We start from the raw sequence: 57,671 nt of genomic DNA on the forward strand, positions 1-57,671 counted from the left end.
CCTGAACGTGAAGATCTCGCGTGCCAAGCTCGAAGCGCTGGTTGAAGACCTGGTTCAGCGCACTATCGAACCTTGCCGCATTGCCATGAAAGACGCAGGTCTCGATGTTAGCGCGATCAACGACGTGATCCTGGTCGGCGGCCAGACCCGTATGCCGCTGGTACAGAAGCTGGTTACCGATTTCTTCGGTAAAGAAGCACGTAAAGACGTGAACCCGGACGAAGCCGTTGCCATGGGTGCTGCCATCCAGGGCGCCGTTCTGGCCGGTGACGTGAAAGACGTTCTGCTGCTCGACGTCAGCCCGCTGACCCTGGGTATCGAAACCATGGGTGGCGTGATGACCGCGCTGATCGAGAAAAACACCACGATTCCTACCAAGAAATCGCAGACTTTCTCGACTGCCGACGACAACCAGGGCGCCGTGACCATTCACGTCCTGCAAGGCGAGCGCAAGCAAGCCGCACAGAACAAGTCCCTGGGCAAGTTCGACCTGGCCGACATTCCACCAGCTCCACGTGGCGTGCCGCAGATCGAAGTGACCTTCGACATCGACGCCAACGGCATCCTGCACGTAGGTGCGAAGGACAAGGCTACCGGCAAGACCCAGTCGATCGTGATCAAGGCCAACTCCGGTCTGTCCGACGAAGAAATCGAGCGCATGGTGCGTGACGCCGAGGCCAACGCCGAGGAAGACCGCAAGTTCGAAGAGCTGGCCGCTGCCCGTAACCAGGGTGATGCACTGGTTCACTCGACTCGCAAGATGATCGCTGACGCTGGCGACAAAGTGACTGCAGAAGAGAAGACTGCAATCGAAGCGGCCGTGGTTGCCCTGGAAGCCGCCGTCAAAGGCGACGACAAGGCTGCCATCGACGCCAAGGTTGAAGAGCTGTCGAAGGTCTCTGCGCCGGTTGCCCAGAAGATGTACGCCGAACAGGCTCAGCCTGCTGAAGGCGCGGCACCGCACGACGAGAAAGCTGAAAAGGCTGACGATGTTGTCGATGCCGAGTTCGAAGAAGTCAAAGACCACAAGTAAGTTGTTGGTCGGCCGGTTGACTGCCTTTGGGCACTGACTGGTAGGATGTCGCCGCGCGGGAGCTTGCTCCCGCGTTGGCGTATCTGGAATACGCGATTTTTTACAGCATGCGACAAGGCTCGAATGCTGGCGGTATGGCCGGGAATGCTCCTGCTTTTCGCGCCGCAAATACCGCATGAACCAAAGACCAGGATCGTTGAATTGACGTGAGTTGGGTCCGGGCCTGTATTGGGGCTCAACGAGTTTGGCGAAGCTCAGGAGGGGTTTGCCGAACGTCCTCAAGAGTATGAAGAACTTATGGCTAAGCGTGACTATTACGAAGTATTGGGTGTTGAGCGCGGCTCAAGCGAAGCAGACCTGAAAAAGGCCTACCGCCGCCTGGCGATGAAGCACCACCCGGACCGTAATCCCGATGACAAAGCATCGGAAGAGCTGTTCAAAGAGGCCAATGAAGCCTACGAAGTGCTGTCCGATTCCAGCAAGCGTGCAGCGTACGATCAGTACGGTCATGCTGGCGTCGACCCGAGCATGGGTGGCGGCGGTGCAGGCTTCGGCGGTCAGAACTTCTCCGACATCTTCGGCGATGTCTTCAGTGACTTCTTCGGTGGCGGTCGCGGCGGTTCCCGTGGCGGCGCCCAGCGTGGCAGCGACTTGCGCTACACCCTGGAGCTGAACCTGGAAGAGGCGGTGCGCGGCACGACCGTGAATATCCGCGTTCCGACACTGGTCAACTGCAAGCCATGCGATGGTTCGGGCGCCAAGAAAGGCTCGTCGCCTTCGACCTGCCCGACTTGCGGCGGCATCGGTCAGGTGCGCATGCAGCAAGGCTTCTTCTCGGTGCAGCAGACCTGCCCGCGCTGCCATGGTCAGGGCAAGATCATTTCCGATCCGTGCGATTCCTGCCACGGTGACGGTCGCGTTGAAGAGTACAAAACCCTCTCCGTGAAAGTGCCAGCCGGTGTCGACACCGGTGATCGTATTCGTCTGTCCGGCGAAGGCGAGGCGGGTACTCAGGGTGGCCCGACCGGCGACCTGTACGTGGTGATCAACGTCCGTGAGCACGACATTTTCCAGCGTGACGGCAAGCACCTGTTCTGCGAAGTGCCGATCAGCTTCGTCGACGCAGCCCTGGGGGGCGAACTGGAGATTCCGACCCTCGACGGTCGCGTCAAACTGAAGATTCCGGAAGGTACTCAGACCGGCAAGCAGTTCCGCGTACGCGGTAAAGGCGTTGCGCCGGTGCGTGGCGGTGGTGCGGGCGACCTGATGTGTCGTGTGGCTGTCGAGACGCCGGTCAATCTGAACCGTCGTCAGCGTGAATTGCTGGAAGAGTTCCGCAGCTCCCTGGCGGACGACAACAGTCATTCGCCGAAAACCACCGGTTGGTTCGACGGTGTGAAACGCTTCTTCGGCGATCTGTAAGGAGTCGGCATGCGACGTATAGCTGTGATGGGCGCTGCCGGGCGCATGGGCAAGATTCTGGTCGAGGCGGTGCAGCAGCGCGCGCCGCTGACCGGTCTGACGGCCGCGATTGTCCGCCCTGGCAGTACGCTGATCGGTGTGGATGCCGGTGAGCTGGCTTCGCTGGGTCGAATCGGCGTGCCGCTGTCCGGGAATCTGGAATCGGTGGCGGAAGAGTTCGATGTGTTGATCGACTTCACCCTGCCGGAAGTCATGCTGAAAAACCTGGCCTTCTGCCGCAAGGCCGGCAAGGCGATGGTGATCGGCACGACCGGGCTGGACGCTGCGCAGAAGCAGCTGCTGGCCGAGGCGGGCAAGGATATTCCGATCGTCTTCGCGGCCAACTTCAGTGTCGGCGTCAACCTGTCGCTGAAGCTGCTCGACATGGCGGCGCGGGTGTTGGCGGATGATGCGGACATCGAAATCATCGAAGCCCATCACCGCCACAAGATCGATGCGCCGTCGGGTACGGCCCTGCGCATGGGTGAAGTGATTGCCAATGCCCTGGGTCGTGATCTGCAGAAAGTCGCGGTCTACGGTCGTGAAGGACACACCGGTGCCCGTGAGCGTGAAACCATCGGTTTTGCCACTGTTCGTGGTGGTGATGTGGTGGGCGATCACACGGTGCTGTTTGCCTGCGAAGGCGAACGCCTGGAGATCACGCACAAGGCTTCGAGTCGCATGACGTTCGCCAAGGGCGCGGTGCGTGCGGCGTTGTGGCTGGACGGTCGCGAGCCTGGTTTGTACGACATGCAGGACGTGCTCGACCTGCATTGAGATGTTCTGAAGCCGGCGCAAACGCCCTGTTTGTGCCGGTTTTGCTCCGCCGAGCGACGCCCTGTCGCATTCTCCGGCTTTTCGGCCTCATTGGCGGTAGACCAAAAATCCCTTTTTCTGTAAGCTACAGCTTTAGTGTGTCCACTAAAAGCGCGCAGAATAATTCAGTGAAGAAGCGGGGTGACGTGTCCATACGTCACTCCGCTTTTTTACAACCTGCGATTGCCCTTTCATGCGTTATTTACGGGAGGTCTTCTTGACTAAGCCAGCCATACTCGCCCTTGCTGATGGCAGCATTTTTCGCGGCGAAGCCATTGGAGCCGACGGTCAGACCGTTGGTGAGGTGGTGTTCAACACCGCAATGACCGGCTATCAGGAAATCCTTACCGATCCTTCCTACGCCCAACAGATCGTTACCCTGACTTACCCGCACATCGGCAACACCGGTACCACGCCGGAAGATGCCGAGTCCGACCGCGTCTGGTCCGCTGGCCTGGTCATCCGTGACCTGCCGCTGGTAGCGAGCAACTGGCGTAACACGATGTCCCTGTCCGATTACCTGAAAGCCAACAATGTTGTGGCAATCGCCGGTATCGACACCCGCCGCCTGACCCGCATCCTGCGTGAAAAAGGCGCACAGAACGGCTGCATCATGGCCGGCGACAACATTTCCGAAGAAGCGGCCATCGCCGCGGCGCAAGGCTTCCCGGGCCTGAAGGGCATGGACCTGGCGAAAGTCGTCAGCACCAAGACTCAATACGAGTGGCGCTCCACTGTCTGGGATCTGAAAACCGACAGTCACGCGACCATCGAAGCCTCCGAGCTGCCATATCACGTGGTTGCCTACGACTACGGCGTCAAGGTCAACATCCTGCGCATGCTGGTCGAGCGCGGTTGCCGCGTCACCGTGGTGCCGGCGCAAACCCCGGCTGCCGACGTGCTGGCCCTGAAGCCGGACGGCGTGTTCCTGTCCAACGGCCCTGGTGATCCGGAGCCTTGCGACTACGCGATCAAGGCGATCAAGGAAGTACTGGAAACCGAAATCCCGGTGTTCGGCATCTGCCTCGGCCACCAGCTGCTGGCCCTGGCCTCCGGCGCCAAGACCCTGAAAATGGGCCACGGCCACCACGGTGCCAACCACCCGGTTCAGGATCTGGACACTGGCGTCGTGATGATCACCAGCCAGAACCACGGTTTCGCGGTTGACGAAGAAACCCTGCCAGCCAACGTCCGTGCGATCCACAAATCGCTGTTCGACGGCACCCTGCAAGGTATCGAGCGCACCGACAAGAGCGCGTTCAGCTTCCAGGGTCACCCTGAGGCGAGCCCGGGCCCGAACGATGTGGCCCCTCTGTTTGACCGCTTCATCAACGAGATGGCCAAGCGACGCTAAGCGCTCGCCTTGAGACTGTAGCGAGAAGCCCCTCGAGGGCGGCCCCGGAACCGGCGGCCCCCTCGGGACTTCAGAAATCGATCAAGACGGCTTGCCGACTGACCTGCGGATTTGAGTGACAAACCCATGCCAAAACGTACAGACATTAAAAGCATCCTGATTCTCGGCGCTGGCCCGATCGTTATCGGCCAGGCCTGCGAATTCGACTACTCCGGCGCCCAGGCTTGCAAAGCCCTGCGCGAAGAGGGTTACCGCGTCATCCTGGTGAACTCCAACCCGGCCACCATCATGACCGACCCGGACATGGCCGACGCGACCTACATCGAACCGATCAAATGGCAGACCGTTGCCAAGATCATCGAAAAAGAGCGTCCGGATGCCGTGCTGCCAACCATGGGCGGCCAGACTGCTCTGAACTGCGCCCTGGACCTGGAGCGCGAAGGCGTTCTGGAGAAGTTCGGCGTAGAGATGATCGGTGCCAACGCCGACACCATCGACAAGGCTGAAGACCGCTCGCGTTTCGACAAGGCGATGAAAGCCATCGGCCTGGAATGCCCGCGTTCCGGTATCGCCCACAGCATGGAAGAAGCCAACGCGGTGCTCGAGCGCCTGGGCTTCCCGTGCATCATCCGTCCGTCCTTCACCATGGGCGGCACCGGTGGCGGTATCGCTTACAACCGTGAAGAGTTCGAAGAAATCTGCGCCCGTGGTCTGGACCTTTCGCCAACCAAGGAACTGCTGATCGACGAATCCCTGATCGGCTGGAAAGAATATGAAATGGAAGTTGTCCGCGACAAAAAGGACAACTGCATCATCGTCTGCTCGATCGAGAACTTCGACCCGATGGGCGTGCACACCGGTGACTCGATCACCGTTGCCCCGGCTCAGACCCTGACCGACAAGGAATACCAGATCCTGCGTAACGCCTCGCTGGCGGTACTGCGCGAGATCGGTGTCGAGACCGGCGGTTCCAACGTTCAGTTCGGTATCTGCCCGGACACCGGCCGCATGGTCGTGATCGAAATGAACCCGCGTGTATCGCGTTCGTCGGCTCTGGCCTCGAAAGCCACCGGTTTCCCGATCGCCAAGGTCGCGGCCAAACTGGCAGTCGGCTACACCCTCGACGAGCTGTCGAACGACATCACCGGCGGCAAGACTCCGGCGTCCTTCGAGCCGTCCATCGACTACGTCGTGACCAAGCTGCCGCGCTTTGCTTTCGAGAAGTTCGCCAACGCTGACGCACGCCTGACCACTCAAATGAAGTCGGTAGGCGAAGTCATGGCCATCGGCCGTACCTTCCAGGAATCCCTGCAGAAAGCCCTGCGCGGTCTGGAAGTGGGCGTTTGCGGTCTGGACGAAAAAGTCGACCTGACCAACCCGGAAAGCATGAGCGTGCTCAAGCGCGAGCTGACCGTGCCGGGCGCCGAGCGTATCTGGTACGTGGCGGACGCCTTCCGCGCCGGCATGACCGTCGAAGACATCTTCGGCATGAACATGATCGACCCATGGTTCCTGGTGCAGATCGAAGATCTGATCAAGGACGAAGAGAAGGTCAAGACCCTCGGTCTGTCCGCTATCGACCGCGACCTGATGTTCAAGCTCAAGCGCAAAGGCTTCTCCGATCAGCGTCTGGCCAAGCTGCTGGGCGTGACCGAGAAGAACCTGCGTACGCACCGCCAAAAGCTGGAAGTGTTCCCGGTCTACAAGCGCGTTGATACCTGCGCTGCCGAGTTCGCCACCGACACCGCTTACCTCTACTCGACCTACGAGGAGGAGTGCGAAGCCGCACCGTCGGGTCGCGACAAGATCATGATTCTGGGTGGTGGTCCGAACCGTATCGGCCAAGGCATCGAGTTCGACTACTGCTGCGTACACGCCGCCCTCGCCCTGCGCGAAGACGGCTACGAAACCATCATGGTCAACTGCAACCCGGAAACCGTTTCCACTGACTACGACACTTCCGACCGTCTGTACTTCGAGCCGGTAACCCTGGAAGACGTGCTGGAAATCTGCCGCGTCGAGAAGCCGAAAGGCGTGATCGTCCAGTACGGCGGCCAGACCCCGCTGAAACTGGCTCGCGCCCTGGAAGCAGCCGGCGTGCCGATCATCGGCACCAGCCCTGACGCCATCGACCGTGCCGAAGACCGTGAGCGCTTCCAGCAAATGGTTGAGCGTCTGAACCTGCGTCAGCCGCCAAACGCCACCGTGCGCAGCGAAGACGAAGCTGTTCGCGCAGCCGCGAAGATCGGTTACCCGCTGGTGGTGCGTCCGTCCTACGTACTGGGCGGTCGGGCGATGGAAATCGTTTACAAGGAAGAAGAGCTCAAGCGTTACCTGCGTGACGCGGTGCAAGTGTCGAACGACAGCCCGGTGCTGCTCGACCACTTCCTCAACTGCGCCATCGAGATGGACGTGGATGCGGTCTGCGACGGCAAGGACGTGGTGATCGGCGCGATCATGCAGCACATCGAACAGGCGGGCGTTCACTCCGGTGACTCCGCATGCTCGCTGCCGCCGTACTCACTGCCGGCGCACATCCAGGACGAGATGCGCGAACAGGTCAAGAAAATGGCCCTGGAACTGGGCGTGGTCGGCCTGATGAACGTTCAGTTGGCGCTGCAAGGCGAAGACATCTACGTCATCGAAGTCAACCCGCGTGCTTCCCGTACCGTACCGTTCGTGTCGAAGTGCATCGGTGTTTCCCTGGCGATGATCGCAGCTCGCGTGATGGCCGGTAAAACCCTGAAGGAAATCGGCTTCACCAAAGAAATCATTCCGAACTTCTACAGCGTGAAAGAGGCGGTGTTCCCGTTCGCCAAATTCCCTGGCGTTGACCCGATCCTCGGCCCAGAGATGAAGTCCACCGGTGAAGTAATGGGCGTCGGCGACACCTTCGGCGAAGCCTTTGCCAAAGCCCAGATGGGCGCGAGTGAAGTGCTGCCGACCGGCGGTACCGCATTCATCAGCGTACGCGACGATGACAAGCCACTGGTTGCAGGCGTGGCCCGTGATCTGATCAACTTGGGCTTCGAGGTCGTCGCCACTGCCGGCACTGCCAAGCTGATCGAAGCCGCAGGCCTGAAAGTGCGTCGCGTGAACAAGGTGACAGAGGGTCGTCCGCACGTGGTCGACATGATCAAGAATGACGAAGTCACCCTGATCATCAACACCACCGAAGGTCGTCAGTCGATCGCCGATTCCTATTCCATTCGCCGTAACGCCTTGCAGCACAAGATTTACTGCACCACCACCATTGCTGCTGGCGAAGCTATCTGTGAAGCGCTGAAGTTCGGTCCCGAGAAGACCGTACGCCGCTTGCAGGATCTACACGCAGGATTGAAGGCATGAGCATAACCAAGTACCCAATGACTGTTCAGGGCGCTCGCGCCCTGGAAGAAGAACACGCTCACCTGACCAAGGTCGTTCGTCCGAAGCTCAGCCAGGACATCGGTACGGCCCGCGAGTTGGGTGACTTGAAGGAAAACGCCGAATACCATGCCGCCCGCGAACAGCAAGGCATGGTCGAGGCGCGGATCCGAGACATCGAAGGCCGGATCCAGAATCAGGTCGTGATTGATGTCACGACCATTCCTCACACAGGCAAAGTGATTTTCGGCACCACCGTTGAAATCGCCAACGTCGAGACTGATGAAAGCGTCACCTACCACATCGTGGGCGAGGATGAAGCTGACTTCAAACTCGGCAAGATTTCGGTCGGTTCGCCTCTCGCCCGTGCTTTGATCGGCAAGGAAGAAGGTGATGTGGTCGCGGTGAAAACGCCTGGTGGCGTTATCGAGTACGAGATTGTCGAAGTCCGTCACATCTGAGAGTGGGCGCCCGCTGCATGCGGGCGCGATGCTCTGGCAACTGACCCAGATGTTGTGGGTCGGAGGCCTGTGGCTGGTGCATCTCGGTCTGCGGCCGGTGCTGGGTCAAATCGGCCTGGCACCGCTGCTGATCGATGAAGTTGCAGGTACGTTTGAAGTGGCGATGGTGGGGTTTGCCGTCGCATGCGTGATATTTCAGGCTTTGGTGCTGGTACAGGCCGAGGGCCTTGCCAGTCTATGGCGGGATTTTCGCGGGCAAGTGTTGCTGATGGCGTTGTATGCGTGTGCGATGTCTGTCGCAGTGCGTGTCGGCTGGCCGGGTGCGCAGCGCTGGCAGGTGTTCAGCTTTCTTGTGTTGGGTTTTTCCGGGTTGGTGCTGGTGTTGCAGCCGGTGCCGGGATGGAGTGGCAGGGTGCGCGAAGCACACCCTTGACCCTTGCCATCACTTGAAGCGATGGACGTTCGACAGCTGCTTGTTGACGCTGAAGTTCTTGCGGTAAATCAGTGCCATTTTGCCGATGACTTGAACCAGATCGGCCTTGCCGACCTTGCACAGCTCTGCAACGGACGCCAGACGCGCCTCGCGATCAAGGATGTTGAGCTTGATCTTGATCAGCTCGTGATCTGCCAATGCGCGTTCGAGTTCGGCTAAAACACCCTCAGTCAAACCGTTGTCAGCCACAGTCAGAACTGGTTTCAGGTGGTGGCCAATGGATTTGTACTGTTTCTTCTGCTCTGGAGTGAGCGGCATAATCTGACCCTTTCGTCTGGATTCTGTAAAATGGCGGCCATTTTACCCGAGGGCTCGTGGATCCGCCCAATTAATCACGACCCTAATCAACGAGGTGCCCAATGGCGCGTTCCAAGACAAGCCTTGGTTGGCTGAAAAGACATGTCAATGACCCCTATGTGAAGCAGGCGCAGAAGGACGGTTACCGTTCGCGTGCGAGTTACAAGCTTCTGGAAGTCCAGGAAAAATACAAACTGATCCGCCCGGGCATGAGCGTCGTCGACCTCGGCGCGGCGCCCGGCGGCTGGTCGCAGGTCACCAGTCGGTTGATCGGTGGTCAGGGGCGTCTGATCGCTTCGGACATCCTGGAAATGGACAGCATTCCGGACGTGACTTTCATTCAGGGTGACTTCACTCAGGACGAAGTGCTTGCCCGGATCCTCGAAGCCGTAGGTAATTCGCAGGTGGACCTTGTGATTTCCGATATGGCCCCCAATATGAGTGGTACGCCCGAAGTGGACATGCCCAAAGCCATGTTCCTTTGCGAGTTGGCGCTTGATCTGGCAGAGCGGATACTCAAGCCGGGTGGTAATTTCCTGATCAAGATTTTTCAGGGCGAGGGGTTCGATACTTACTTGAAGGACGCTCGCAAGAAGTTCGACAAGATCCAGATGATGAAGCCGGACTCCTCTCGTGGCAGCTCTCGCGAGCAATACATGCTGGCTTGGGGCTATCGCGGTCGTAGCGAGTAAAACGAGGTTTTTTGGCGGGGTGATAGGTTTTTCGTATTTCGCCCCGCGTGCATAAGCGAATATTGTGTAGAAAGTGTTTCACAAAGGGTTACAGACGGCGCCTGCCAGAGCTGTAGGTAATGTAGTAAGTTAGGCCGGTGAATATCATGCGAAGCGCGCGCCAGTAGCGGAGCTTGCTTCAGAGGGTAGTTAATTGAACGATATGGCAAAGAATCTGATCCTGTGGTTGATCATCGCGGCTGTCCTGGTGACGGTGATGAACAACTTCTCCAGCCCTAACGAGCCGCAGACCCTCAACTATTCCGACTTCATCCAGCAGGTCAAGGATGGCAAGGTCGAGCGCGTGGCCGTCGACGGCTACGTGATTACCGGCAAACGCAACGATGGCGACAGCTTCAAGACCATTCGTCCGGCAATCCAGGACAATGGCCTGATCGGCGATCTGGTCGACAACCACGTTGTGGTCGAGGGCAAGCAGCCTGAGCAGCAAAGCATCTGGACCCAGCTTCTGGTAGCCAGCTTCCCGATCCTGGTGATCATCGCGGTGTTCATGTTCTTCATGCGCCAGATGCAGGGCGGTGCGGGCGGCAAGGGCGGGCCGATGAGCTTTGGCAAGAGCAAGGCGCGTCTGCTGTCCGAAGATCAGGTGAAAACCACCCTGGCTGACGTTGCCGGTTGCGACGAAGCCAAGGAAGAAGTGGGCGAACTGGTCGAATTCCTCCGTGATCCGGGCAAATTCCAGCGCCTGGGTGGCCGCATTCCTCGCGGCGTGCTGATGGTTGGTCCTCCGGGTACCGGTAAAACCTTGCTGGCCAAGGCAATTGCCGGCGAAGCCAAGGTGCCGTTCTTCACCATTTCCGGTTCCGACTTCGTTGAAATGTTTGTCGGTGTCGGTGCCAGCCGTGTTCGTGACATGTTCGAGCAGGCCAAGAAACACGCTCCGTGCATTATCTTCATCGACGAGATCGACGCCGTTGGTCGCCATCGTGGTGCCGGCATGGGCGGCGGTCACGACGAGCGCGAACAGACTCTCAACCAGTTGCTGGTCGAGATGGATGGTTTCGAAATGAATGACGGCATCATCGTCATCGCCGCGACCAACCGTCCTGACGTGCTGGACCCTGCGTTGCTGCGTCCTGGCCGTTTCGACCGTCAGGTGGTGGTGGGTCTGCCGGACATCCGTGGTCGCGAGCAGATCCTCAAGGTTCACATGCGTAAAGTGCCAATGGGTGACGACGTTGCTCCGGCCGTTATCGCACGTGGTACTCCGGGCTTCTCCGGTGCCGATCTGGCGAACCTGGTCAACGAGGCTTCGCTGTTCGCTGCCCGTGCCGGCAAGCGCATCGTCGAAATGAAAGAATTCGAACTGGCCAAAGACAAGATCATGATGGGCGCCGAGCGCAAATCCATGGTCATGTCCGAGAAGGAAAAGCAGAACACCGCTTATCACGAAGCAGGCCACGCTATCGTTGGTCGCGTCGTGCCCGAGCATGATCCGGTCTACAAGGTGTCGATCATCCCGCGCGGTCGTGCGCTGGGTGTGACCATGTTCCTGCCGGAAGAAGATCGTTACAGCCTGTCCAAGCGTGCGCTGATCAGTCAGATCTGCTCGCTGTACGGCGGTCGTATTGCTGAAGAAATGACGTTGGGCTTTGACGGTGTGACCACTGGTGCCTCCAACGACATCATGCGTGCGAGTCAGATTGCGCGAAACATGGTGACCAAGTGGGGCCTGTCGGAAAAACTCGGTCCGTTGATGTACGCCGAAGAAGAGGGTGAAGTATTCCTCGGTCGCGGCGGTGGCGGTCAGAATGCAAGCTTCTCCGGTGAGACAGCCAAGCTGATCGACTCCGAAGTGCGCAGCATCATTGATCAGTGCTACGGCACGGCCAAGCAGATCCTTACGGACAATCGCGACAAGCTCGATGCCATGGCGGATGCCTTGATGAAGTACGAGACGATTGACGCCGAACAGATTGACGACATTATGGCCGGTCGTACACCTCGCGAGCCTCGCGACTGGTCGGGTGGCACCGGTACTGGTACGCCTCCTGTCATTCAGGGCGAGCGTCCGGAAACACCGATTGGCGGTCCGGCTGCCGACGTTTAAGGTTTGAAATGACTTCTGTACAGTCCCTGACCCGGTTGCCTTGCGGCAACCGGGTTCTTGATTTGGCCCGGACGCATGTCATGGGCATTCTCAATGTCACTCCCGATTCCTTTTCCGACGGTGGCCGATACAGCCAGCGCGATGCGGCCTTGCGTCATGCCGAAGCCATGGTTGCGGCGGGTGCGACACTGATCGATGTGGGTGGGGAGTCGACCCGGCCAGGCGCGCGGGCGGTTTCTCCTTTGGAGGAGCTGGAGCGTGTCGCTCCCATCGTCGAGCTGATCAACCGCGAACTGGATGTAGTCATATCGGTCGATACCTCCACCCCGGCGGTCATGCGCGAAACGGCGCGGCTGGGTGCTGGCTTGATCAATGATGTTCGTTCGCTGCGGCGGGATGGCGCGCTGGATGCTGCTGCTGCCACCGGTTTGCCTGTGTGTCTCATGCATATGCTCGGCGAGCCTGGAGATATGCAGGATGACCCGCGTTATCAGGATGTCACCCGGGAAGTGGGTGAGTTTCTTGCCGAACGCATGGCTCAATGTGAGGTGGCAGGCATTCCAGCCGAGCGGGTCATTCTCGATCCGGGCTTCGGCTTCGCCAAAACCCTGCAGCACAATCTAAGCTTGTTCAAGCATATGGAAGCCCTGCATGCGCTGGGGCGGCCACTGTTGGTGGGTGTTTCGCGCAAAAGCATGATCGGCCATGCTTTGAATCGCCCGGTGGGCGAGCGTCTATACGGTGGTTTGGCACTGGCTGCACTGGCGTCGGTGAAAGGTGCGCGTATATTGCGCGTCCATGATGTGGCGGAAACGGTGGACGTGGTGCGAATGCTCGCGGCCGTGGAATCAGCCGAATAAGAATGATGGAGCACTTATGAGCAAGAAATACTTTGGTACTGACGGCATTCGTGGTCGTGTCGGGGAATACCCGATTACTCCTGACTTCATGCTCAAGCTCGGCTGGGCTGCCGGTATGGCCTTTCGCAAGATGGGCGCCTGCAAGGTGCTGGTCGGCAAGGACACGCGGATTTCCGGCTACATGTTCGAATCGGCACTTGAGGCCGGCCTGACATCCGCGGGTGCTGATGTGATGCTGCTCGGCCCGATGCCGACTCCGGCCATCGCCTATCTGTCGCGTACGTTCCAGGCTGAGGCCGGGATCGTGATCAGCGCATCGCACAATCCGCATGACGATAACGGCATCAAGTTTTTCTCCGGTAAGGGCACCAAGCTGCCTGATGAGCTGGAGCTGATGATCGAAGAATTGCTCGATACGCCAATGACCGTTGTCGAGTCGAGCAAGATCGGCAAGGTGTCGCGAATCAATGACGCGTCCGGTCGCTATATCGAGTTCTGCAAGAGCTCTGTGCCGACCGGCACCAGTTTCTCGGGCTTGAAGATTGTCATCGACTGCGCACACGGTGCCACCTATAAGGTTGCTCCGAGTGTTTTCCGTGAGCTGGGCGCCGAGGTCGTTGTTTTGTCGGCTCAGCCTAACGGCCTGAACATCAATGACAACTGTGGCTCCACGCACATGGGGCAATTGCAGGCGGCGGTGTTGTCCGAGCATGCGGATCTGGGTATCGCTTTCGATGGCGATGGTGATCGGGTGCTGATGGTCGATCACACTGGTGCGATTGTCGATGGTGACGAGCTGCTGTACATCATTGCGCGCGATCTGCATGGGCGCGGCAAGTTGCAGGGCGGTGTGGTCGGTACCTTGATGAGTAACCTCGGGCTTGAGCTCGCGCTCGCAGATCTGGGTATTCCTTTCGTGCGTGCCAATGTCGGTGACCGCTATGTGATCGCCGAACTGCTGGAGCGTAACTGGCTGGTGGGGGGGGAAAATTCGGGGCATGTCGTGTGCTTCAATCACACCACCACGGGTGATGCGATCATCGCGGCTTTGCAGGTGCTGATGGCGCTGAAGACGCGTAACGAGGGGCTTGCTCAAACTCGCCAGGCGTTGCGCAAGTGTCCGCAGGTGCTGATCAACGTGCGTTTCGGTGGGGGCGAAAGCCCGCTGGAACACCCGGCTGTCAAGGAAGCGAGTGCGCGCGTAACCCAGGCGATGGCGGGTCGTGGTCGTGTGCTTTTGCGCAAGTCCGGGACAGAGCCTCTGGTGCGTGTGATGGTCGAAGGCGAGGACGAAACCCAGGTTCGTGGCTATGCCGAAGAACTGGCAAAACTGGTAACTGAAGTTTCTGCCTGATTCGGCTTGCCAGCCATGATTGTGTTGGGTAACATCTGCGCCCACTTTGACCGACGAGGTACAGCATGCGTCGCCCTATGGTAGCTGGTAACTGGAAGATGCACGGTACCCGCGCCAGCGTCGCTGAGCTGATCAACGGCCTTCGTCATCTGGCCTTGCCAAGCGGTGTTGATGTCGCGGTATTCCCGCCTTGCTTGTATATCAATCAAGTGATTGATGGCTTGAAAGGTAAGTCGATTTCGGTCGGTGCGCAGAACTCTGCGGTGGAATCCATGCAGGGTGCGTTGACGGGCGAGATTGCGCCGAGTCAGTTGGTGGATGCAGGTTGTTCCCTGGTGCTTGTCGGGCACTCCGAACGCCGCCAGATCATGGGTGAGCGAGACGGAATGCTGAATCGCAAGTTCGCAGCGGCACAGGCATGTGGCTTGATTCCGGTGTTGTGCGTAGGGGAAACCCTGGAGCAGCGTGAAGCCGGAAAGACTCTTGAGGTTGTCGGGCGTCAGCTGGGCAGCATCATCGAGGAGCTGGGTGTCGGTGCTTTTGCCAACGCAGTGATCGCTTACGAGCCGGTCTGGGCGATTGGCACCGGGCTGACTGCAACGCCGCAGCAGGCTCAGGATGTGCATAAGGCCATTCGCGAGCAGTTGGCGGCAGAGAATTCTGAAGTGGCACGAGGTGTGCGGCTTCTATACGGCGGCAGCGTGAAGGCGGCCAATGCGGTCGAACTGTTCGGCATGCCGGATATCGATGGGGGGCTCATTGGTGGAGCTTCCCTGAATGCAGATGAGTTCGGTGCGATTTGTCGCGCCGCGGGAAACTGAAAAAATGCTGGAAACAGTCGTAGTCGTTTTTCATCTGCTGGGTGCATTGGGCGTAGTTGCTCTGGTTTTGCTGCAGCAGGGTAAAGGTGCGGACGCTGGCGCGTCTTTCGGAGCAGGTGCTTCAAATACTGTGTTCGGAAGCCAAGGTTCCTCTACCTTTCTTAGTAAGTTTACTGCTATACTTGCCGCCGGTTTCTTCATAACCAGCTTGGGGTTAGGATACTTTGCTAAAGAGAAGGCTCATCAGCTGACTCAAGCAGGTTTGCCAAATCCGGCAGTGTTGGAAGTTCCAAAGCAACAACCGGCTTCTGATGATGTCCCGGTGCTTCAAGAGCAAAAGTCGGCTACTCCAGCGACTGACGTACCTCCAGCTCAAGAGCAGAAGTAAGAAGGGTTTCAAACGTAGTATTGCCGAGGTGGTGGAATTGGTAGACACGCAACCTTGAGGTGGTTGTGCCCATAGGGTGTAGGGGTTCGAGTCCCCTTCTCGGTACCAATTAGTCAGGAGAGCCCGCTGTTGCGGGCTTTCTTGCAGGTGGAAGGTTACATTGACCCTATAAGGGATCGGTCGTATACTTCCGCCCCAGCTTTGTCGCGGGGTGGAGCAGTCTGGTAGCTCGTCGGGCTCATAACCCGAAGGTCGTCGGTTCAAATCCGGCCCCCGCAACCAGTTTAAGGAGCCCCTTTTAAGGGGCTTTTTGTTAGCTGGACACTTTCAACGCCGCTGTTCGACGGCGTTTCAAGGATGGGCGTTTCGCCCATTTTTTTATTTTGCATAGCATGCACATACATGCACGAGGGGGTTCAGGTGTCGAGCAAGCTAGAAGAGTTGCAGGCCTTGCTGGCCCCGGTGGTCGTGGCCCTAGGCTATGAATGCTGGGGTATTGAGTTTTCGGCTCAAGGTCGCCACTCAATGTTGCGCGTTTATATCGATAAGGAAGGCGGCGTACTGGTGGACGATTGTGCCATCGTCAGCCGTCAGATCAGCGGTGTGCTGGATGTTGAAGATCCGATCTCCGTTGAATACACCCTTGAAGTTTCCTCGCCAGGCATGGAACGCCCACTGTTCACTCTTGAGCAGTTTGCCAAATATGTCGGTGAACAAGTGAAGATCAAGCTGCGCTCGCCTTTTGAAGGTCGACGCAACTTTCAGGGCCTTCTGCGCGGTGTAGAAGAGCAGGACGTCGTGGTGCAGGTAGATGACCATGAGTTCCTGTTGCCGATCGATATGATCGACAAGGCCAACATTATTCCCAGTTTTGACTGAGACGCGGATCCCGCGGATCCAATGGCTTGCGAAAGGCGAGGCGTACGATGAGCAAAGAAGTACTGCTGGTTGTTGAGTCGGTATCCAATGAAAAGGGTGTACCGGCAAGCGTAATTTTTGAAGCGCTGGAGCTGGCTCTGGCCACTGCTACCAAAAAGCGTTTTGAAGACGAAGTTGATCTGCGTGTGGAAATCAACCGCCACACCGGTTCTTACGAAACTTTCCGTCGCTGGACGGTCGTCGAAGAGAATGATCTCGATGATCCGGCCATCGAAACCTGGCCGAGCAAGGTTGCTGAAACGCACCCTGGCGCCAAGGTTGGCGACGTCGTTGAAGAAAAGATCGAGTCCATCGAGTTCGGCCGCATCGCTGCGCAGACTGCCAAGCAGGTCATCGTGCAGAAAGTGCGCGAAGCCGAGCGCGCTCAAGTGGTTGACGCTTATCGCGAGCGCCTGGGAGAAATCATCTCCGGCACCGTGAAGAAAGTGACCCGTGACAACGTGATCGTCGACCTGGGTAATAACGCTGAAGCGTTGCTGGCCCGTGAAGACATCATCTCTCGCGAAACCTTCCGTGTTGGCGTGCGTCTGCGTGCGCTGCTCAAGGAAATCCGCACCGAGAATCGCGGCCCTCAGCTGATCCTGTCGCGTACCGCGCCGGAAATGCTGATCGAGCTGTTCCGTATCGAAGTGCCGGAAATCGCTGAAGGCCTGATCGAAGTCATGGCCGCATCCCGTGATCCGGGTTCGCGTGCCAAGATCGCTGTCCGCTCCAAGGACAAACGCATCGACCCGCAAGGCGCGTGCATCGGTATGCGCGGTTCGCGCGTCCAGGCCGTGTCGGGCGAGTTGGGTGGCGAGCGTGTCGACATCGTCCTGTGGGACGACAATCCGGCTCAGTTCGTGATCAATGCCATGTCGCCGGCAGAAGTGGCGGCCATCATCGTTGACGAAGATGCCCATGCCATGGACATCGCCGTTGGCGCAGACAATCTGGCTCAGGCCATCGGTCGTGGTGGTCAGAACGTGCGTCTGGCGAGCCAGCTGACTGGCTGGACCCTGAACGTGATGACCGAATCGGACATCCAGGCTAAGCAACAAGCGGAAACCGGCGACATCCTGCGCAACTTCATCGACGAGCTGGAAGTCGACGAAGAGCTGGCTCAGGTTCTGGTAGACGAAGGCTTCACCAGCCTGGAAGAGATTGCCTACGTACCGTTGGAAGAAATGCTCAACATCGACGGCTTTGACGAAGACATCGTCAACGAGCTTCGCGCTCGTGCCAAGGATCGTTTGTTGACCAAAGCCATCGCTACTGAGGAAAAGCTGGCAGACGCCCATCCGGCCGAAGACCTGCTCTCGCTTGAGGGTATGGACAAGGATTTGGCGATGGAACTGGCGGTGCGCGGCGTAATTACCCGCGAAGACCTGGCCGAGCAGTCTATTGACGACCTGCTCGACATCGACGGCATTGACGATGATCGTGCCGGCAAGTTGATCATGGCCGCCCGAGCCCACTGGTTCGAGTAATTAGGCGCGGCCTGAGGAGAGAAGTGCATGACGCAAGTCACGGTGAAACAACTGGCCGATGAGGTCAAAACACCGGTAGAGCGCCTGTTGCAGCAGATGCGTGAGGCAGGTCTGCCGCACACCGCCGCCGAAGAAAATGTGACTGACAGTGAGAAGCAATCCCTGCTGACCCACTTGAAAAGCAGCCACAAGGCGAAAGTGGAAGAACCACGCAAGATCACGCTGCAGCGTAAAACCACCAGCACCCTGCGTGTGGCTGGCAGCAAAAGCATCAGCGTTGAAGTCCGCAAGAAGAAAGTTTTCGTACAGCGTAGCCCGGAAGAAATCGAAGCCGAGCGCAAGCGTGAACTGGATGAACGTCGCGCAGTAGAAAATGCTGCCCGTCAGAAGGCTGAAGAAGAAGCCCGCGTTCGCGCCGAAGAAGAAGCGCGTCGCCAGCCTGCTGCGCCGTCCGCTCCTGCCGAAGCCGTCGCTGCTCCTGCGCCAGTGGCCGAACCTGTGCGCGAAGCCGCGCCGGTTGTTGCTGCTGCGCCAGCTGCCGACACTCGCAAGCGTGACGAACAGCGCCGTCCGGACAAACCACGTGCCGACGACAACAACCGTCGTGGCGGTGGTGATGGCGAGCGCAAAAACGCTCCGCATCGCGCATCGGTCAAGGAAAAGGCACCGGCTCCACGTGTGGCGCCACGCACTACCGACGAAGAAAGCGATGGCTTCCGTCGCGGCGGTCGCGGCAAGGCCAAGCTGAAGAAGCGCAACGCCCACGGTTTCCAGAGCCCGACCGGCCCTGTGGTGCGTGAAGTGAAGATCGGCGAAACCATCACTGTTGGCGATCTCGCCCAGCAGATGTCGGTGAAGGCTGCCGAAATCATCAAGTTCATGTTCAAGCTGGGCACCCCGGCCACCATCAACCAGGTACTGGATCAGGAAACTGCCCAACTGGTCGCCGAAGAACTGGGCCACAAAGTGACCCTGGTCAGCGACACCGCCCTGGAAGACTCCCTGGCCGAGTCCCTGAAGTTTGAAGGTGAAGCGGTTCCTCGTGCGCCGGTTGTGACCGTAATGGGTCACGTCGACCACGGTAAGACCTCGCTGCTCGACTACATCCGTCGTGCCAAGGTAGCTGCTGGCGAAGCCGGCGGTATCACCCAGCACATCGGTGCATACCACGTTGAAACCGAACGCGGCATGGTCACCTTCCTCGACACCCCGGGTCACGCCGCGTTTACCGCCATGCGTGCCCGTGGTGCCAAGGCGACCGACATCGTGATCCTGGTGGTTGCGGCGGACGACGGCGTGATGCCACAAACCATCGAAGCCGTTCAGCACGCTGTCGCTGCTGGCGTTCCGCTGGTGGTTGCGGTGAACAAGATCGACAAGCCGGGTGCAGATCTCGATCGCATCCGTAGCGAACTGTCGGCCCACGGCGTGACTTCTGAAGACTGGGGTGGCGACACTCCATTCGTTCCGGTTTCCGCGAAGATGGGTACCGGCGTTGACGAACTGCTTGAAGCTGTATTGCTGCAGGCTGAAGTTCTCGAACTGACCGCCACTCCATCGGCGCCTGGCCGTGGTGTCGTGGTTGAATCGCGTCTCGACAAGGGCCGTGGCCCGGTGGCGACTGTTCTGGTTCAGGACGGTACGCTGCGTCAAGGTGACATGGTGCTGGTCGGCTCGAACTATGGCCGCGTGCGCGCCATGCTCGACGAGAACGGCAAGCCGATCAAGGAAGCGGGCCCGGCCATTCCGGTCGAGATCCTCGGCCTGGACGGTACGCCTGACGCTGGCGACGAGATGAGCGTGGTTGCCGACGAGAAGAAAGCCCGTGAAGTGGCTCTGTTCCGTCAAGGCAAGTTCCGCGAAGTCAAACTGGCTCGCGCTCACGCCGGCAAGCTGGAAAACATCTTCGAAAGCATGGGTCAGGAAGAGAAGAAGACGCTCAACATCGTCCTCAAATCCGACGTCCGTGGTTCGCTGGAAGCCTTGCAGGGCGCTCTGAATGGCCTGGGCAACGACGAAGTGCAAGTGCGCGTGGTCGGTGGCGGCGTCGGTGGTATTACCGAATCCGATGCCAACCTGGCACTGGCTTCCAACGCTGTACTGTTCGGCTTCAACGTGCGTGCCGATGCCGGCGCACGGAAGATCGTCGAGCAGGAAGGTCTGGACATGCGTTACTACAACGTGATCTACGACATCATCGAAGACGTCAAGAAAGCCCTGACCGGTATGCTTGGCAGCGACGTTCGCGAGAACATCCTCGGTGTGGCCGAAGTCCGTGACGTGTTCCGTTCGCCTAAGTTCGGCGCCATCGCTGGCTGCATGGTGATCGAGGGTACTGTTCACCGTAACCGTCCGATCCGTGTACTGCGTGAAGACATCGTGATCTTCGAAGGCGAGCTGGAATCCCTGCGCCGCTTCAAGGATGACGCTTCCGAAGTACGTGCCGGCATGGAATGCGGTATCGGCGTGAAGAGCTACAACGACGTCAAAGTCGGCGACAAGATCGAAGTCTTCGAGAAGGTTCAGGTTGCTCGCAGCCTCTGACTCGCGCACTTCAAGGGCCACGTCGGGCCGTCGCATGCAAGTGCGCGGCACGGCGTCAGGACTCTAAACGCAACGCCCGGTCTGGCTTTTGTCAGGCCGGGCGTTTGCCGCTTTCAGACCTTGCGGGTTTCACCGCGGGGCAGTAACAGGTAACAAATCATGGCAAAAGAATACAGCCGTACCCAACGTATCGGCGATCAGATGCAGCGTGAGCTGGCCCAACTGATCCGTCGTGAAGTCAAAGACCCGCGCGTCGGCCTGGTCACCATTACCGCTGTTGAAGTCAGCCGTGACGTCGGTCACGCGAAGATCTTCATCACCGTGATGGGGCAGGACAACGCCGAAGACATCGCGCAAAGCATCAAGGTGCTCAACGCTGCCGCCGGTTTCCTGCGCATGCAGCTGGCCCGTGAAATGAAGCTGCGCAGCGTGCCGCAATTGCACTTCCACTACGACGAAAGCGTCGTGCGTGGTGCGCACTTGTCGGCCCTGATCGAGCGTGCCGTGGCTGAGGACAATCAGCACGTGGCTGCGGCAGAACCCGAAGACACCAAGGAGTAACTCGGTGGCTCAGGTCAAACGTATCCGTCGTAACGTCAGCGGCATCATCCTGCTCGACAAGCCGCTGGGGTTCACCTCCAACGCCGCGTTGCAGAAGGTTCGCTGGTTGCTCAACGCCGAGAAGGCCGGTCACACCGGCAGTCTCGACCCACTGGCCACCGGCGTTCTGCCGCTGTGCTTTGGCGAGGCGACCAAGTTCTCGCAGTACCTGCTCGATTCCGACAAGGGTTATGAAACCTTGGCGCAACTGGGCAAGACCACCACCACGGCGGACGCCGAAGGTGAGGTTTTGCAGGAGCGTCCGGTGACCGTTGGTCAGGCCGACATTGAAGCGATTCTGCCGAAATTTCGCGGGCAAATCAGTCAGATACCGCCGATGTACTCCGCTCTCAAGCGTGATGGCCAGCCGCTGTACAAGTTGGCCCGTGCAGGCGAAGTAGTGGAGCGTGAACCGCGTTCTGTTACTATTGCGCGCTTGGAATTGCTGGCCTTCGAAGGCGATACTGCGCGTCTTGCGGTGGACTGCAGCAAGGGCACCTATATTCGCACCCTGGTGGAGGATATCGGTGAGCAACTCGGTTGTGGTGCGTACGTCGCTGAATTGCGTCGTACCCAGGCCGGGCCTTTCACCCTGGCGCAGACCGTGACCCTCGAAGAGCTGGAAGCGGTACATGCCGAAGGCGGCAACGAAGCGGTCGACCGCTTCCTGATGCCATCGGACAGCGGCCTGCAGGATTGGCCGTTGCTGCAGTTCTCGGAAGCGAGCGCGTTCTACTGGCTCAACGGCCAGCCGGTACGTGCCCCGGATGCTCCGAAGTTCGGCATGGTGCGGGTACAGGATCACAACGGTCGCTTCATCGGTATCGGTGAAGTGAGCGAAGACGGGCGTATCGCGCCGCGTCGACTGATTCGGTCAGAATGACCGGAAACCGGTCTGTGTAACAGCAGGCCGGCGAGTGTGGCTGTCAACAGGCACGGTCACTACTCCTTTATAGATACAGGGATTTGTCCCTGGCCTGTTGAAACTGTTTTTGAAACAGTTTCCTGATAAAAGGATTGCCTCATGGCTCTCGACGTTCAAGAAAAAGCTCAAATCGTTGCCGACTACCAGCAAGCTGTTGGTGACACTGGTTCGCCAGAAGTGCAAGTTGCACTGCTGACCGCCAACATCAACAAACTGCAAGGTCACTTCAAGGCCAACGGTAAAGACCACCACTCCCGTCGTGGTCTGATCCGCATGGTAAACCAGCGTCGCAAGCTGCTGGACTACCTGAAAGGCAAGGACGTGAGCCGTTACAGCGCTCTGATCGCTCGCCTGGGTCTGCGTCGCTAATCAGCGATTGCGCTTTGAGGTTGGTTGTCTGTCAGACGTCAGCGGGTTTCCGCCGGCGCCTGGCAGGCTCCCAGCCTCAAGTTTTATCTGGATACACGTTTTACCCTGGACAGGCGTCGGGCCGATTCCCGGCATTGCCCAAGAATTTCGCAAGAAACCAGTTCCCCCAAGAGCCACAAAGAAGGTAGGACACCGTGAACCCGGTAATCAAAAAATTCCAGTTCGGTCAGTCGACCGTTACCCTCGAGACTGGCCGTATCGCCCGTCAGGCCTCCGGCGCAGTATTGGTCACCGTTGACGACGACGTCAGCGTATTGGTGACCGTAGTCGGTGCCAAGCAAGCCGATCCGGGCAAGGGCTTCTTCCCTCTGTCCGTTCACTACCAGGAAAAGACTTACGCTGCCGGTAAGATCCCTGGCGGTTTCTTCAAGCGTGAAGGCCGTCCTTCCGAAAAAGAAACCCTGACTTCCCGACTGATCGACCGTCCGATCCGTCCGCTGTTCCCTGAAGGTTTCATGAACGAAGTGCAGGTTGTCTGCACCGTCGTTTCGACCAGCAAGAAGACCGATCCGGACATCGCTGCGATGATCGGTACCTCGGCTGCCCTGGCGATCTCCGGCATTCCGTTCGATGGCCCGATCGGCGCCGCTCGTGTGGCTTTCCACGAAAGCACCGGCTACCTGCTGAACCCGACCTACGAGCAGCAAGCTGCTTCGAGCCTGGACATGGTCGTGGCCGGTACTTCGGACGCCGTGCTGATGGTTGAATCGGAAGCCAAAGAGCTGACCGAAGACCAGATGCTGGGCGCGGTACTGTTTGCTCACGACGAGTTCCAGGTTGTGATCAACGCCGTTAAAGAACTGGCTGCCGAAGCTGCCAAGCCAACCTGGACCTGGGCGCCTGCTCCAGAAGCCACCGAGTTGCTGGCCGCTATCCGTTCCGAGTTCGGCGAAGCGATCTCCCAGGCCTACACCATCACCATCAAGGCCGACCGTTACGCTCGCCTGGGTGAGCTGAAGGATCAGGTTGTTGCCAAGCTGTCCGGCGAAGAAGGCCAGCCTTCGGCTTCTGACGTAAAAGCTGCTTTCGGCGAAATCGAATACCGCACCGTTCGCGAAAACATCGTTAATGGCAAGCCACGTATCGACGGTCGCGACACTCGCACCGTACGTCCACTGAACATCGAAGTCGGCGTTCTGCCGAAGACTCACGGTTCGGCCCTGTTCACCCGTGGCGAAACCCAGGCTCTGGTAGTTGCGACGCTGGGCACCGCCCGTGACGCACAACTGCTGGACACCCTGGAAGGCGAGAAAAAAGACCCGTTCATGCTGCACTACAACTTCCCTCCGTTCTCGGTGGGCGAGTGTGGTCGCATGGGTGGCGCCGGTCGTCGTGAAATCGGTCACGGCCGTCTGGCTCGTCGCTCGGTTTCGGCCATGCTGCCGGCTGCTGACGTGTTCCCGTACACCATCCGTGTGGTATCGGAAATCACCGAATCCAACGGTTCGAGCTCGATGGCTTCCGTTTGCGGCGCTTCCCTGGCCCTCATGGACGCTGGTGTTCCGATGAAGGCGCCGGTTGCCGGTATCGCCATGGGTCTGGTTAAAGAAGGCGAGAAATTCGCCGTCCTGACCGACATCCTGGGTGACGAAGACCACCTGGGCGACATGGACTTCAAAGTAGCCGGTACCGCCAAAGGTGTGACCGCGCTGCAGATGGACATCAAGATCAAGGGCATCACCGAAGAGATCATGGAAATCGCTCTGGGCCAGGCCCTGGAAGCGCGCCTGAACATCCTCGGCCAGATGAACCAGATCATCGGCCAGTCGCGTACCGAACTGTCGGCCAACGCTCCGACCATGATCGCGATGAAGATCGACACCGACAAGATCCGTGACGTTATCGGTAAAGGTGGCGCGACCATCCGTGCGATCTGCGAAGAAACCAAGGCTTCGATCGACATCGAAGACGACGGTTCGATCAAGATCTTCGGCGAAACCAAGGAAGCGGCTGAAGCAGCACGTCAGCGCGTTCTGGGTATCACCGCAGAAGCCGAGATCGGCAAGATCTACGTCGGCAAGGTTGAGCGCATCGTCGACTTCGGCGCATTCGTCAACATCCTGCCGGGCAAGGACGGTCTGGTTCACATCTCGATGCTGAGCGACGCTCGCGTAGAGAAAGTGACCGACATCCTGAAAGAAGGCCAGGAAGTGGAAGTGCTGGTACTGGACGTGGACAACCGCGGCCGTATCAAGCTGTCCATCAAAGACGTGGCAGCTGCCAAGGCTTCGGGCGTTTAATCACCCCGCAGCTCCAGCACAATGAAAATGCCCCGCCGTGAAAACGGCGGGGCATTTTTTTGTCCGTGAAATATCGGGTCATTCGGCGAAGTTGCCGACCTTCGAGACCAGTGCTAGGTTTAGCCCACCGCCCGTGTAGCTCAGCCGGTAGAGCAGCGCACTCGTAACGCGAAGGTCGCAGGTTCGATTCCTGTCTCGGGCACCACTTCCCCTTATTTCACTTTGCGGCTCAACTCCTCGACGGTGCGCTTGAGCTGATCCATCGCGCGATCCTGATCGTTGAGCTTCTGCTTCAGGCTGGAGATTTCGCTGTTGCTCGAACTGGAGCTGGAGCCGCTGTTGCGCTTGAGGTCTTCGACCTGACGGCCGAGCGTATCGAGCTGGCGATCCTGTTCCTTGACCTTGTTCTTCAGATCTTCGATCTCCCTGCCGCTGGAACTCGAGCTGGAACCGCTGCTGCGCTTGAACTCTTCGATCTGACGCGACTGCTCGTTGACAGTGTCGCGCATCTTTTTCAGCTCATCGACGCTGATGCCGCTTCTGACTACCACGTCTTTGCCGTAGTCGTTATGAAGGGCAGGGATCTGGTCGCCAAAGGACGGGCTGCTGTTACTCAGTTCAACTGCCATTGCGCTGGCCGGCAGGGCCAGCATGCCCAGCAGGGCGGTCAAAGCGGTGGCGGACACAACAGAAGAAATCTTCGAAAAGCTGCGCATCACTGGGTTTCCTTGTGAACAGCTAAGGTGAGTGCCGAGATGGCACATCGCTATGACTTGGAAATCCGGATTATGTTCCGCAGGTCAACTTTTTGTGGGAGAGATGTAAAGTCCCGTGTTATTCGCTCGCCAAACGTCCTATATTCGTTGTCTGCATGAGCATCGCCCAGCAGTTTTCAGATGATCCCGAATGGTTCCGAAGGCCGGACAATCCGTGTCAGAGAGATCCTTGATGATCCACATCCATCTTCCATTCTTACGATCAGCGAGAACGCCATGACTGAACTGACTCAAGAACAACGCCACGAACAAGCACTGGAAAAGTACAAGCTTGATGCGCCAGAGCTGATGGACGAGATCAAGGACCTGAGTCCCGATGATCAGAAGGACCAGATCCAGTGGGCGTTCGAAGACGAAGCCGAAGCCCAGGGCCTGCAACCTTGGGAATTGACACTCAAGTACACCAGCACGCCTGAGGAGTTCGAGGCCAGGCGCCTCGAGCTGCACAAGGAAGCGGCCGAGGTGTTGGGCGTCGAGTGGGATGAATACTGCGAGATGAACAATCTGGTGGTCTGAAAAAAAACGCCAGCCTCGAAAGGGCTGGCGTTTTTTATTGCTCGATGGCCTCAGATGCTCAGGCGCATCGACAGGTCCACAGCCTTCACATCCTTGGTCATCGCGCCGATCGAGATGTAGTCCACACCGGTCTGTGCGATTGGCAACAGCGTGCTTTCGTTGATGCCGCCACTGGCTTCCAGTTTTGCCTTGCCGCCGTTCAGGCGCACGGCTTCGCGCATGTCATCGAGGCTCAGTTCGTCGAGCATGATGATGTCGGCACCGGCGGCCAGCGCTTCTTTCAGTTCCTCCAGGCTTTCCACTTCGATTTCCACCGGTTTGCCAGGCGCAATCTTGTGCGCGGCGGCAATGGCCTGGGGGATGCCACCGCTGGCGGCGATGTGGTTTTCCTTGATCAGGAACGCGTCGTACAGACCGATGCGGTGGTTATGGCAGCCACCGCAGGTGACCGCGTATTTCTGCGCCAGACGCAGGCCCGGCAGGGTCTTGCGGGTGTCGAGCAGTTTCACCGAAGTCTCGGCGACGAAGTCCGCCAGGTACTGCGCGCGGGTCGCCACGCCGGACAGCAATTGCAGGAAGTTCAGTGCGCTGCGCTCACCGGTCAGCAGCGAACGGGCAGGACCTTCCAGATGAAACAGCGGCTGATTCGGCGATACCCGTTCGCCATCGCGCACCTGCCAATGCACCGCCACCCGAGGATCGAGCTGACGGAACACCGCGTCAACCCAGGCCGTGCCACTGATGACGGCGGCGTCGCGAGTAATGATGGTGGCTTTGGCCAGGCGTTCGGCCGGGATCAGTTGCGCGGTGATGTCGCCGCTGCCGATGTCTTCGAGCAACGCACGGCGCACGTTGGCTTCGATTTCGGCGGTCAAATCGGCGAGACGTAGATTCGGCATAACGGGCTCCACAAACTAAGTGGCCCGATTATAGGGGCATGGCGACGGCCAACCCAAGGCGAGAACAGCCACGCAGCGCTGCATCCGGTCGATTTTCTTTGAGCAAACCCGTTTCTGTCGTGGTCACTGGAAGGTGTCGGCGCATAGGGGAAACCCTGACGGCTCTGGCGCCGGGGACACCTTTTGCAAGATAATCCGCCTTGCATTTGACGCCATGACTTTGACGTCGGCAAATCACCGTTTCAGGAGGCTTGGATGCACAACGACGGGAATGTAGTGCCTTTGCACAAGGCCACTACCGATCAGGCGACTCACTCGCCGCTCGCCCGCCTGCCTGTGATTCTGCTTCAGGTTCGCGACAAGGCTGCCCAGCGCCTGCGCAATGGTTTGCAGGAGCTGTTCGATAACGCCGACGACACCCTGTTTGAAATGGCCGACCGGGCGCGTAACGACGTCGAACAGAACATCTTTTTCGAAGCCATGCGCGACCTGCGCCTCAAGCGCAAGAACATCGAGCGCGGTTTTCTCGAGCAGTTCTTCGAAGCCTTTGTCGGCCTCACTCAATTCGATCCCGTTCCCGCTGTCCTGTCTCACGCCTTGCAATACGAGGACACGACCGCGCGCACCGACGACATGGAGCGCAGCGTCGCGGTCGAAACCATGGTCGGCCGCGTGCTGAATCGCGACGGATTTGCCCTCGATCAACTGACCGCGCGATTCAACGCGCTGTTGGGCAAGACCCTGGACGATCAATACAACCCGCTGGGCCCGGCGATGCTCTGCGAGTACTTCCTGCAGGCCGGACGCAATCTGGGAGTGGAGATCAAGGTCAAACTGATCCTGCTCAAATTGTTCGAACGTTATGTCCTGGCCGATACCGATCAACTCTATGCCGAAGCCAACCAACTGCTGATTGCTACGGGCGTGTTGCCCGAGCTCAAGCCGGCGCCGGCCCGTCGCGCCATCGATCAGGCCGTGGCCAGCGTGCAGAGCGAATTCGAGGGTGTCGATAAACCCCAGACGGATGCAGGCGTGCAGGAGGTCTTCGCCGCGTTGCAGGAGTTGTTGCTGCACGTGCGTGGCACCGTTGCGCCAACCCTTGAGCCCAGCGCTCCCGCCCAACCGATTTCCACCCGCGACCTGCTGCGCCTGCTCTCGCACTTGCAGCAATACGTACCGGCGCTGGCGGTGCAGGACGACTTCGATCTGCGCCATCAGCTTGAGCAGTTGCTTACCCGCGTCAGCGTGCGCAGCGGTAAATCAAGAATCGTCGGCGGGGCTGACGAGGACGTGATCAATCTGGTGGCGATGGTCTTCGACTGCATTCTTGATGATCGCAACCTGCCAGATTCGCTCAAGGCACTGATTGCACGTTTGCAGATCCCGATGTTGAAGGTCGCGGTCATCGACAAAAGCTTCTTCAGCCGCAGCAGCCATCCGGCGCGTCGCCTGCTCAACGAAATTGCCGAGGCGGCCATGGGCTGGGGCGAGTGCGACGTTAATGCACGCGACAGCCTGTACCTGCGCATCGAGCAAGTGGTGCAGCGCCTGCTGACGGATTTCGTCGATGACCCGGCGATTTTTTCCGAGTTGCTGGCGGACTTCCTCGCGTTCACCAGTGACGAGCGCCGTCGCAGCGAATTGCTTGAACAGCGTTTGCGCGATGCCGAAGAGGGCCGGGCGAAAACCGAACTGGCGCGCCAACGGGTGGAGCAGGCGCTGAATCAGGCGTTGCTGGGCAAAGTCCTGCCACCGTCGGTGGTGACGTTCGTGCAGGAGGCCTGGAGCAAAGTGTTGCTGCTGACCTGCCTCAAGCACGGCGATCAGTCTGCCGAATGGCAGGCCGACGTGCAGACCATGGAACAATTGATCTGGAGCGTGCAGCGTCACGAGGATGCTGAAGCCGGCCTGCGTCTGCTGGCGCTGGTGCCGGGGTTGCTCAAGTCACTGCGCGATGGCCTGAGCAGTTCGGCCTTCGATCCGTTTGCGACCAGCGGCTTTTTCAGTGAACTGGAAGGGCTGCATGTACGCCTGCTCGAAGCGTCCAGTGAACCGGATCAGGTCGCGTTGCCGGAAATGATCGAAGTGTCGCAGGCGATTGTCTTGCAGATGGCCGAAGACGGCCTTCAACCTCGCACGCCGGCGCGTTTGCCGGCCGACGACGCAGGCCTGCGTCAGGTCGATCAGTTACGCCTGGGCAGTTGGGTGGCGTTCGAGGAAGACGAGGAGCACACCCTGCGCTGCAAACTGGCGGCGATCATCGAAGCCACCGGCAAGTACGTGTTTGTCGACCGCACCGGGATGAAAGTGCTGGAGCGCGACCGCACTGAACTGGCCCTGGCGTTTCGTCGCGGCGCGGTGCGGGCGCTGGATGATACCTTGCTGTTCGACCGGGCACTGGAGTCGGTGCTCGGCAATCTGCGGCGGCTCAATCGCGGCAAGTGATCGCGCGCCGGGGGCCGATCACGGCATACTGGTCGCCAACACAGTCGGCGTTGAAGGAATCGGTATGCAGTTGGATCCCGCAAGCGGGTGGTGTCACGGGGTGCAGGTCTGCCCTTCGCCCAACTTCAATGAACGCCCGGCGGGCGAAGTCTCCCTGTTGGTCATCCACAACATCAGCCTGCCGCCGGCGCAGTTCGCCACCGGCAAGGTCCAGGAATTTTTCCAGAATCGTCTGGATGTCACGGAACATCCCTACTTTGCCGGGATCGCCGACCTGCGCGTGTCCGCGCATTTTCTGATCGAACGTGACGGCAAGGTCACCCAGTTTGTCTCCTGTCTTGAGCGTGCCTGGCATGCCGGCGTTTCGGTGTTCGAAGGACGGGAAACCTGTAACGATTTTTCGGTGGGCATCGAGCTGGAAGGCACCGATGATCTGCCGTTCACCGATGCACAGTATCAGGCGTTGACCGTGCTGACCCGGCAGATACAGGCGGCGTTCCCGGCGATCACCGTCGAGCGCATCTGCGGGCACAGCGACATCGCCCCCGGACGCAAGACCGACCCCGGACCCGCATTCGACTGGGCACGCTACCGCGCCGCCCTGGCACAAGAGGAAGGACAATGAGTTTTCTGGTGTTACTGCTGGCGGTCTGGATCGAGAAGTTCTCGGCCCTGCGCCAACGGGTTCAACGCGATGGCGGATGGATCCGCGAACTGCACAAGCTTGAAACCGGCGGGCTGGCCAAACAGCCGTGGCTGGTGCTGACCGTCCTGGTGCTGTTGCCGGTGGCGCTGCTGGGATTACTGCTGGTGGTGCTGGATCCGGTGGCCTACGGTTTGCTGGCGTTGCCAGTGCACCTGCTGGTGGTGATTTACAGCCTGGGACGGGGCGATCTGCTTGGCGGACTCGGGCCGTTTCGCGACGCCTGGCGCCGTGAGGATCTGCAGGCCGCCGCGCACGTGGCCAAGCGTGATCTGAACATTTGCGCCGAAAGCGGCGAACAATTGCTGGAGCAAGTGCAACGGCATCTGTTGTGGCAGGCCTACCAGAGCTTCTTTGCGGTGATTTTCTGGTATTTCCTGCTCGGGCCGGTCGCGGCGCTGAGCTATCGCTTGCTGGCGCTGGCGGAAGAAAACGCCCAGAACCCGGCGGTGGCCGAACGGGCCGGGCAACTGCGTCACGCCTTCGACTGGGTGCCGGTGCGCCTGCTGGCGGCGAGTCTTGCCCTGGTCGGCAATTTCGTCGCGGTCAGCCGGGTGATGCTGCACGAACTGCTGAACTGGAACATCAGCGCTGCGCAACTGATCAACAAGGTCGGGCTGGCTGCCGGGGAAATTCCGCCGGCCGCCGTTGGTCCTGAAGGCATCAATACCCTCGACTGCCTGTGGGAACTGCTGCTGCGGGCGGCGGTGCTTTGGTATGCCGGCTTTGCCTTGTGGACGGTGCTGGCGTAGGTCGTTCGCGTGACGAGGGGGGCAATCCCCCTCGTTAACCTTAAGTTACAAAACCTCCCCTCGATTTGAGCTATACAGAGATGGCGCCCGATAGTGGCTATCTGCTGTCGCCCCGCGCCTGCCAATAAAAACAAGAAAAAACCAAGGGAGACTTCCAGTGAAGAGCTTGCTCTATCCCGCCGTCTCGCTGATGAACCGCTTGAGCTTCGGCATGAAGTTCAGCCTGATCAGCGTGCTGTTCCTGGTGCCGATGCTGGTGACCAATTTCTATCTGGTGCGCGATTCCTATCGCGAATTCCAGGGCACCCGGGTGGAGCTGCAGAGCCTTGATCTGCTGGGTAGCAGTCTGGCCCTGCGCCGGGATCTGGAAACCCTCAACAATCTGGTGCAGATCAACGTCACCCTCGGACAGTCCGGCAAGGCCGGCAATGTCGAGGCGCAGATCACCCACCTTGAGCAAAACGTTGTGGCGCGCCTGCAAGGGCTGACGCCCATGACCGAAGATCCGGAGCAGATCAAATTCTTCGACGCCAAACGCGATGAAATGATCGCTGCGTTCAAGGCCCAGCAAGCGGAAAACTCCCTGCAAAGCAAAAGTGCGCTGATCGGCAAACTGCTGGGCAATGCGCAGATTTTCAGCCAGATCGTGGCCAGTCAGGCCGGGTTGAGCCGTGACAACCAGAGCGACATACGTCAGCTCAGCGAGCTGATCACCGCGATCACACCGGCCGTCACCCAGGCCTTGGGCGAAGGTCGGGCAATGGGCTCGTATTCTTTGGGCCAGGGCTTTCTCAACAGTTCGTCGAGCACCCGTTTCGACGAGTTGCTGGTGCAGATCGAAAAACTTCAGGCCGAGTACGGTCTGAAATTGCAGGACGCACTGGGTTCGAGCAAAGCCGCCCGTGATTCCCTGAGCGCTCCGGCCGATGCCAGCAAGGCGTCGCTGAAGCAGGCCGGCACACTGATCGAAGAACAAGTGGTGATGGCCGAAACGCTCGACGCGCCATGGCAGGCATTTTACGACCAGGTCACCGGGCTGATGGACCACACCTATCAGCTCAACGACGCCACCCTGAAATTCCTCGACACCCAATTGCAGCAGCGCCTGGGGCAAAACCGCACGCACATGGTGCTGCAAGCTGTGGCGCTGTCGGTGGTGTTCGTGCTGATTTTCTATCTCTATGGCGGTTTTTACGCGTCGACCCGCGCCACGCTGAAAAACCTCGGCGCCATGATGGACAAGGTGGCGGCGGGCGACATGACGGTGAATTTCCACGCCAATAGTCGCGATGAACTCGGTGAGTTGGGGGAAGTGTTCAACGGTACGGTGAGGAAAATCCATGACCTGATCGAACGGGTCGGCCACACCGTGGGCGAGGTCGAGCGGCAGGCGGGGCAGGTGGAAAACGTCTCGGCGCAAAGTAACCAGGCAGTCGCCGGGCAACGCACGCAAATCGAGCAAGTAGCCACCGCGATGAACCAGATGTCGGCGACATCGCTGGAGGTGGCACGCAGTGCGGCGGCAGCGGTCAGCAGCGCCCACAGCGTGAACGACGAAACCATCAGTGGTCGTGGGCTGGTGGAATCACAACAGGGCAGCATCGCGGCACTGGCGAGCGAAATCGATCAATCGGTGCTGGTGATCAACCAGTTGGCCAGCGACAGCCAGTCAATCAGCCGCGTTCTGGAAGTGATCAAGAGCATCGCCGAGCAGACCAATCTGCTGGCGCTCAACGCCGCGATTGAAGCGGCGCGGGCCGGTGAGCAGGGACGCGGTTTTGCCGTGGTCGCTGACGAAGTCCGGACCCTGGCCAGACGCACCCAGCAATCGACCGAAGAAATCGAACAGATGATCGCCAAGCTCCACGGCGGCGTCGGCGCCGCGGTGAAGGCCATGGGTGTCAGCCATCAGATGGCCAACGGCACGGTGGGGCAATCGGAAAAGGTCCAGCAGGCGCTGGAAAACATCCTCGGCGCTGTCGGCATGATCGTCGACCAGAACCAGCAGATCGCCGCCGCCGTCGAGCAACAGACGGCCGTCGCCCACGACATCGACCAGAACATCGTCGAGATCAACCGTGCCGGCGAGCGCACCGCAGAAGGTGCCCATCAGACTGAAGATGCCAGCCGCGCGCTATCGGCACAGGTGGTTGAGTTGAAGCAATTGATCAGCGCGTTCCGGGTTTGAATGGACCTGCCTCTTGTGAGGCAGGTTTTTTCGGAATGCCTTGTAGTACTTTTTTGCTTACATCTGTAAGCCAAATCCTGATTTCCTCCGGGGGCTGGATTTTCGTCTTCAATGAACCAAGCTCAGTTCATTGACCACTTGGAGGAGGCCGCTCATGTCCGTCGCAACCCTGGGAGTTCAGGGCCATTGCGCCCACTGCCAGACTACGCTGGTGCTCAAGCCTTGGCAGCTCAATGCCATCTCGATTCACGAAGCCTTCACCTGCGCCCATTGCCAGAAAAGCCTGGAGTTGCGCTGCCCGAAGCAGATCAAACGCTTCCGTTCGCTCGATTCACTTGGCCTGCTGCGCGCCAGTGCACTGGTGACGGTGTGCACCGCGCTGCTGGTGGCGTTGGTGATGGAGTGGGTAGGGTTGCTCAGCGTCACCGAGCAGTTGAACGCGTCGCTGATCGCGATTTTCGTGTACTTCGCAGTGATTCGTTATGCCCGCCAGCGCCAGCACCTGACCCTGATTCTCGACGCGGCCAAGGCCCACGCCGACTGACTACCAGCCGAACACGTCGCAGCTGTTGGCGGTACTGGCGGCGGCAAGTTCTTGTGCACTGATGTTCATCAATGCGGCGAGTGACGTGCAAATCGCCGGCAGATGCGCAGGCGTATTGCGCACGCCGGGAAACATGGCGGGCGCCATGTCCGGTGAGTCGGTTTCCAGCACCACTGAATTCAGCGGCAAGTCGGCCAGCACCCGGTGCATACGCAATGCCTGCGGCCAGGTTGGCGCACCGCCAAGGCCGAGTTTGAAACCGAGTTTGATGTATTCCCGCGCTTCTTCACGGCTGCCGGCGAAAGCGTGGATGATCCCGGCGCGTTTGAGCTTGAAGCGCTTGAGCGTGGCAATCACCGCCGCATGGCTGCGCCGTACATGGATCAATGCCGGCAGTTCAAAATCCGCCGCCAGTTGCAGCTGTGCCTCGAACAGCGCTTGCTGGCGTTCGCGGTCGAGGGTTTCGACGAAGTAATCCAGGCCGATTTCGCCGACTGCACACAGCTGCCGATGACCCTTTAGCCGTGTCAGCCAGTCGCCCAGAGCAAGCAGGTCTGCAGGCCGATGCTGATCGAGATACACCGGGTGCAACCCGAACGCGGCGTACAAGTCGGTGTCGCTTTGCACCAGATCCCACACCCGCTGCCAGTTCGCCTCGTAGACCCCGAGCACCACCATTCGCCGCACCCCGAGGGCGCGGCTTTCGCTCAGCAGCGCCGCGCGGTCGGCGTCGAAGTCGGGGAAGTCCAGATGGGTGTGGCTGTCGATCAGCTCCACGGCTCAGTCCCGGTGAATACGCTGCTTGAAGGTACGGGCGATGGCCTGCACGCCAGGCTGGTAGTCCGATTGTTCGACCGCCGCCAGCGCCAGTTCCAGCGCCTTGTCGGCGATCAACTGGTGCTGCTGGGCCATGGCATTGACCGGTAGCGGCAGGAAGTCGAGCAACTGGGTGTCGCCAAATGTGCCGAGGCGCAGCGGGCGGGATTTGAGCGGGTAGTCGTGCAGCGCGTCGAACACACCCTGCAGCAACACGTAGGACGTGGTCACCAGCGCGTCCGGCAAATGCCCGAGACGTTGCAGGAGTTCCTCCATCAACTGCTTGCCGCACTCGCGGCTGAAGGATTCGGCGTGTTCGATCAGCACTTCGCCCTTGAACCCGGCGAGGGCCTGTTTGAACCCGGCGGCACGTTCCTGGCTGATGCTCAGTTCCGGACGCGCGCCCAGCAGCACGATCTGCTTTGGCTGCGACTCGAGCAGGCTTTCGGTCAAGTGCAGGCTGGCTTCACGGTCATCGCTGACCACCGAGCAGAAGTATTCGGCATCCATCACCCGGTCGATGGCAATGATCGGCAGGCCCTTGGCCTGCAACTGACGATAACTGTCGTCACCGGCGGGCAGGCAACTGGCGACGATCAACGCATCGCAGCGCCGGGCGCGGAACAGTTGCAGCAGTTGCCGCTCGCTGTCCGGTGCATCGTCGGAGCTGGCGATCAGCAGCTGATAACCGCGAGCCCGGGCGCCTTGCTCCAGCAGTTTGGCGATCCGCGCGTAACTGGGGTTTTCCAGATCCGGCAGGATAAAACCCAGGGTCCGGGTGTGCCGACTGCGCAGCCCGGCCGCCTGTGGATTGGGGGTAAAGCCGTGCAGATCGACCACCGCCCGCACCCGCTCGACGGTGGCGTTGCTGATGCGTTGCTGTTCGGCCTTGCCGTTGATGACGTAGCTGGCGGTGGTCACGGACACTCCGGCCAACCGCGCGATATCACTGAGTTTCAACCCGGGATTTCCTTGTTTTTTCGAGCTTGCCGCGACATTTTCGCCAATCCTACCCGATTCAGGCAGGCGACCATTGTCTCAGCGCATCCGACAAGTTGGACTTCAAGGATGGGGCATTATCGAGTAACGTGCCGATCAATCTAGATTAAACGTTTCAGCAAGCGTATTTTCTACGTTTTAGACGCCTTTGGCCGGTTCTGCCGTGAAACCGCCAAAACTGCCTCCTGAAAAGGAAGCCTACAAGCGCCTAAGCTGCAACCATTCAAAACAATACCTGGCGCATGAATGCGTCAAAAAGGAGATCGCATGCTCGAGCTCACTGTAGAGCAGATATCCATGGGCCAGTCGGCTGTGGATAAACCCGCCGCTTTGCAATTGCTGGCCAGTCATCTGGTCGCCGATGGCCTCGTCGCCGACGGATACCTCGCCGGCCTGCAGGCCCGGGAGGCTCAGGGCTCGACCTTCCTCGGCCAAGGCATTGCGATCCCCCACGGCACGCCCGAAACCCGCGATCAGGTGTTCGCCACCGGCGTGCGGCTGATGCAGTTTCCCGACGGCGTGGACTGGGGCGATGGCCAGATCGTTTATCTGGCCATCGGCATCGCCGCCAAATCCGACGAACATTTGCGCCTGCTGCAATTGCTGACCCGCGCCCTCGGCGAGACCGATCTGGGCCAGGCCCTGCGCCGTGCCAGTTCGCCCGAAGCGCTGCTGAAACTGCTGCAAGGTGCACCGCAAGAGCTGGCGCTGGATGCGCAGATGATCGGCCTCGGGGTCTCCGCCGACGATTTCGAAGAACTGGTCTGGCGCGGGGCACGTCTGCTACGTCAGGCCGATTGCGTGAGCAACGGTTTCGCCGGGGTGTTGCAGCAGGTCGAAGCGCTGCCGCTGGGCGATGGCCTGTGGTGGCTGCACAGCGAGCAGACCGTGAAGCGTCCGGGCCTGGCGTTCGTCACGCCCGACAAACCGATGCGTTACCTCGGCCAGCCGCTCAGCGGTCTGTTCTGTCTGGCCAGCCTCGGTGAAGCGCATCAGGCGTTGCTCGAGCGGTTGTGCGCGTTGCTGATCGAAGGTCGCGGCCATGAACTGGGCCGCGCCACCAGCAGCCGTAAAGTCCTCGAAGTGCTCGGCGGCGAGTTGCCGGCCGACTGGCCGAGCGCGCGTATCGCATTGGCCAACGCCCATGGTTTGCACGCGCGGCCGGCGAAGATTCTCGCGCAACTGGCGAAGAGTTTTGACGGCGAAATTCGTGTGCGCATCGTTGACGGTCAGGACAGCGCCGTGTCGGTGAAGAGCCTGAGCAAACTGCTGAGCCTCGGCGCCCGTCGCGGGCAGGTGCTGGAAATCATCGCCGAACCGAGCATCGCCGCTGACGCCCTGCCGGCGTTGCTGGCCGCCATCGAAGAAGGCCTCGGCGAAGAAGTCGAGCCGCTGCCAGCCGTCAGTCAGCAGCGCGAAGTCATTGCCGACATCGCCGAAGTCCTGAGCGCCCCGGCCTCCGGCAGCCTGCTGCAAGCGATTCCTGCCGCCCCCGGCATCGCCATCGGCCCGGCGCATATTCAGGTCCAGCAAACCATCGATTACCCGTTGCGCGGCGAGTCCGCCGCCATCGAGCGCGAGCGTCTCAAGCAAGCGCTGACCGACGTGCGCCAGGACATTCAGGGCCTGATCGAGCGCAGCAAGGCCAAGGCGATCCGCGAGATTTTCATCACCCACCAGGAAATGCTCGACGACCCGGAACTCACCGACGAAGTCGACACCCGCCTCAAGCAGGGCGAAAGCGCCGAGGCGGCGTGGATGGCCGTGATCGAGGCCGCCGCGAAGCAACAGGAATCGTTGCAGGACGCGTTGCTCGCCGAACGCGCCGCCGACCTGCGCGACATTGGTCGCCGGGTGCTGGCGCAACTGTGTGGCGTGCAGACGCCCGCCGAGCCTGAGCAACCGTACATTCTGGTGATGGACGAGGTCGGCCCGTCCGACGTCGCGCGGCTGGATCCGGCGCGGGTCGCGGGGATTCTCACTGCCCGTGGTGGCGCCACCGCACACAGCGCAATCGTGGCTCGCGCGCTGGGCATTCCGGCGCTGGTCGGTGCGGGCGCTGCGGTGTTGCTGCTGAAACCGGGCACGCCGTTGCTGCTCGACGGCCAGCGCGGTCGCCTGCATGTGGACGCGGATGCCGCGACCCTGCAACGCGCCAGCGAAGAGCGCGACACCCGCGAACAACGCCTGAAAGCCGCCGCCGAGCAACGTCATCAACCGGCGCACACCACCGACGGCCATGCCGTGGAAGTGTTCGCCAACATCGGTGAAAGCGCCGGTGTGATCAGCGCGGTGGAGCAGGGCGCCGAAGGCATCGGTCTGTTGCGCACCGAACTGATTTTCATGGCCCATCCGCAAGCGCCGGACGAAGCGACCCAGGAAGCTGAATACCGCCGCGTCCTCGACGGCCTCGCCGGTCGGCCGCTGGTGGTGCGCACCCTCGACGTTGGCGGCGACAAACCGCTGCCGTATTGGCCGATCGCCAAGGAAGAAAACCCGTTCCTCGGCGTGCGCGGCATTCGCCTGACCTTGCAGCGTCCGCAGATCATGGAAGCGCAATTGCGCGCCTTGCTGCGTTCGGCGGACAACCGTCCATTGCGGATCATGTTCCCGATGGTCGGCAGCGTCGAAGAATGGCGTCAGGCCCGCGACATGACCGAACGCCTGCGCCTGGAAATCCCGGTGGCCGATCTGCAACTTGGGATCATGATCGAAGTGCCGTCCGCCGCATTGCTGGCGCCGGTACTGGCCAAAGAGGTGGACTTCTTCAGTGTCGGCACCAACGACCTGACCCAGTACACGCTGGCGATCGACCGTGGTCATCCGACCCTGTCCGCCCAGGCGGACGGCCTGCACCCGGCGGTGCTGCAACTGATCGACATCACCGTGCGCGCGGCCCATGCCCATGGCAAATGGGTCGGCGTCTGCGGCGAACTGGCGGCGGATCCGCTGGCGGTGCCGGTGCTGGTCGGCCTCGGTGTGGATGAACTGAGCGTCTCCGGGCGCAGCATCGCCGAGGTCAAGGCGCGCATCCGCGAACTCAGCCTGACCCAGACCCAAACCCTTGCTCAACAAGCCCTGGCCGTGGGCAGCGCCAACGAAGTGCGCGCATTAGTGGAGGCCCTGTAATGGCCAAGATTCTCACCCTGACCCTCAACCCGGCGCTGGACCTCACGGTGCAGTTGCCACGTCTGGAGGCCGGTCAGGTCAACCGCAGCGACGAGATGCACACCCACGCCGCCGGCAAGGGCGTCAACGTCGCGCAAGTGCTGGCTGATCTCGGTCATCAACTGACGGTCAGCGGCTTTCTCGGCGAAGACAATCTGCAAGCCTTCGAAACCCTGTTCGCCAAGCGCGGTTTCACCGATGCGTTTATCCGGGTGCCGGGCGAGACCCGCAGCAACATCAAGGTCGCGGAACAGGATGGCCGCATCACCGACATCAACGGCCCGGGGCCGGTAGTGGGCGTGGTGGCGCAACAGGCGTTGCTGGATCGTCTGGTGCAGATTGCACCGGGGCATGACGCGGTGGTGGTCGCCGGCAGCCTGCCGCGCGGGGTCAGTGCACAGTGGTTGCGCGAACTGGTCGAGCGCTTGAAAGCGTTGGGCCTGAAAGTCGCCCTGGACACCAGCGGCGACGCCTTGCGCGCAGCGCTCAAGGCCGGTCCATGGCTGATCAAACCGAACACCGAAGAGCTGGCCGATGCGCTGGGCTGTGAAGTGGTGTCGCACGGGTCTCAGGCTGAAGCGGCCAATCGGTTGCACGCCCAGGGCATCGAGCACGTGGTGATTTCCCACGGCGCCGAAGGCGTGAACTGGTTCAGTGTCGGCTCGGCGCTGCAGGCGACGCCGCCGAAGGTCAGCGTCGCCAGCACGGTCGGTGCCGGCGATTCGTTGCTGGCCGGCATGCTCCACGGTCTGCTCAGCGCCGACACACCGGAACAGACCCTGCGCACGGCCACGGCGATTGCAGCGCAGGCGGTGACCCAGATCGGATTCGGTATTCACGATGCTGCGCAACTGACGCAGCTCGAACAGGGCGTGCGCGTGCGCCCCCTGACAGAACAATAAGAGGGTTTGTCATGAAGTTAGCCATTGTCACGTCCTGCCCGAACGGCATGGTCACCAGTGTGCTGTGCGCCCGGTTGCTGGATGCTGCGGCCCAGCGTCAGGGCTGGAGCACCAGCGTCGAAGTGGTGGATGCGGCGCACCCGGAACGCGAATTGTCGGCGGCCACCATCGAAGCCGCCGAATGGGTGTTGCTGGTGGCCACGGGACCGGTGGACATGACCCGGTTCATCGGCAATAAAGTCTTTCGGATCGCGCCGGCGCAAGCCCTGCAGGATGTCGAAGACGTGCTGCGGCGTGGCGCCGTCGAGGCCGAGGTTTACGTCGCTGACGAAATGCCGCCCGTGGTTGCCAGCGCACAAGCTCCACGTCTGGTCGCGGTCACCGCCTGCCCGACCGGCGTCGCTCACACCTTCATGGCCGCCGAAGCCTTGCAGCAAGCTGCCAAGCGTCTGGGCTACGACCTGCAAGTCGAAACCCAGGGCTCGGTCGGCGCGCGCAATCCGCTGAGCGCGGCAGCGATTGCCGAGGCTGACGTGGTGCTGCTGGCGGCTGACATCGAAGTCGCCACCGAGCGTTTCGCCGGCAAGAAAATCTACCGCTGCGGCACCGGCATTGCCTTGAAGCAATCCGAGGCCACGCTGAAAAAAGCCCTGGCCGAAGGCAAGCAGGAAAGTGCTGCGAGCGACGGCAAGGCCCCGGCCAAACAAGAGAAAAGCGGCGTCTACAAACACCTGCTGACCGGTGTGTCGTTCATGCTGCCGATGGTGGTGGCGGGCGGCTTGATGATCGCCTTGTCGTTCGTGTTCGGCATCACCGCGTTCAAGGAAGAGGGCACGCTGGCGGCAGCGCTGATGCAGATCGGTGGCGAGACTGCGTTCAAATTGATGGTGCCGCTGCTGGCCGGTTACATCGCCTGGTCGATTGCCGACCGTCCCGGTCTGGCGCCGGGCATGATCGGTGGTTTGCTGGCGAGCACTCTGGGCGCCGGCTTCATCGGCGGGATCGTCGCCGGATTTATCGCAGGCTATGCGGCCAAGGCGATCAGTCGGTATGTGGCGCTGCCGCAAAGTCTGGAGGCGCTGAAGCCGATTCTGATCATTCCGTTGTTCGCCAGTCTGTTCACCGGGCTGGTGATGATTTACGTGGTCGGCAAACCGGTGGCCGGAATGCTCGCGGCGCTGACGCATTTCCTCGACAGCATGGGCACCACCAACGCGATCCTGCTCGGTGTGCTGCTGGGCGGCATGATGTGCGTTGACCTCGGCGGGCCGATCAACAAGGCCGCGTATGCGTTCTCGGTGGGGCTGCTGGCCTCGCAGAGTTATGCACCGATGGCCGCGACCATGGCCGCCGGCATGGTGCCGCCGATCGGTCTGGGCATCGCCACTTTCATCGCCCGTCGCAAGTTCGCCCAGACCGAGCGCGAAGCCGGTAAAGCGGCGTTGGTGCTCGGCTTGTGCTTCATCTCTGAAGGGGCGATTCCGTTTGCCGCGAAAGACCCGTTGCGGGTGATCCCGGCGAGCATCGCCGGCGGTGCGTTGACCGGTGCGCTGTCGATGTATTTCGGCTGCAAACTGATGGCGCCCCACGGTGGCCTGTTCGTGCTGGCAATTCCGAACGCGATCAACCATGCGCTGTTGTACCTGCTGGCGATTGTCGCGGGCAGCCTGCTGACGGCGGTGGTGTATGCGCTGGTCAAGCGGCCGGAAGCCGTGGAACTGGCGCTGGAGCCCGCGAAAGCGTGACACTGCGAAAACTTGTGGGAGCGAGCTTGCTCGCGAACGCGGTTTGACCTTCAACAGATGTATTGACTGATCCGACGCTTTCGTCGGATCGCCGCCCGGACCAAGCTCGCTCCCACAGGGGATGTGTTGTCATCCCCAATTCATGATCCCGTGTTTAAGTTTTCCTTTTTTCAGGGAGAACACCATGAGCGATTTCAATCCCGGTCGCCGCCGCGTGATGCAAGCCGTCGGCGCCGGTTTGCTGATGCCGGGGCTGGCGCCGGCCGTGATCGCGTCGGTCAAGGATCGACCGCAACTCACTGATGGCGTGCAATCCGGCGACCTGCAGGGCGACCGGGCGATGATCTGGAGCCGCGCCGACCGCCCGGCGCAGATGGTGGTGGAGTGGGACACTCGCAGCCAGTTCCGCCATCCGCGCCGGGTCGTCTCGGCACTGGCCGATGCCCGCAGCGATTTCACCGCCCGCGTCGAACTCACCGGGCTGCCCGCCGATCAGGCGATTTTTTACCGCGTGTATTTCAAGGACGCCCGCACCGGCGTTGCCAGCGAACCGTGGCTCGGCCACTTGCGCAGTGCGCCGACAGCGCGGCGCAATATCCGTTTTGTCTGGAGCGGCGACACCGTCGGTCAGGGCTTCGGCATCAACCCCGATATCGGCGGCATGCGCATCTATGAAGCCATGCGCATGCGCCTGCCGGACTTCTTTATCCACAGCGGCGACACCATCTACGCCGACGGCCCGGTGCCGGCGCAACTGACCACGGAAGGTGGCCGGATCTGGCGCAACCTCACCACCGAAGCCAAGAGCAAGGTCGCCCAGACCCTCGACGATTATCGCGGCAATTACCGCTACAACCTGATGGACGAAAACGTCCGTCGCTTCAATGCCGAAGTGCCGCAGATCTGGCAGTGGGACGACCATGAAGTGGTCAACAACTGGTCGCCGGGCAAGCAGCTCGACGAGCGTTATCAGGAAAAAAATATCCACACTCTGGTCGGTCGTGCGCGCCAGGCCTGGCTCGAATATTCGCCGATGCGTTTGCAGGCTGCCGATGGTGGCGGGCGGATTTACCGCAAGCTGAGTTACGGGCCGATGCTCGATGTGTTCGTGCTCGACATGCGCAGTTATCGCGGGGCCAACGACGACAATCTCGGTGCGGAAAAACCGTTCCTCGGGCGTGAGCAACTGAACTGGCTCAAGCGCGGACTGAAGGCCTCGAAAGCCCAGTGGAAAGTCATCGCCGCCGACATGCCGATCGGCCTCGGCGTGCCGGATGGCGAGGTCAGCCCCGGTGTCGCGCGCTGGGAAGCGGTGGCCAACGGCGACCCAGGTCCGGCTCAGGGCCGTGAACTGGAAATCGCCGAATTGCTGGGCTTTTTGCGCGCGCAGCAGGTGCGCAATTTCGTGTTCCTGACGGCGGACGTGCATTACTGCGCGGCGCACCACTATCACCCGGATCGCGCGGCGTTCCAGGATTTCGAACCGTTCTGGGAATTTGTCGCAGGACCGTTGAACGCCGGCAGTTTCGGGCCCAATCCGCTGGACAAGACCTTTGGACCGCAAGTGGTGTTCGAGAAAGCACCGGCGGTGCAGAACACTTCGCCATTCGCCGGGTTTCAGTTTTTCGGTGAGGTGAATATTGAAGGGCAGAGCGGGGAGATGAGCGTGGTGTTGCGGGATCTGGAGGGTGTTGCGGTGTTTGAGCAGAAGCTGCAACCGACTTGAGTTCACCGCAAAAAAACCTGTGGGAGCGAGCTTGCTCGCGATAGCGGTATAACAGACAACAAATGTGTTGAATGTAGAACCCTCATCGCGAGCAAGCTCGCTCCCACAGTTGTTATGTGTGGTCAGTAAACGTCGCGGCAATAGCGACCCTGTTCGATCAGGCGTTCGACTTCGGCGGCGCCCAGCACTTCATTGAGCACCTGATCCACCCCTGAAGCCATGCCTTGAAGGCTGCCGCAGATGTAGATCACCGCGCCGTCCGCCAGCCATTTCTTCAACTCATCTGCCGATTCGCGCAGGCGATCCTGCACGTAAATCTTCTCGGCCTGATCCCGCGAGAACGCCAGATCGAGGCGTTCCAGATCGCCATTGATCAACCACTCTTCCAGCTCCGCACGGCAAAGGAAATCGTGCTCGCGATTGCGTTCGCCAAACAGCAGCCAGTGGCGTTGTTGATTGTCGGCGATCCGCGCCTTGAGCAAGCTGCGCAAGCCGGCGAGGCCGGTGCCGTTGCCCAGCAGAATCATCGGCACCGGCGCGTTCGGCAGATGGAAACCGCTGTTGCGGCGGACCCGCAGGCTGATGCTGCCGCCGACCGGAGCATGCTCGGTCAGCCAGCCGGAACCGATGCCGAGGCTGCCGTCGGCATGCTGTTCCTGGCGCACGATCAGCTCCAGCACGCCGTCGGCGGCAATCGAGGCGATCGAGTATTCGCGCATGGCCAGCGGCACCATCGCATCGACCAGCGCCTGCGCGTGCAGGCCTACCAGATGGGCGCGGTGCTCGGGCAACTGGCGGGTGGCGAGGGCGACTTCCAGCGACTCTTCCAGGCCGTTGACCTTGACGCTGGTCTCGCCACGGATGCCGAGGCCGTCGAGGAAATGCTCGATCGCCCACGGGCAGTTGCGCGGCAGCATTTCCACCAGATCGCCGGCCAGCCAGCTGCGCGAAGTCGGTGCCGTCAGGCCGAGCAGGAAAACGGGGGAGCCGCTGCTGTCCGGGTTCATCAGCTCGCGGCGCACCAGCGTCCAGTTCTCGTAGCTCGGTGCCTGCCAGGTGTCGACCGGTGCTTGCCCGGTGAGCAGGCCCAGCTGGGTTTGCCAGTGACGCAGGGCGTAAGGATCGCCGCTGTCGACTTCCACCGGGGCGAACAGGGTTTTGCCGCCATGCTCGCCCAGCCATTGATGCAGGCGCCGGGCGAAACCGCAGAAGTGTTTGTACTGGCGATCGCCGAGGCCGAGTACGGCGTAGTTGAGGCTGTCGAGGGTCGAGGCGTTCTTCAGTACCTTGCGCTCGAAACCGCGAGCGCTGTCCGGCGCTTCGCCGTCGCCGAAGGTACTGACCACGAACAGCGCGTTGTTCGATTCGCGCAGATCCTGCTCGCTGACATTCGCCAGCGGCTGCACCTTCACCGGCAATCCGGCTGCCTGCAACTGCCCGGCGGTCTGCCACGCCAGTTGCTCGGCAAAACCGCTCTGGCTGGCGAAACCGATCAGCCACGCGGGCGTATCGCCGGCCGGTTGGTCGAGGCCTTGGCGGGCATCCTTGATCTGCTTTTTCTTGCGCCGGCGATCCAGGTACAGCAGCCAGCCGGTGATGAAGAACAGCGGCATCAACACCGCCGCGACGGTGACGATGATCCGTCCGACCAGACCGAAATAGCTGCCGACATGCAGCGCGTAAATGCTGGTCAGCAATTGCGCCTTGAAGCTTTTGTCGGCGTAGCGGTCGACGCGTTTGACGACGCCGGTGGCCGGGTCGAGGGTGATCTGGTTCAGCGCGCGGTCATGGGGCGAGCTGTCGAGCAGATAGAACACGGTCGCCGGTTGACCGGCCACGGGCGGCATGCGGATGTTGTAGGCGGCGAGGCCCGGACCAGCGGTGCTGTAGATGCTGACCCACATCGCGGCGTAATCGGCAGTCGGCGCCGGGCCTTCAGGTGCGGGGCCGCGTCCGCCGCGCACACGTTCGTTCTGCGGCGCATCGGAAAGCAATTTCGTCAGGCCTTTGTTGTACCACTCGTAAGACCAGGACAGTCCGGTCAGCGCCAGCAACAGGTAAACCAGCATGCACCAGGTGCCGAACACCGAGTGCAGATCCCAGTTGAAGCTGCGGCCCTTTTTCTTCCAGTCGAGGGTCAGCCACACACGCCAGCTGTTCCACTGGCGCGGCCAGCGCAGATAGAGACCGGACAGGCAGAAGAACAGCAGCATCAGGGTGCAGGCGCCGGTGATGTTGCGGCCGGTATCGCCCATGGCGAGGAACCGGTGCAGTTGCAGCATCAGGCCGAAGAAATCCTGGCCCGTGGCCTCGCCCTTGAACTCGGCGGTGTAGGGATCGAAGTAACGCATCTCGCCCCGACGCTCGCCTTTGGGCGGGGTGAACCAGACGCGCCCGGCGCTGCCGCTTTCGGTTTCGACGGAGAGCATCGAGACTTTCTTGCCCGAGGCCGCTTCGATCTGCGCCACCAGATCGGCGGGCGGCAGAACGCCGGCGACCTGCTTCTCGACCTGCAACACGGAGGGGTTGAGGGCTTTGAGAATTTCGTCCTGAAACGAATAGGCAGCGCCGGTGATGCCCATCAGGGCCAGCACCAGCCCGGCAGTGATGCCAAAAAACCAGTGCAACTGGAACAGGGTTTTCTTCAACACGTCGCTTGCCTTGTCCGTTCGGAGGTTGTGTTCACGGCGTGCATTATGCCGTGGCTTATCGAGAAACGTTCTTTATTACGCACAAAAGCCCCGCTCAAATGAATGAACGGGGCTCGGTACTTCCCTCTTCGATCAGAAGTGGAAGTTGGTGCTCAGCAATGCCGTACGGCCCGCCGCCTGGTTGGCGAAGTGAGTCGAGAAGGCCTTGTCGTAGTAGGTTTCGTTGGTCAGGTTCTGCACGTTCAGCTGCAGGTCGACGTTCTTGCTCAGCTTGTACGCCGCCATCGCGTCGTAGCGAACGTAGGAATCGACCATGGTGGTGTTGGCCACGCTGCCGAACACATCATCCACGTAGAACGCACCGCCACCGATGGTCAGCTTCGGCGTGACCTGGTAAGTGGTCCACAGGCTGGCGCTGTTTTTCGGCGTGTTAGGCAGTTCGTTACCGTTGTTGGCCTTGTTGGCCGGCAGGTCACCACCGTCAACCTGTTCGCTGTCCATGTAGGCGTAACCGGCGAACACTTGCCACTTGTCGGTGATCTTGCCGCTGGCGGACAGCTCGATACCTTGTACGCGCGTCTTGCCGGCGTTTTCGTACGAGGTGGTATCCACCTGGACACGCGCGTTTTCTTTCTCGGTGCGGAAGATGTCGGCGGTCAGCGACAGGCGATCGTTCAACAGATCCCACTTGGTACCGATTTCGTAGTTCTTGGTGGTTTCCGGCTCCATATCGCTCTTGAGCAGGTTGCCGTTGCGATCCGGCGTGCCGCCCAGCGGGTTGCCGTCCATGCCTTCACCCAGGGTGCTGCCCGGTGGCGTGGCGGAGGTGGCGTAGGACGCATAGATGCTGCCGTTCTCTGCCGGTTTGTAGACGATGCCGAACTGGCCGGTCACGAACTCGCTGGTGTCCGAACCCTTGGAGGTGGTGCGGCCAGCGTTGTTGTAAGTGTTGTAGCCGGTTTCGAAGTGGTCGTAACGCAGGCCCATGTTCACCAGCCATTGCTGGGACAGTTCCAGGGTGTCGAACACATACAGCGCGTAGGTATCGGACTGGGTGTCGGTGCCGGCGTAGTTGCGCGAGATCGCGCCGTTCCACGGATCGTTCGGGTTCGGGTTCGACAGCGAGGTGCAGTTGTAGCCGCTCGATGCGCCGATCATCGATGGGGTGCAGTTGGTGCTGGAGTTGCCAGCGCTGCGCGGCGTGGTGTCGGTGTTGACGTTGTACGAGGACTTCTGGCTTTCCTCACGGGTGTATTCGACACCGGTGGAGAAGCTGTTCTTGAAGCCGGCAACGTAGAAGTTACCGAACAGGTCAGTCTGGTTGGTAGTGGTCTCGGTGTTGCTCACGCGAGTGTTCGCACGACGCCAGACGCTGCCGTTGTTGACGTTGCCCTTGCTGTCGTCCGGCTGGGTCAGGATGTAATCCTGCATGCTGGTGCCGTGACGCAGGGTGTTCTTGATGGTCAACGAGTCGCTCAGGTCATGCTCGATGGCGAAGGTCGCGGTGTCGGTGCGGCCCTTGCGGAAGTCGCGACCGTCCAGGCCGTAGAAGTTGCTGTGATCGCCACCCGAGTACGGCTTGTCCGGGTTGGACTTGGTGCGTGCCGCCGAACCGGCCTTCGGAATGGTGTACGGGATGCCCGAGTCCGGAGTGTCGTTGCTTTCGAGATGGTAGTAGTCGAGGTTGACGCGGGTGTCGGTGCCCAGGCCAAAAGCCAGGGAAGGCGCGATGCCCCAACGGTCGTAGTCGACGCTGTCACGACCGGCGACGTTGCTCTCGTGGCTCATCAGGTTCAGACGGCCGGCAGCGGTGTCGCTGAACTGGTAGTTGCCGTCCAGGGTGTAACGCTGGGTCTGGTCGGAGCCCCAGGTGAAACCACCGTCGAACGAGTTGCCCAGGTGCGCTTTCTTGCTCACCAGGTTGATGCTGCCGCCCGCCGCGCCGCGACCACCGATGGCGGAGTTCGGGCCCTTGCTGACTTCGATGTTTTCAACGGCGAAGATCTCGCGGCTCTGCGAACCGGTGTCGCGCACGCCGTCGAGGTAGGTGTCGCCCTGGGCGTCGAAACCGCGGATGAACGGGCGGTCGCCCTGCGGGTTGCCGCCTTCACCGGCACCGAAGGTGATGCCCGGTACGGTGCGCAGCGCGTCCTGCATGTTCAGGGCGCCGGTGTCCTTCAGGACTTGTTGCGGAATAACGGTGACCGAGCGCGGCGTGTCGACCAGCGGCGCGGTGTACTTGGGCGAGGAGGCTTTCTCGACCTGGTAGGACGTCGAGTCCTGGGCCTCGCCGGTGATGGCGGTGGCGTCCAGGGCAATGGCATTGCCGGTGGCCTTGCTGTCGGTTTTTTCGGCGGCGAACACCATGTGGCCTGCGGAGCCGGCGGTGATCGCCACGCCGATGGCGGAAGCGAGCAGACGTGGTGAACTGACCGGTAATTGTGCTGGTTGACGTGCCATTTTTATTCCCCTCCCCAAGGATTTGAGGCGGCGGAATATAGGGTAAACAGGTATTCGTATCAATTGCGAAACATTGTTATTCGCACTGAATTTACATTCTTTACAATTTAACCTTACGGTTTTTGCCAGTTCATTCGTCTAGCGGGTTTTACACGGCCAATAAGAATCAATACCATTGCCGCCTCTTTGCCATCAGGTGACATTGCCATGCTGCTGCACATCCCCGGGCTGTTCGCGAAAGAAGAAGTGCAGCGCATCCGCGAGGCTCTGGAACAGGCAGACTGGGCCGATGGCAAGATCACCGCCGGCTACCAATCGGCCAAGGCCAAGCACAATTTGCAACTGCCGGAAGGCCATCCACTGGCCAAGGAAATCGGCGCGGCGATGCTTGAACGCCTGTGGAAAAATCCGCTGTTCATGTCGGCCGCGCTCCCGCACAAAGTGTTTCCGCCATTACTCAACTGCTACACGGCGGGCGGCAGTTTCGATTTCCATATCGACAACGCGGTACGCCAGCCCAAGGGCAGCATCGAGCGGGTGCGCACGGATTTGTCCGCCACGCTGTTCTTCAGCGAACCCGAGGACTACGACGGCGGCGAGCTGGAAATCCAGGACACCTTCGGCACCCAGCGCGTGAAACTGCCCGCCGGCGACATGGTGCTGTACCCCGGCACCAGCCTGCACAAGGTCAACGCGGTGACTCGCGGCGCGCGTTATGCCTCGTTCTTCTGGACTCAAAGTCTGGTGCGCGAGGACAGTCAGCGCGCCTTGCTGTTCGAGATGGACGGTGCGATCCAGCAACTCACTCAGGACATGCCCGATCACCCTTCGCTGATCCGCCTCACCGGCACCTATCACAACCTGCTGCGTCGCTGGGTCGAGGTGTAAGTGGCGGACTTTCGGTTACGTCGCGAAGAAGTCCTCGACGGTGAACGCCTCACCGCGATGCTCGAAGAAAGCCCGGCCCGTGCGGCTCAGGCAATTCTGCTGGCGGCGGGTGAGGGCGTGCTGGAAGCGCAGGCGCTGCTCGGGCAGATCCTGCTTGATGGTCACGGGATTGCTCAGGATCAGCCGCTGGCCTTGCGCTGGTTTGAAATCGCCGCAGGGCAAGGTCATCTGATGGCGCGCAACATGCTCGGGCGCTGCCATGAGCACGGCTGGGGTTGTGTGGTCGACGCCGGACTCGCTGCGCGCTATTACCAGACGGCCGCCGACGCGGGGCTGGATTGGGCGATGTACAACCTGGCCAACCTGCATGCCACCGGGCGTGGAGTGGCCGAGAATCATGCGCAGGCCCTGACCTTGTACCGCCGTGCTGCCGAGTCGGGGCATGCGAAGTCGATGAACCTGTTGGGTCGGTATCTGGAGGACGGGCACCACTGCCCGCAAGATCTGCCAACGGCGCGCGACTGGTATCGGCGTGCGGCCGAGGGCGGCGATTTCCGTGGTCAGTTCAGTCACGCCGCGATGCTTGCCGATGAAGGGCGCATCGATGACGCTCTCGGCTGGTTACGAAAGGCACTGGATACGGGCAATGTGAATTTCCTGCGAGTTGCCAGTGTGTCTTTGTTAAATGCGCAACATCCGCAAATCCGCGCAATGGCGGATGCTTATAAGTTGCGTCTGGCTGAGTTAGTTGCTTTGTAATTATTTGTTCTGCAGTGAGTTACTTTAATAAAGTTGCATGGGGTTGTTGCTCGTTAGTCATGGTGAGTGGCTGGGTGATTTGTCTTGATTGCTAATATTTAAGTGCTTGTTGGTTGTTATCTTGCTGTCCTAAGGTCGTATTGCGATGTCGGCGCTCAAGTTGAATGAATCGCTTGAGGGTGCCGTATATCTAAAATGACTTTTATTAAATATCCGAAGAAGACAAGGAGTCTCTTATGGAATTCAGGATGGACAGCAAGATTGTCGAGGCCGCCGCAAAGGCGCCTCGGGTATTTGTAGATGCTTCGCTCGGCGAGGGTGAAGAGTACAGTCGTGAAACCGGTATTCAATTAACAAAAGAGCAGATTATCAGCCTGCGCAAGTATGAAGTTCTGGGGCTGTCGCTTCCCGTTCGGCTGGCGGATGTCGTTGCCTATCTGAACTATGGCGCCGGAGATGCGGGGGGCACTGGTCTCAAGGCAGCAGACTTTCTGCGGACATTCACCTACACCTACGATCATGCGAAACGCTGGTCGCCGTTGCGTGAAAAAATCATGCTCACCGGTACTGATCTGAAGATTTTTGCCGGCAGCATTATTCGCACGGGTAAAGGAATTGTAGAGATCTACGAAGACTTGAAGGCTTCCAGATACCTGGAAGAACACGATATCAATTCGCCGGAAGAGTATCTGAAGCTCAAGCTCACGATCCCGAATCTTCCCGACCTGGTCTTGCCGTCCGGCGATGTTCCGGAAATCAAGACCTACCTCAATGACATGCTGGCCAAAGTCATGCAGTGTCACGAGAAGGCCGAGCGCGTCAGATCGGAACTCGACAGTTTTGGTACGGATATGCGTGAGGTCGTGCTGCCAGAGATCAAACTGCGACTGGAGTTTGTGTCTCGTAATACCTATCAGGCAGACATCCAGGCCCTACAGAGCGAAATCGACCAGCGCTCGAAAGAAATCGATGAACTGAACAAGCAATATGATCAGCTGGTTCAGGAAGCGATCAAGTCGGCAGCGACACTGAATATCGGTGGTTTGATTCTCGGCATCTATCAGGGCGTCAAGGCTGAAAAAATCCGTAAGGAGCGTAACAGGTTGAAGGCAGAGCAACAGGCTTCCAACCAGGTCATGGCCAGCAAGAATCAAACGCTGAGCTCCTTGAACAAAGTACGCGACGATTTGCAGAACCTGAGCTATGTAGCGATCGAGGCGGAAGTGGCCACGCAGAATCTGATGCTGGTGTGGAATGCGCTCAGTACCTATATCAGTGCATCTGTCAAAGAAGTCGACTTACTTGAGGAAGCAACTTCCCTGAGGAAATTCAAAAACCAGATTCTCGGCATTATTGATCCGTGGGGGCAGATAAAGACCAGTTCCGATCAGCTGTTGGGTGTGTTCGCTGCGGCAGATAAAGAGTATGGAAGCAGTTCTACAATGTTCAGGAGTAAAACAGTGAGGATTTCACTGAATAGTCATCCAGCCCGTTCGGATTTTGACGTCGCTGCTTTACGTGCCCAGGCTGTAGCCGTTCAAGAAAGCAATGTCACTGCGCAAATGCTCGGTGAGCAGTTCAATTATCTGCCGGGTACTGTCCGCACAATGAATGGGCTGACGATGGCTATCCAGAAAGCCACATTTGAACTTCGTAATCAGGCCCAGGCTACAAGTATCAGTCTGGAGCGTGCGCAGAATAAGCTGAAAACATCGCAGACTGAACTTCTCGAATATCCGGAAGATGCGGACGAAATCCGTGAGGAAATGGAAGCCGAACTCAAGAATGTATCGATGAAAGTCTCCGAGCACGCAGATGATTTGAAGATGACACACAACGGCTTGAGTACCGCTTATGACCGATCGGCTTCGGCGCAATGGGTTGTAACGCTGCAGCAGGATCGTGCTTTCAGCGAAACGCTGAAAATCAAATCCGAAGAGAAAGTCGCCGATCTGGAACAACAGATGAAGTCGGTGTCTGAAGCACTTGAGCTGATCGCGAAAGCCGGAGTGGAGAAGATTGGTCAGGAAGCCCAGTTAACGCTGGATAACCTGAAAGCTCTGGGGTTGGCACCACCGCAGGTTCAAGTGGCACTGTTCGCCATTGATACCTTGAAAAAAGTGATCTCGGGTATCGGTGAGGCGATTTCCTATCTGAACATGCTGGCGGCTTACAACCAGCTCAAGGACAAGGCGGGTGATCTGAGGGCGCAGTTGAAGAAATACGTCAGCGAAATTGCCCAGATCGATGGAAAGCTTCACCTGGTGCAAGTCCTCGATCAGTTGGACGACGAACGCTGGGAGTACGTGAATGAGTTCTCGAATCTGGTGGCCCGGATCGAGTCCTTCTCCCGAGACTTCAAGCAAGACAAGTCGCAGCCGGTCGAACAGCGAACGACTGCTGCAATCGTCCGGATTGCCGACGTCAGGCAGTATCTGAAAACTGTTCAGCAGTAAGGAGTCGAAGCGGTGGGCGCAATGCCTGCCGCTTCCCGACCAGTCATGAATACACTTGCCTATGAATTTTCCATCGCACAACGGCGCGTGCTGGATCGATACACCTGTTTCCTGAGTTCTCTGTACACAACCTTCAATAACATTCCCCTGGTGTTTGAGCGCCGCAGAGCCAGTGGTCATCGATTGGCGGTACTGGCCAGCGATTCGCGCTTGAACAACGCCAGTTTCAATGCGCGTTACTTGCGGGAATTCTGGCAGCGCACCGAAGACGCTCGGCGTCTGTGCAGCACTTATGTCGCAGACCTCAGCCTGTTTACCGCCGAAACCCGGGACATCATCAAAAACACCTCAAGGAACGAGCCCCTCAGTCAGGTGGATTTCAAGTTGTACGGTTTATCCAGGTCGCCCACCTGGCAGTTGTTTCCCCCCAACGATGTACCAGATCTGATTCACGAACTGGCGCTTCGGTTTTCCTCGTTGAGGGCGGACATCCGCCAATTGAAATACACCATCGCTGAAGTGCATGACGAGTCGTTCGGACTCAAGTCAGTGTTTGTCAGGGCGATGGATCATCGCTCGTGCCAGTGTCATACCCAGCCGACAGTGGCCGAGGAGTTGTTTCGCGAAGCGCGTACTGCGCCGGTTTGGGACCTGGCTTATTCGTCAGCGGAACCTCACGTCAGGGCCACAGAATACAAAGCCGATATCGCCACGTTGTTTAACGGGTTGGCCTCTGCGAGTTCGCAAATCAGCGTGTTTCTCGAAGAAACGATCTTGCGCATCGACACGGTGTTCCAGGCGTTGCTAAAGGCAGAACGCGTGTCGAAAGTCGGAGAGCTGAACTTCCAGTTAACGGCCACGAAGGAGGGCGCTGAAGAGTTCATGGCAATGATCAATCACCTTGAGACATGGCTGCGCAAATAAAAAAGGCCCATGCATGCATGGGCCTTTTCAGTTGAAGCGTCGCTTACACGTAGAACGATTTCAGCGGCGGGAAGCCATTGAATTCAACGGCGCTGTAACTGGTGGTGTACGCACCGGTCGACAGCCAGTACAGGCGGTCACCGATCGCCAGGTTCAGCGGCAGGCCGTACTTGTAGTTCTCGTACATGATGTCGGCGCTGTCGCAGGTCGGGCCGGCGATCACGACTTCTTCCATCTCGCCTTTCTTCTCGGTCCAGATCGGGAACTTGATCGCTTCGTCCATGGTTTCGATCAGGCCGGAGAACTTGCCCACATCGGTGTAAACCCAACGCTCGACGGCGGTACGGGATTTACGGGCGACCAGCACCACTTCACTGACCAGGATGCCGGCGTTGGCAATCAGCGAACGGCCCGGCTCCAGGATGATTTCCGGCAGGTCATCACCGAAGTCTTCCTTGAGGAAGCGGATGATTTCTTCGGCGTAGGTTTCCAGGCTGTTGGTGCGGGTGATGTAGTTGGCCGGGAAGCCACCGCCCATGTTGATCAGTTTCAGGTGGATGCCGTCTTCTTCTTTCAGGCGTTCGAAGATCACTTTGACCTTGGCGATCGCCGCGTCCCAGACGCTGATGTCGCGCTGTTGCGAACCGACGTGGAACGAGATGCCGTACGGCACCAGGCCCAGGTCGCGGGCGAGGATCAGCAGGTCCATGGCCATGTCGGTCTGGCAGCCGAATTTGCGCGACAGTGGCCAGTCGGCCGTGGTCGAGCCTTCGGTCAGGATGCGCACATAGACCTTGGCGCCCGGTGCAGCCTTGGCGATGTTGCGCAGGTCGGCTTCCGAGTCGGTGGCGAACAGGCGCACGCCCTTCTCATAGAAGTAGCGAATGTCCTTGGATTTCTTGATGGTGTTGCCGTAGCTGATCTGGTCCGCGCTGACGCCACGGCTCAGCACTTTGTCCAGCTCATAGATCGAGGCGATGTCGAAGCTCGAACCCTTCTCTTTGAGCAGGTCGATGATCTCGACGGCCGGGTTGGCCTTGACCGCGTAGTAGACCTTGGCGAATTCGAAACCGGCGCGCAGGTCGTCATAGGCCTGGGCGATCATCGCGGTGTCGATCACCACGAACGGGGTTTCCTGTTTGTCGGCGAACGCCTTCATTTTCTGAAAGGTTTCGCGCGCGAAATAGTCTTCGACCTGGATCGACATACCTGGGAGCTCCTACTGGCAAACGTTAGTAATCAATGGGTGCAAATGAACGTCCTCCGTATCCCCACTTTGGTTCGCCTACTTCCCAAGGCATGTCGCCGAAAGCAAAAAGGCCATGGGAAGCGGCGCTGCCCTTGGCCTTGCTGTCTCGTCGTCAGTACTTGAGCCGGATGGATCGTTTCCAGCATGGACGTTCGGCGCGAACTTTAGGGCGTGAGGGGCCTGAGATCAACAAAAAATGTCGCGTTTTTGCACGCTTCCGTCGTGCGGTAGCGCTCAGTCACCGGTGTAACCGACCTGCATGACAAGCTGATGTTCCCCTTGTCGTCACCTTCCGGTGGATTGGATGCGCAGTCTGGCTATAACCCTGCACGTTTTAATCCCGAAAAAATATCGCAGTAGCGTCGCCTACTGTCATTTATGACAGGTGTTTAATTTCGCGATTGTTATTAGGGTTAGTGCACAGCCATCACGCTGAAATGAGTTGAGGTGCCAGTTCTGGTATTTCAACTTTCAGGCATCTGCCTGCATGTAAGGAAGTTGCGAGTGTGCAGCAGGGAGTTGGATTTTGTAGAGGGTGATTGAGATGAAGCGAATCATTTTATGGATGTTTGTATTGTTGCTGTCAGGGTGCGCTACTCACGAACCTTCGCCCAAGGTTGACTCCGATCAAGGTACCTCCGGTGTTCAATCCGCTGGCACTGGAATTTTGGGTGCAGGTACAGGGCCCGAGATCGCGGCGTATTTGACAAAGGCCTATCATGACAAGATAAACATGTGTCGTAATAATCCCAGCGCGCCACCATTCTTGTGCAGCGGAGTACTGTTTCGGGCGACCGAAAACTCCACCCTGTTTCATTTTTGGGATCCAAGGCCCGGTTCTACCGGTGTTTCTTTTTCGTGGCTGCGTGTGGATGCAAAGTTCAATAAGCTAGTATTTGGGTATAACAATGGATTTATTTTTTATCCCTATTTTTTTAAACCTGCGGGGAAGATCGAGCCTGAAATTCTGTGCTTTTTTCCCGTGGACGGTGCAACACTGAGCCGCCCGGATAAAGGTTGTGGACAGGTGCCGAACGTGCCCACGAGTGTACGTTGTCAAACTCAGGGTATAAATACTGCTGCGCAATACCTCGCTCATTACAACAACCAGCCCGGCAAGTACGGAAGCCTATGCGGATTTGATGTTCGCGATTATCTGAATCAAGGAGCGACGACCGCTTTCAACGAAGCGGTAAAAGCCCAAGAGCAGGGTGGAACCTTCGCGTTTAACACCCAGAACGAATTTCGGCTGGATGTCTGGGGGCAGAATCTGGGAGCGACTTTGCCGATCGAGGCGGTGTTCTACCTCAACGATACAGGCAAGGCCGGTGCGCAATATGATCAGCGTGATTTCAAGACGCAAACCGGTATCTGGATTCCAATGATACGGATGACTCTTCCACAGACACCGGCAGCCGACGCGACTTTCCAGTTCATCCCCGCCGATCAGGCCATTTCCTCCTGAACAGAATAGGCGGTGCTTATCCACAAACGCCGCCCTTCTCGAGTTGTCGTACTGGGTTTGTCTGGATGCTATTCCAATAGCTGGTCTTTAAGGCGCATTTTTTTTGCAAGGTGAAAGTTCAGATTTGTGGTGTTACTCATAATTTTTTGGAGGCAGGGGAAATGAACAGGATATTACTGTGGCTGGTTGTTTTATTGATTTCAGGGTGTGTGACTCATGATCTTGCTCCGAGCGTTACGGTCGACAAAAATTCGCAAGCTGTGCAGTCCGCAAGTGCGGGAGCAACACAGTCCTATACTGGGCCTGAGACAGCGGCCTATTTAACGGAGTACTACGACAATATTTCTATCCGCAACTGTCGGGCCAATCCCAGAGCGCCGAAGTTCCTGTGCAGCGGTGTGATGCTGCGAGCGACCCAGCACTCCACAGCCTTTCATTTCTGGAATCCAAATCCGAGCTCCACGGGCGTTTCCTTTTCCTGGCTGAACAAGGCCGCCAAGTTTGGATCAACAGCATTCAGTTATCCGAATGGTTTTATTTTCAGTCCGTATTTGTTCGCATTTTCCGGAAAGATCGAACCTGAGATTCTGTGTTTCTACCCAACTGATGGCGCAACGACTAACCGTGCAGATAAAGGTTGTGGTGCGTCTGCCTGGCCAAACTCTGCCCCCTGTCAGAGTCAAGGCATACACACTGCTGCACAATATAAAGTGCATTTTCAACAGAATCCGCAAAGGTATGACCATTTGTGCGGATTTGATGTGCGCGACTCTTTGGATGAGGCGGCGACAGACGCGTTCAATGAGGCAGTCAAGGCTCAGGGGGAGCTCCCGCCAAGTGCATTCGGTACGCAGAATGAGTTTCGACTGGAGAAGTGGGGGCAGAACCAGGGGGCAGTACTGCCCATCATCGCGCTTTTCTATTTCAATGATACGGGCAAGGCTAACGCACAATACGACCAGCGTGATTTCAAAACACAAACCGGAATCTGGCTTCCGATGATCCGGATGACCCTTCCGCAAAATGCGACGCAAGACGCGACATTCCAGTTCATCCCCGCCGATCAGGCCATTTCCTCCTGAACAAAAAAGGGCGGTGCTTATCCACAAGCACCGCCCTTTTTTACAGCCCGTTCTTCAGGTCAACGCAACTTCCGCCGGCGACACGATGCTGGTCTTGCCCCCTCGGGACTTGCCTGAGCTCAGATATTCGGCAATCGACTCCTGGGTCACCTCGCCGAGGAATACCCGCTCGGCATCCATCACCGGCAGCCATGAGCGATTGAACTCGTACATCCGAGACAGCAGGATGCGCAGGTGTTCGTCATAGGCAGCAGTGGCGTTGAACTCACGCAGGAATTGCGCGCACGTGCCGGTCTGACGATGCAGATCACGACGGCGCACATAACCCAGTGCCTTGTTCTCAGCGTCAGTCACGACGACATAACGACGGTCATGTTCATCCATCAACTCCAGCGCATCGGCGACCGGGGTTTCCGGGCTCACCGACGGCGCGTTGTCCGCCGCGTCTTCGGCTTTCACCAGCAGCAGACGCTTGAGGGTGCTGTCCTGACCGACGAAGTTGCTGACAAAGTCGTCCGCCGGATGGGCGAGCAGGGTGTCCGGATGGTCGATCTGCAGCAGTTTGCCGGCGCGGAAGATCGCGATCTTGTCGCCGAGCTTGATCGCTTCGTCGATGTCATGGCTGACCATGATCACGGTCTTGTTCAGCGCGCGCTGCATCTCGAAGAACTCGTTCTGGATCATCTCGCGGTTGATCGGGTCGACCGCGCCGAACGGTTCGTCCATCAGCAACAGCGGAGCATCCGCCGCCAGTGCGCGGATCACACCGATCCGTTGCTGCTGGCCACCGGACAGTTCGCGCGGGTAACGATGCAGATATTGCTTGGGCTCAAGCTTGATCATGCTCATCAGTTCGCGGGCGCGGTCGTGGCATTTCTGTTTGTCCCAGCCGAGCAGTTTCGGCAC

45 protein-coding genes and 3 tRNA genes (2 of these 48 cut by a window edge) are annotated in these 57,671 nt (G+C 59.4%); 39 read left to right on the forward strand and 9 right to left on the reverse strand.

Annotated elements, in window-relative coordinates:
* From dnaK to IHQ43_RS04125, 7 genes are all read left to right on the forward strand, one after another.
* Positions 1 to 1,033: the 3' portion of a molecular chaperone DnaK gene (gene dnaK / locus IHQ43_RS04095; RefSeq protein ID WP_192563471.1), read on the forward strand. It extends 884 nt beyond the left edge of the window; 1,033 of the gene's 1,917 nt are visible here — the last part of the coding sequence; its start codon lies beyond the left edge, outside the window; the stop codon is at positions 1,031 to 1,033.
* 297 nt (positions 1,034 to 1,330) lie between these two features.
* Positions 1,331 to 2,455, forward strand: coding sequence for a molecular chaperone DnaJ (dnaJ, locus tag IHQ43_RS04100; protein ID WP_007953765.1), 1,125 nt, complete (start codon positions 1,331 to 1,333; stop codon positions 2,453 to 2,455).
* 9 nt (positions 2,456 to 2,464) lie between these two features.
* Positions 2,465 to 3,271: a 4-hydroxy-tetrahydrodipicolinate reductase gene (dapB, locus tag IHQ43_RS04105; protein WP_192563472.1), complete on the forward strand. Its 807-nt coding sequence runs from the start codon at positions 2,465 to 2,467 to the stop codon at positions 3,269 to 3,271.
* A gap of 256 nt (positions 3,272 to 3,527) precedes the next feature.
* Entirely contained in the window at positions 3,528 to 4,664 is a 1,137-nt protein-coding gene (gene carA / locus IHQ43_RS04110; RefSeq protein ID WP_007953761.1) for a glutamine-hydrolyzing carbamoyl-phosphate synthase small subunit, read from the forward strand.
* Between the two features lie 126 nt (positions 4,665 to 4,790).
* Complete coding sequence (carB, locus tag IHQ43_RS04115) at positions 4,791 to 8,012, forward strand: carbamoyl-phosphate synthase large subunit (RefSeq protein WP_192563473.1); 3,222 nt, start codon at positions 4,791 to 4,793, stop codon at positions 8,010 to 8,012.
* A 2-nt stretch (positions 8,013 to 8,014) separates the two neighbouring features.
* Positions 8,015 to 8,491 carry a transcription elongation factor GreA gene (greA, locus tag IHQ43_RS04120; RefSeq protein WP_192564950.1) on the forward strand — a complete coding sequence of 159 codons (477 nt, stop codon included), beginning with the start codon at positions 8,015 to 8,017 and terminating at the stop codon, positions 8,489 to 8,491.
* A gap of 28 nt (positions 8,492 to 8,519) precedes the next feature.
* Complete coding sequence (locus IHQ43_RS04125; protein WP_192563474.1) at positions 8,520 to 8,924, forward strand: MFS transporter; 405 nt, start codon at positions 8,520 to 8,522, stop codon at positions 8,922 to 8,924.
* 9 nt (positions 8,925 to 8,933) lie between these two features.
* Here IHQ43_RS04125 and IHQ43_RS04130 read toward each other — a convergent pair whose 3' ends face one another.
* Positions 8,934 to 9,242, reverse strand: coding sequence for a YhbY family RNA-binding protein (locus IHQ43_RS04130; protein ID WP_011332401.1), 309 nt, complete (start codon positions 9,240 to 9,242; stop codon positions 8,934 to 8,936).
* Between the two features lie 101 nt (positions 9,243 to 9,343).
* On the opposite strand from IHQ43_RS04130, the gene rlmE reads away from it, so the two are divergent.
* The 16 genes from rlmE to IHQ43_RS04210 all read left to right on the forward strand — a co-directional run bounded on the left by rlmE (position 9,344) and on the right by IHQ43_RS04210 (position 24,857).
* A complete protein-coding gene (rlmE, locus tag IHQ43_RS04135) occupies positions 9,344 to 9,973 on the forward strand; it encodes a 23S rRNA (uridine(2552)-2'-O)-methyltransferase RlmE (protein WP_192563475.1) in 630 nt (209 codons plus the stop codon).
* Positions 9,974 to 10,175: 202 nt separating this feature from the next.
* The gene (gene ftsH / locus IHQ43_RS04140) at positions 10,176 to 12,083 is read left to right on the forward strand and encodes an ATP-dependent zinc metalloprotease FtsH (RefSeq protein ID WP_011332403.1); all 1,908 of its coding nucleotides are present in this window, start codon (positions 10,176 to 10,178) and stop codon (positions 12,081 to 12,083) included.
* Between the two features lie 8 nt (positions 12,084 to 12,091).
* A complete protein-coding gene (gene folP, locus IHQ43_RS04145) occupies positions 12,092 to 12,943 on the forward strand; it encodes a dihydropteroate synthase (RefSeq protein ID WP_192563476.1) in 852 nt (283 codons plus the stop codon).
* A 16-nt stretch (positions 12,944 to 12,959) separates the two neighbouring features.
* Positions 12,960 to 14,297 (forward strand): phosphoglucosamine mutase, encoded by a 1,338-nt coding sequence (gene glmM / locus IHQ43_RS04150; protein WP_192563477.1) that lies wholly within the window; start codon positions 12,960 to 12,962, stop codon positions 14,295 to 14,297.
* A 65-nt stretch (positions 14,298 to 14,362) separates the two neighbouring features.
* A complete protein-coding gene (gene tpiA / locus IHQ43_RS04155; RefSeq protein ID WP_007953744.1) occupies positions 14,363 to 15,118 on the forward strand; it encodes a triose-phosphate isomerase in 756 nt (251 codons plus the stop codon).
* Positions 15,119 to 15,122: 4 nt separating this feature from the next.
* Positions 15,123 to 15,506 (forward strand): preprotein translocase subunit SecG, encoded by a 384-nt coding sequence (secG, locus tag IHQ43_RS04160; RefSeq protein WP_011332406.1) that lies wholly within the window; start codon positions 15,123 to 15,125, stop codon positions 15,504 to 15,506.
* A gap of 22 nt (positions 15,507 to 15,528) precedes the next feature.
* Positions 15,529 to 15,614: transfer RNA gene (locus IHQ43_RS04165), tRNA-Leu, on the forward strand.
* A gap of 97 nt (positions 15,615 to 15,711) precedes the next feature.
* Positions 15,712 to 15,788, forward strand: a tRNA-Met gene (locus IHQ43_RS04170).
* Between the two features lie 138 nt (positions 15,789 to 15,926).
* The gene (gene rimP / locus IHQ43_RS04175; RefSeq protein ID WP_039769696.1) at positions 15,927 to 16,385 is read left to right on the forward strand and encodes a ribosome maturation factor RimP; all 459 of its coding nucleotides are present in this window, start codon (positions 15,927 to 15,929) and stop codon (positions 16,383 to 16,385) included.
* A 47-nt stretch (positions 16,386 to 16,432) separates the two neighbouring features.
* Complete coding sequence (gene nusA / locus IHQ43_RS04180) at positions 16,433 to 17,914, forward strand: transcription termination factor NusA (protein ID WP_003221546.1); 1,482 nt, start codon at positions 16,433 to 16,435, stop codon at positions 17,912 to 17,914.
* 27 nt (positions 17,915 to 17,941) lie between these two features.
* Positions 17,942 to 20,458, forward strand: a complete 2,517-nt coding sequence (infB, locus tag IHQ43_RS04185; protein WP_007953742.1) for a translation initiation factor IF-2 — start codon at positions 17,942 to 17,944, stop codon at positions 20,456 to 20,458.
* Between the two features lie 159 nt (positions 20,459 to 20,617).
* The gene (rbfA, locus tag IHQ43_RS04190; protein ID WP_007953741.1) at positions 20,618 to 21,019 is read left to right on the forward strand and encodes a 30S ribosome-binding factor RbfA; all 402 of its coding nucleotides are present in this window, start codon (positions 20,618 to 20,620) and stop codon (positions 21,017 to 21,019) included.
* Positions 21,020 to 21,023: 4 nt separating this feature from the next.
* Positions 21,024 to 21,941, forward strand: a complete 918-nt coding sequence (gene truB / locus IHQ43_RS04195; RefSeq protein ID WP_192563478.1) for a tRNA pseudouridine(55) synthase TruB — start codon at positions 21,024 to 21,026, stop codon at positions 21,939 to 21,941.
* 141 nt (positions 21,942 to 22,082) lie between these two features.
* Positions 22,083 to 22,352, forward strand: a complete 270-nt coding sequence (gene rpsO, locus IHQ43_RS04200; RefSeq protein ID WP_011332409.1) for a 30S ribosomal protein S15 — start codon at positions 22,083 to 22,085, stop codon at positions 22,350 to 22,352.
* Between the two features lie 194 nt (positions 22,353 to 22,546).
* Positions 22,547 to 24,652, forward strand: coding sequence for a polyribonucleotide nucleotidyltransferase (pnp, locus tag IHQ43_RS04205; protein ID WP_192563479.1), 2,106 nt, complete (start codon positions 22,547 to 22,549; stop codon positions 24,650 to 24,652).
* Positions 24,653 to 24,781: 129 nt separating this feature from the next.
* A tRNA-Thr gene (locus IHQ43_RS04210) sits at positions 24,782 to 24,857 on the forward strand.
* A gap of 7 nt (positions 24,858 to 24,864) precedes the next feature.
* On the opposite strand, the gene IHQ43_RS04215 is transcribed toward IHQ43_RS04210, so the two are convergent.
* Positions 24,865 to 25,368, reverse strand: a complete 504-nt coding sequence (locus IHQ43_RS04215; protein WP_192563480.1) for a hypothetical protein — start codon at positions 25,366 to 25,368, stop codon at positions 24,865 to 24,867.
* Between the two features lie 276 nt (positions 25,369 to 25,644).
* On the opposite strand from IHQ43_RS04215, the gene IHQ43_RS04220 reads away from it, so the two are divergent.
* A complete protein-coding gene (locus IHQ43_RS04220) occupies positions 25,645 to 25,944 on the forward strand; it encodes a DUF6388 family protein (RefSeq protein ID WP_192563481.1) in 300 nt (99 codons plus the stop codon).
* 50 nt (positions 25,945 to 25,994) lie between these two features.
* On the opposite strand, the gene nadC is transcribed toward IHQ43_RS04220, so the two are convergent.
* On the reverse strand, positions 25,995 to 26,843 hold the full coding sequence (gene nadC, locus IHQ43_RS04225) for a carboxylating nicotinate-nucleotide diphosphorylase (RefSeq protein ID WP_007953729.1): 849 nt from the start codon (positions 26,841 to 26,843) through the stop codon (positions 25,995 to 25,997).
* A 255-nt stretch (positions 26,844 to 27,098) separates the two neighbouring features.
* On the opposite strand from nadC, the gene IHQ43_RS04230 reads away from it, so the two are divergent.
* The 5 genes from IHQ43_RS04230 to IHQ43_RS04250 all read left to right on the forward strand — a co-directional run bounded on the left by IHQ43_RS04230 (position 27,099) and on the right by IHQ43_RS04250 (position 33,475).
* Positions 27,099 to 29,288, forward strand: coding sequence for a DUF1631 domain-containing protein (locus tag IHQ43_RS04230; protein WP_192563482.1), 2,190 nt, complete (start codon positions 27,099 to 27,101; stop codon positions 29,286 to 29,288).
* Between the two features lie 64 nt (positions 29,289 to 29,352).
* Entirely contained in the window at positions 29,353 to 29,913 is a 561-nt protein-coding gene (gene ampD / locus IHQ43_RS04235) for a 1,6-anhydro-N-acetylmuramyl-L-alanine amidase AmpD (RefSeq protein WP_011332414.1), read from the forward strand.
* A complete protein-coding gene (gene ampE / locus IHQ43_RS04240; RefSeq protein ID WP_192563483.1) occupies positions 29,910 to 30,743 on the forward strand; it encodes a regulatory signaling modulator protein AmpE in 834 nt (277 codons plus the stop codon). The genes ampD and ampE overlap by 4 nt, the downstream gene beginning before the upstream one ends.
* 157 nt (positions 30,744 to 30,900) lie before the next feature.
* Entirely contained in the window at positions 30,901 to 32,931 is a 2,031-nt protein-coding gene (locus tag IHQ43_RS04245; RefSeq protein WP_192563484.1) for a methyl-accepting chemotaxis protein, read from the forward strand.
* A 154-nt stretch (positions 32,932 to 33,085) separates the two neighbouring features.
* The gene (locus IHQ43_RS04250) at positions 33,086 to 33,475 is read left to right on the forward strand and encodes a hypothetical protein (RefSeq protein ID WP_192563485.1); all 390 of its coding nucleotides are present in this window, start codon (positions 33,086 to 33,088) and stop codon (positions 33,473 to 33,475) included.
* Here IHQ43_RS04250 and IHQ43_RS04255 read toward each other — a convergent pair whose 3' ends face one another.
* The gene (locus IHQ43_RS04255) at positions 33,476 to 34,252 is read right to left on the reverse strand and encodes a TatD family hydrolase (protein ID WP_192563486.1); all 777 of its coding nucleotides are present in this window, start codon (positions 34,250 to 34,252) and stop codon (positions 33,476 to 33,478) included.
* A 3-nt stretch (positions 34,253 to 34,255) separates the two neighbouring features.
* Positions 34,256 to 35,251, reverse strand: a complete 996-nt coding sequence (gene cra, locus IHQ43_RS04260; RefSeq protein WP_192563487.1) for a catabolite repressor/activator — start codon at positions 35,249 to 35,251, stop codon at positions 34,256 to 34,258.
* A 306-nt stretch (positions 35,252 to 35,557) separates the two neighbouring features.
* Between cra and ptsP the strand changes: the two genes are divergently transcribed.
* From ptsP to IHQ43_RS04280, 4 genes are all read left to right on the forward strand, one after another.
* The gene (ptsP, locus tag IHQ43_RS04265; protein ID WP_192563488.1) at positions 35,558 to 38,419 is read left to right on the forward strand and encodes a phosphoenolpyruvate--protein phosphotransferase; all 2,862 of its coding nucleotides are present in this window, start codon (positions 35,558 to 35,560) and stop codon (positions 38,417 to 38,419) included.
* Positions 38,419 to 39,360, forward strand: a complete 942-nt coding sequence (gene pfkB / locus IHQ43_RS04270; RefSeq protein ID WP_192563489.1) for a 1-phosphofructokinase — start codon at positions 38,419 to 38,421, stop codon at positions 39,358 to 39,360. Before ptsP ends, pfkB begins: the two co-directional genes overlap by 1 nt.
* Positions 39,361 to 39,371: 11 nt before the next feature.
* Complete coding sequence (locus tag IHQ43_RS04275) at positions 39,372 to 41,105, forward strand: PTS fructose-like transporter subunit IIB (RefSeq protein WP_192563490.1); 1,734 nt, start codon at positions 39,372 to 39,374, stop codon at positions 41,103 to 41,105.
* A gap of 184 nt (positions 41,106 to 41,289) precedes the next feature.
* On the forward strand, positions 41,290 to 42,831 hold the full coding sequence (locus IHQ43_RS04280; RefSeq protein WP_192563491.1) for an alkaline phosphatase D family protein: 1,542 nt from the start codon (positions 41,290 to 41,292) through the stop codon (positions 42,829 to 42,831).
* A 122-nt stretch (positions 42,832 to 42,953) separates the two neighbouring features.
* Here IHQ43_RS04280 and IHQ43_RS04285 read toward each other — a convergent pair whose 3' ends face one another.
* Positions 42,954 to 45,482 carry a PepSY domain-containing protein gene (locus IHQ43_RS04285; protein WP_192563492.1) on the reverse strand — a complete coding sequence of 843 codons (2,529 nt, stop codon included), beginning with the start codon at positions 45,480 to 45,482 and terminating at the stop codon, positions 42,954 to 42,956.
* A 132-nt stretch (positions 45,483 to 45,614) separates the two neighbouring features.
* Complete coding sequence (locus IHQ43_RS04290; RefSeq protein ID WP_192563493.1) at positions 45,615 to 47,942, reverse strand: TonB-dependent receptor; 2,328 nt, start codon at positions 47,940 to 47,942, stop codon at positions 45,615 to 45,617.
* A 207-nt stretch (positions 47,943 to 48,149) separates the two neighbouring features.
* On the opposite strand from IHQ43_RS04290, the gene IHQ43_RS04295 reads away from it, so the two are divergent.
* The 4 genes from IHQ43_RS04295 (at position 48,150) to IHQ43_RS04310 (ending at position 52,969) form a co-directional block, all read left to right on the forward strand.
* A complete protein-coding gene (locus IHQ43_RS04295; RefSeq protein WP_095139806.1) occupies positions 48,150 to 48,830 on the forward strand; it encodes a Fe2+-dependent dioxygenase in 681 nt (226 codons plus the stop codon).
* Complete coding sequence (locus IHQ43_RS04300) at positions 48,831 to 49,589, forward strand: tetratricopeptide repeat protein (RefSeq protein ID WP_192563494.1); 759 nt, start codon at positions 48,831 to 48,833, stop codon at positions 49,587 to 49,589.
* A 236-nt stretch (positions 49,590 to 49,825) separates the two neighbouring features.
* The gene (locus IHQ43_RS04305; RefSeq protein ID WP_192563495.1) at positions 49,826 to 52,045 is read left to right on the forward strand and encodes an alpha-xenorhabdolysin family binary toxin subunit A; all 2,220 of its coding nucleotides are present in this window, start codon (positions 49,826 to 49,828) and stop codon (positions 52,043 to 52,045) included.
* Between the two features lie 45 nt (positions 52,046 to 52,090).
* Complete coding sequence (locus tag IHQ43_RS04310; protein WP_244142240.1) at positions 52,091 to 52,969, forward strand: hypothetical protein; 879 nt, start codon at positions 52,091 to 52,093, stop codon at positions 52,967 to 52,969.
* 43 nt (positions 52,970 to 53,012) lie between these two features.
* On the opposite strand, the gene IHQ43_RS04315 is transcribed toward IHQ43_RS04310, so the two are convergent.
* Positions 53,013 to 54,176 carry a type III PLP-dependent enzyme gene (locus tag IHQ43_RS04315; RefSeq protein ID WP_007953693.1) on the reverse strand — a complete coding sequence of 388 codons (1,164 nt, stop codon included), beginning with the start codon at positions 54,174 to 54,176 and terminating at the stop codon, positions 53,013 to 53,015.
* A 586-nt stretch (positions 54,177 to 54,762) separates the two neighbouring features.
* On the opposite strand from IHQ43_RS04315, the gene IHQ43_RS04320 reads away from it, so the two are divergent.
* Complete coding sequence (locus tag IHQ43_RS04320) at positions 54,763 to 55,683, forward strand: hypothetical protein (RefSeq protein ID WP_192563497.1); 921 nt, start codon at positions 54,763 to 54,765, stop codon at positions 55,681 to 55,683.
* A gap of 161 nt (positions 55,684 to 55,844) precedes the next feature.
* Positions 55,845 to 56,765 carry a hypothetical protein gene (locus tag IHQ43_RS04325; RefSeq protein ID WP_192563498.1) on the forward strand — a complete coding sequence of 307 codons (921 nt, stop codon included), beginning with the start codon at positions 55,845 to 55,847 and terminating at the stop codon, positions 56,763 to 56,765.
* 54 nt (positions 56,766 to 56,819) lie between these two features.
* On the opposite strand, the gene IHQ43_RS04330 is transcribed toward IHQ43_RS04325, so the two are convergent.
* Positions 56,820 to 57,671, reverse strand: partial view of an osmoprotectant ABC transporter ATP-binding protein OsmV gene (locus IHQ43_RS04330; protein WP_192563499.1) — the 3' portion only. The gene runs 306 nt beyond the window's last position; 852 of the gene's 1,158 nt are visible here — the last part of the coding sequence; its start codon lies beyond the right edge, outside the window; the stop codon is at positions 56,820 to 56,822.

Source organism: Pseudomonas gozinkensis (genome assembly GCF_014863585.1).
GTDB lineage: Bacteria > Pseudomonadota > Gammaproteobacteria > Pseudomonadales > Pseudomonadaceae > Aquipseudomonas > Aquipseudomonas gozinkensis.

Bases quoted from the DNA above. Each gene is read 5' to 3' on its own strand.
- dnaJ (WP_007953765.1), top strand. From the start codon at position 1,331: ATGGCTAAGCGTGACTATTACGAAGTATTGGGTGTTGAGCGCGGCTCA.
- dapB (WP_192563472.1), top strand. From the start codon at position 2,465: ATGCGACGTATAGCTGTGATGGGCGCTGCCGGGCGCATGGGCAAGATT.
- carB (WP_192563473.1), top strand. From the start codon at position 4,791: ATGCCAAAACGTACAGACATTAAAAGCATCCTGATTCTCGGCGCTGGC.
- IHQ43_RS04125 (WP_192563474.1), top strand. From the start codon at position 8,520: ATGCTCTGGCAACTGACCCAGATGTTGTGGGTCGGAGGCCTGTGGCTG.
- IHQ43_RS04130 (WP_011332401.1), bottom strand. From the start codon at position 9,242: ATGCCGCTCACTCCAGAGCAGAAGAAACAGTACAAATCCATTGGCCAC.
- rlmE (WP_192563475.1), top strand. From the start codon at position 9,344: ATGGCGCGTTCCAAGACAAGCCTTGGTTGGCTGAAAAGACATGTCAAT.
- ftsH (WP_011332403.1), top strand. From the start codon at position 10,176: ATGGCAAAGAATCTGATCCTGTGGTTGATCATCGCGGCTGTCCTGGTG.
- folP (WP_192563476.1), top strand. From the start codon at position 12,092: ATGACTTCTGTACAGTCCCTGACCCGGTTGCCTTGCGGCAACCGGGTT.
- glmM (WP_192563477.1), top strand. From the start codon at position 12,960: ATGAGCAAGAAATACTTTGGTACTGACGGCATTCGTGGTCGTGTCGGG.
- tpiA (WP_007953744.1), top strand. From the start codon at position 14,363: ATGCGTCGCCCTATGGTAGCTGGTAACTGGAAGATGCACGGTACCCGC.
- secG (WP_011332406.1), top strand. From the start codon at position 15,123: ATGCTGGAAACAGTCGTAGTCGTTTTTCATCTGCTGGGTGCATTGGGC.
- nusA (WP_003221546.1), top strand. From the start codon at position 16,433: ATGAGCAAAGAAGTACTGCTGGTTGTTGAGTCGGTATCCAATGAAAAG.
- infB (WP_007953742.1), top strand. From the start codon at position 17,942: ATGACGCAAGTCACGGTGAAACAACTGGCCGATGAGGTCAAAACACCG.
- rbfA (WP_007953741.1), top strand. From the start codon at position 20,618: ATGGCAAAAGAATACAGCCGTACCCAACGTATCGGCGATCAGATGCAG.
- rpsO (WP_011332409.1), top strand. From the start codon at position 22,083: ATGGCTCTCGACGTTCAAGAAAAAGCTCAAATCGTTGCCGACTACCAG.
- IHQ43_RS04215 (WP_192563480.1), bottom strand. From the start codon at position 25,368: ATGCGCAGCTTTTCGAAGATTTCTTCTGTTGTGTCCGCCACCGCTTTG.
- IHQ43_RS04220 (WP_192563481.1), top strand. From the start codon at position 25,645: ATGACTGAACTGACTCAAGAACAACGCCACGAACAAGCACTGGAAAAG.
- nadC (WP_007953729.1), bottom strand. From the start codon at position 26,843: ATGCCGAATCTACGTCTCGCCGATTTGACCGCCGAAATCGAAGCCAAC.
- IHQ43_RS04230 (WP_192563482.1), top strand. From the start codon at position 27,099: ATGCACAACGACGGGAATGTAGTGCCTTTGCACAAGGCCACTACCGAT.
- ampD (WP_011332414.1), top strand. From the start codon at position 29,353: ATGCAGTTGGATCCCGCAAGCGGGTGGTGTCACGGGGTGCAGGTCTGC.
- ampE (WP_192563483.1), top strand. From the start codon at position 29,910: ATGAGTTTTCTGGTGTTACTGCTGGCGGTCTGGATCGAGAAGTTCTCG.
- IHQ43_RS04250 (WP_192563485.1), top strand. From the start codon at position 33,086: ATGTCCGTCGCAACCCTGGGAGTTCAGGGCCATTGCGCCCACTGCCAG.
- ptsP (WP_192563488.1), top strand. From the start codon at position 35,558: ATGCTCGAGCTCACTGTAGAGCAGATATCCATGGGCCAGTCGGCTGTG.
- pfkB (WP_192563489.1), top strand. From the start codon at position 38,419: ATGGCCAAGATTCTCACCCTGACCCTCAACCCGGCGCTGGACCTCACG.
- IHQ43_RS04275 (WP_192563490.1), top strand. From the start codon at position 39,372: ATGAAGTTAGCCATTGTCACGTCCTGCCCGAACGGCATGGTCACCAGT.
- IHQ43_RS04280 (WP_192563491.1), top strand. From the start codon at position 41,290: ATGAGCGATTTCAATCCCGGTCGCCGCCGCGTGATGCAAGCCGTCGGC.
- IHQ43_RS04290 (WP_192563493.1), bottom strand. From the start codon at position 47,942: ATGGCACGTCAACCAGCACAATTACCGGTCAGTTCACCACGTCTGCTC.
- IHQ43_RS04295 (WP_095139806.1), top strand. From the start codon at position 48,150: ATGCTGCTGCACATCCCCGGGCTGTTCGCGAAAGAAGAAGTGCAGCGC.
- IHQ43_RS04305 (WP_192563495.1), top strand. From the start codon at position 49,826: ATGGAATTCAGGATGGACAGCAAGATTGTCGAGGCCGCCGCAAAGGCG.
- IHQ43_RS04310 (WP_244142240.1), top strand. From the start codon at position 52,091: ATGAATACACTTGCCTATGAATTTTCCATCGCACAACGGCGCGTGCTG.
- IHQ43_RS04315 (WP_007953693.1), bottom strand. From the start codon at position 54,176: ATGTCGATCCAGGTCGAAGACTATTTCGCGCGCGAAACCTTTCAGAAA.
- IHQ43_RS04320 (WP_192563497.1), top strand. From the start codon at position 54,763: ATGAAGCGAATCATTTTATGGATGTTTGTATTGTTGCTGTCAGGGTGC.
- IHQ43_RS04325 (WP_192563498.1), top strand. From the start codon at position 55,845: ATGAACAGGATATTACTGTGGCTGGTTGTTTTATTGATTTCAGGGTGT.